Genomic DNA, 57,671 nt, shown 5'->3' with positions numbered 1-57,671 from the left:
GACGGGAACGATAGGCACAATTATCGCGATACTCCGCCGCGCGCAACGCCGACGGCTCCTGTCCGGTATCGCGACCGCCTGAACGAAAGGAGATTTCAATGGTTTCGCGTCGCAATCTTTTCCGCTACTCCGGTGTCGCCGCGGCGGCTGCGGTAGCCGCGGTGGCCTTTCCGGAGTTCGCCCGTGCCGAGACCGTTCAGCAGGCCGGGCCGAAGGACGATTCCGACGAACGGCCCGGACGCGGGGGAAAACGACACGGACACGTCTACGGCAACGGGAACGTCTATGGCAACAAGAACGTCTACGGCAACGGAAACGTCTACGGCAACGGAACTCGCCGCAGGCGCCCGTAACCCGACCGGCTCGAATGCGGATGGGTACGCGAACATTCGCGACGGCCGTCGGGTTCGGCTGATCGACCGGTTCCGGCGGCCCCGGCCCGCGCACATCACGCTGGTCGGGGACTTCGCCGCCGGTCCCGACTGCGGCAGCGCGAACGAGTATCTGGCGCGCGGTGTGCACCGCGCGGGCGCCCATGTCAGCGTCGCACCCCTCTCGCGCGATCACGACGGGTGTTCCGGCGAGTTCCGCCGCCTGGTCGCCGAATCCCCGGCCCGGGTGGACGGGCCTGTGCTGTATTCCGCGTCGCCGGGTCGGCCGGAGTTCGACTGCCTCTTGGGGACGGACCTGTTCGCCCGGATCACCTGCGAGAGTTCGCGGATTCCGGAGTACTGGGCCGCGCGGCTCAACCGGACACGGGCCGTGATGGTGCCGAGCCGGTACGTGGCGGATGTCTACCGAGCCGGTGGCGTCACCGTCCCGATCTACGTCGTCCCCGACGGCGTGGACCCCGATATCTACCCCTATGCGCGGCGCTTCCGGCAGGCGGGGCTCACGACACTGATGGTGCTGGGCGAGGCGCAGACGTTCGACCCCTACCGCGAAGGCATCGCGGCATGGCAGGAGGCATTCCGCGATGATCGGGACGCGCGGCTCGTCATCCTGTCCCGGCAGGGCTGGCCGGACAGTTACCTTCCGGCCGACCCGCGAATTCACGTCGAGACCCTGACCGAGCCCACGCGCAGCAGGGCGCACTGGTACGCCGAGGCCGACGTGTTCCTGGCGCTGGGTGACGAGAGTTTCGGCGCCACCACGGCGGTCGAGGCGATGTCGTCCGGGCTGACGGTGGTGGTGCTGAACGCCGAGGGTCAGGCCGACCTCTGCCGGGACGCTGGGGAGCTGGTCCTGTCGGTCGAGCCGGTGACCTGGCGGCCGGATTACCATCCGGACGGTGCGGAGTTCTTCGGCGTCCGCGCGGTGCCCGAGGTCGCCGACATCGCCGCGCGACTGCGCTGGGTGGCCCGGCATCGTGCCGAGGCGGCGGAACTCGGGAGGGCCGCCGCGGACTGGGTGCGTGCGCATCGCAATGTCTGGAACGACGGCCCGGCGGTTCTCGCTGTCATGGAGAACCACACCCGTACTCGAAAGCCTTTGCGAGACAGCGAGTTTCCGGGATTCGGACCAATGCCTCGGCTCGCGGCGGCGGACGTGCCCGCCGCGCGGACGCGGTGGGAGGAGGTCGTGCGGGCCGGAGATCCCCCGCTGTGGCGGTTCCGTCCGGAAGGCGGCGCGTCACTCGGGGTCGTCACGTTGTGGACCCCGCAGATCGAGGGGTGGGCGCGCAAGCACGCGGAAGACAAGCGAGCCTACTGTGAGCGCCACGGTTTCGCCTTCTACGGTTATGCCGACGTGTTCACGACATCCCGGGCGCCACACTGGTCGAAGATCACCGCGGTACAGCGCCACCTCGCCGACCACGACTGGTTGTTCTGGACCGACGCCGACGCGGCGATCACCAACTTCGACGTCGATCTGCGGGAGCTGTGCGACGACTACGACCTGATCGTCACTCACGACGAACTCGGGCTCAATACGGGCAGCTTCCTCATTCGGAACAATGCCGAAGCGCGCGAACTCCTGCGCCGGACGTGGATTCAGGATGTCTCCGACCTCTTCTACGAGCAGACCGCGATGGCGCGGGCCATAGCGCTGCAGCCGGGGCTTCGGGTCAAGGTGCTGGAGAAGCGTTCGATGAACGCCTTCTGGAGCGAATTCGAGCCCGGCGACTTCATCATCCATGCCGCGGGCCAGCCGACGGAGGTCAAGATCGCGATGCTGGACGCGTTCCGGGCATCGGCGGTTCGACGATGAAACCCGCTGCCGCCGTTGCCCTTCGCGGTTTTCCGGTCTTGATCGGGGCGCTGGTGGCGGTGGCGGGACTGACCGTCGCCGCACCGGCTCGGGCCGACCAGCCGCAGGGGCGGGACGTGATCGCGCAGATGTTCGGGTGGAACTGGCGGTCGATCGCCCGGGAATGCCGGGAGACCTTGGGGCCGCAGGGATACGGCGCGGTGCAGACCTCGCCGCCGGCGGAGCATGCGGTGCTGCCGGAACGAGGGTTCCCGTGGTGGCAGAGCTATTCGCCGGTGTCGTATTCGCTGGACAGCCGCTGGGGTACCCGCGGCGAGCTGGCGGAGATGGTGCGCAGTTGTCACGATGCCGGGGTAGAGGTCTACGCCGACGTCATCGTGAACAACATGTCCGGTGTGCAGGGCTGTGGGACCGGCAGCGCGGGCGCGCGGTTCTGCCACCTGTCGTATCCGGCGGTGCCGTACGGTCCCGAGGATTTTCATCACTGCGGGACGCCGAAAGACGCGGTCTACGACTACCGGGACCGGTATCAGGTGCACAACTGCCAGTCGTTCGGGACGGCGGATCTGGCGACCGAGGAAGACCGGGTCCGCGATCGGATCGCCGGGTACCTCGACGACCTGATGTCGCTGGGGATCGACGGGTTCCGTATCGATTCGGCGAAACATATTCCTCCCGAGGATCTTTCGGCGATCGAGCGGCGACTTCACCGACCCGCCTACGTCTATCAGGAGGTCATCTACGGCCCGGGTGAAGCGGTGCAGCCGGAGGAGTACCTGGCCACCGGTGACGTGATGGATCTGCGCTATGCGGGAAGCCTGAGTTCGACATTCCGGCAGGGGCGGCTGACGGAGCTGCGAGACTTCGGTTCGGCCCTGCCGTCCGGCAAGTCCGTGGTCTTCGTGGCCAATCACGACACCGCGCGCAGCGGCATCACGATCACCCCCGGGGACGCGGATCGCTACGTCCTGGCCCATGCCTTCATGCTCGCGTGGCCGTACGGGCGGCCGAAGGTGCTCAGCGACTACGAGTTCGTCGCCTACGACCAGCCGCCGCCGTCCGATCTCTCCGGCCGCGCCATCGATGCGGCCTGCGGTGGCCCGGTCTGGCTGTGCGAGCACTCCTGGCCGGGGATCGCCGGGATGGTCGGCTTCCGCCGCCAGGTGGGTAACGCGCCGGTGGTCGATTGGTCGGACGACGGCGGTGATCTGGTCGCCTTCGGCCGTGGGCGCGAGGGCTACCTCGTGCTCAACGGCGCCGGGTCCGCCGTCACCGATCGCCTGTACCGCACGTCCCTTCCGGCGGGCCGCTACTGCGATGTCATGCACGGCACCATGCGATCCGGGTCCTGCACCGGACCCGTGTACGAGGTCGACGATTCGGGTGATCTACACGCCGATATCGGCCCCCGGTCCGGGATCGCCCTGCACGCCGGAGCGACCGTTTCGCGGTAGCCGGGGCACGGTCTCCCCGAAAACGGAACCGGCGAGCCGAATTCGGCTCGCCGGAGGCGGGATGCGCTGGGGCGCGGGATGTCTCATCCGCGTCCCGCGCACCGCAGGGCCCAGGCCAGGACGCCGAGGGCGCCGGTGTTGGCGAGCGCGCGCAGGATGTTCAGCCGCACCCAGGGCCCTTCGAACTGCTGGCGCAGGGCGGCGAGATCGGTGCCGTCGGTGGCGGCGGCCAGCTGATTGTTCAGCGGGATATTGCCCGCCGAGGTGATCAGGAAGCTGACGATATTGAGCGCCAGCGCGGCCAGGATCCACCACAGCACCGTGCGCTGGTCCGCCCGCAGGTGCAGGGCCGCCGCGACGGCCGTGAAGACAATCGAGCCGAGGAAGCTGAACATGAAGGCCGGGTTGACGATCACGTCGTTGATCTTGTTCATCACGTCCACGAAGGTGCGATCGTCGACCCTGCGCAGCGCCAGCATCACCGAACTGGCGTAGGCGTAGAACACACCGGCGAGCAGGCCGGTCGAGATGGCGGCCACCACCAGGGAGATGGCGCCGAACGTCTGGGTGGTGGTGCTTGTCGTTTGCATGAACTCAGTACACCGGGCGGCGGCGGGATCGGACATCGCTGCGACGCTCTTGCGCATGCGCGATCGTCCACGGGTCAGTCGTCGGCCATGCGGAACGCCCCGCCCTCCAGCCGATCGATGAGGCGCCGGGTCCAGGCCGCGCGGCTGTCGGCCGTATCGAGCCACAGGCCGATGACCTCGCCGACCGGGCCCCAGGTGTCGAGGTCGGTGTCCGGCGGCAGGTGGGTGGTGATGCTCGCGCGCCATTCGGCCAGCTCGCGGGCGCGATCTCGAAGCAGTGCGACGGCATCCGCGCGTGGGAGGTCGTCGATGAAACCGACCGCGGCCGCCAGCATGTCCAGGCGCGGGTCGCGGCGGGCGAGGGCCGAGCGCAGCAGTTCGAGGTAGGCCTGCTCGCCCTCCGCGGTCAGCTCGTATTCCGTGCGCGGCGGCCCGCCCGCCTGACTCGGCGCCGATTCGTGCGCGCGCAGCAGTTCGTCCCGGGTGAGGGATTTCAGCGCGTGGTACACCGAACCCGAAGTGGCCCTGGCCCATTCGTGCGCACCCCAGGACTCCAGATCCGCGCGCACCTGGTAGCCGTGCGCGCGGCCGTGACGACGGACCGCGCCGAGAACGAGTAGTCGAACCGCCGTCACGGGGAGCCTCCTGTTCGGATTCTCAGCTGGTGCTGACCCACCACAGTGTGCCGAACGGGTCCACGAAGGCGCCCGCCCGGCTGCCGTCGTCCTGGGCCGCCACCGCCGCGGCCGACCGCGCACCCGCGGCGACCGCCCGCTTGTGGGCGTCCTCGGGGTCCGGCACGACGGCCCACATCTGGACGTGCACCGGCTCGGTCGGCGATTTCAGGCAGCGGCCGCCGTCGGGGCCGGAGTCCGCGAAGAACACCGAGCTCTCGCCGATGCGCGCCTCCGCGTGGATCACCCGTTTCGGATCCGAGGGCAGCGGTATCCGGGTCGGCACCTCCGCCTGGAAGACCTGCTCCAGGAACGAACGGAAGATGCGCGCATCGTCGACCATCACGTAGGGGGTTACGGAAGGCATCCGATCTCCTTGCTAGCCAAATTTGGTTACTTGCCGAGCATAGCTCGAGTAGCCAAATTTGGCTAGAAGGTTATGTCGCCGCGTCGGGCCCCTGGCCGGGGCGAATCGGCCGCTGGTGGGCCGCTGTCGGGTTACACGGTCGTCCTCAGCGCCTGCTACCGACCGTCAGCCCGCCGAACCGGACGAATCTGCCGTTGAGGCGATTTCGCAGGCCGGCCAGGGGGCGTGGGTCGATGCCGCGGAGGGCCTCGGCGATCAGGCGGATGGGTTCGCCGCACGAGTCGTACCGGGCGCCGGGGTCCTTCGCGAGCGCCCGCTGCAGGATCGTGTCGACCTCCGGTGGGATCCAGTGCCTGGTCGCGGAGATTTCGGGGGGCGGGTCGTGCAGGTGGGCGGTCGCGGTGGCGTTGAGGTTCGCGCGGACGAACGGCGGACGGCCGGTGAGCAATTCGATGGCCGAACATGCCAGCGCGTACTGGTCCGTCGCCGGGGACACGGCGCCCGCCCGCAGCAGTTCCGGTGCGGCATAGGGCACCGATACGACGACGAAACCGTCCGTGGCCAGGGCCGGTTCGGGCCGGTGCAGCCACCGCGCCTGATCGAAGTCCGAGATCTTCACCCCCGCGGCATCGGTCGTGCCGACCAGGACGTTCGAGGGTTTGACATCGAGATGGACGACGTCGTGGGCGTGCGCGAAATCCAGTCCCGCGGCGACATGGGTCAGCATGTGGAGCACCCGCCGCAGATTCGGATACTGGTGCGGCATCCGCACCAGCGCCGACCCCGTCGTGCCCGGCACGTACTCGTGGGCGGACCACAACCGGCCGCCGAATTCACCGTGGTCGTACATCCGCACGATATCGGGATGCCGCAGCGCGGACAGGATGTCGAACTCGTGCACGAAACGCGCCCGCGCGATCGGCGACCGGCTGTCGTTCGGCCCCAGCACCTTCAACGATACGGTCCGCGATCGTTCGCGATCCCGCGCGAGATACACCGCGCTGCTGCCGCCGCGACCGAGCTGGGCCTCGATGACAAACCCCGCAAACTGATCGCCCGGCTCTAATGCCACGCTCTCACCGTAGTGCTTCGGCGGCCGCCACGGACAGCTCGGCTCCCGCTGCCGAGAAGCTGTCCCGGGCGGTCAGCGGCGGCTGGGCGGGACCACGGGGGCCTGCCAGGCGCGGGCGTAGCGGCGTTTGTCGCGGGCGTTGTGCTCCTTGCTGCGGTAGACGACGTAGGGGCGGACGAGGTAGCCGACGGGGGCGCTGAACATGTGGACCAGGCGGGTGTAGGGCCAGATGCCGATCAGGGTGAGCACGATCAGGCCGTGCGCCTGGAACGTCCAGGGGGTGCCGACCATCAGCTCGGGCTCCGGGTGCAGCGTGAAAAGGCTTCGGAACCACGGGGATACGGTCTCGCGATAGTTGTGCCTGCCCCACAGCAGATTGCTGCCGACGGTGTTGAGCAGGCCGGTGATCAGCGCCCCGGCGAGCAGCACGTACATCACCTTGTCGTTGGTGGTGGTCGCCTGCCGCACCGCGGGCACGGTGACGCGCCGGTACATCAGGATGCCGATACCGGCGATGACGGCGACTCCGGCGATCGTCCCGGCCGTCACCGCGACCACGTGGTAGAGGTGTTCGGAGATGCCGATCGCCGCGGTCCAGGACTCGGGGATGAGCACGCCGAGCACGTGCCCGCCGATGACGCCGAGCATGCCGAAATGAAACAGCGGACTGCCCAGCCGCAGCAGGCGGGACTCGTATATCTGGGAAGAGCGTGTGGTCCAGCCGAATTGGTCGTTGCGGTAGCGCCACAGGTGGCCGAGCAGGAACGAGGTGAAGGCCACGTACGGCAGCGTCATCCAGAGTGCGGTGGTCATCGGCGGCCTTCCGATCCGGCGAACAGCGAGGGATCCATCGCGAACGGGTCCAGGCCCACCTCTTCCTCGGGCGGCCCCTGCGCGGCGAGTTCGGCGATGCGGCGGCGGTCCGCGGTGGTGAGCGGGGGCAGCGTCGCGACCACCGCGGCGAGCACCCCCGCATACGGGGACCCGCTGTCGGACAACGACAGTCGCAGCAGCTCGAGGACGGGTACGTGCTCGCCGAGCAGGCGCTCGCCGCCGATCGGGTCGACGGTGGCGGCGAACTCCAGCAGCACCGCGAGATGGTCGGGCAGCTCGGTGTCATCGAGCTCCACCCCGGCATGCCGGTAGGCGTGCTTGAACCGCAGCAGCGCCATGCCGCGCTTGCGGGTGTCGCCGTAGGCGTAGTAGGTCAGGTGCAGGCTGGCGCGGCGGCGCAGGTCGAAGGTCTCGACGTACTGCTGGGCGAGGGCGAGGGGATCGGTGCCGCGCAGGTGCAGTAGGACCGCGTCGATGTGCGTGCGCACCTCGCCCGGTAGTTCTGTTGTGGCACTGGCGATTTCCTCGACCATGGCCAGGGTTTCGCGGCTCGGGTAGTCCAACAGCAGCGCCGCGATCCGCCAGACCAGGCGGCGGTCGCGCTCGGAGATCTGGACGGTGGGCTCGGGCCGACGCCGAATCTTCAACAGGCTCATCGCGCGACCCTGCTCGGCTCGGGAACGGTTGTGCCGGAGCCGTTTACCGATGCGCCGTCGCCGTGGCGGTTGCCGTCGGCATGGCCGTTGCTGCCCGATGCGCCGGAATCGTTGTGGCCGTTGCCGTTCGATCCGTTCCGGGAGGGCAGCAGGCCATTGGTGGACTTGCCGTCCCAATTGAGCAGGTTGACGCGCGAGGACTTCTCGTCGGGCGCGGCACCATTGGTGTCGGTGAGGTGGAACTTGTCGTCCATGACGTCGAAGGCCGTCATACCCGGACCGCCGTCGACGTCGAGGCTGCAGCCGGTGGCCAGCGAATCCAGTTCGTGCGCACGGGAGGTGGCGCCGCTGGGAATCACGTAGCGGTGCTCGTACTTGGCGATGGCCAGCAGCCGGTACATCGCCTCGATCTCCTCGGGTTCCAGCCGCACCGAATCCGGAATGGACAGGTCGGGCTCCTGGCCCAGGTTGATCGAGCGCATGAAGGCCCGCATCCCCGCGAGGCGCTGCAGCGCGGCACGCACGGGTCCGACCTCACCGGCGGTGAACAGCTCGGCGAGGTACTCGACGGGAATGCGCAGGGCATCGATGGCCCCGAACAGGTTGTCCACGCTCTCGCCGTCGTGCCCCGTCTCCGACAGCACGTCGACGACCGGCGACAGCGGCGGCACGTACCAGACCATCGGCATGGTCCGGTATTCCGGATGCAACGGCAGCGCGATCTGGTAGTCGACGATGAGCTTGTAGACCGGCGAATCCTGGGCCGCCTGAATCCATTCCGGGGAGATCCCGGCGCGTTCGGCCTCGGCGATCACGCGCGGATCGTGCGGGTTGAGGAACACGCCCAGCTGTGACGGGTACAGATCCTTGTCGTCGGTGACCGACGCCGCCTCCAGCACCGCGTCGGCGTCGTAGAGCATGACGCCGATGTAGCGCAGCCGCCCGACGCAGGTCTCCGAACACACCGTCGGAATGCCGACCTCCACGCGCGGGTAGCAGAAGGTGCACTTCTCCGCCTTGCCCGTCTTGTGGTTGAAATAGATCTTCTTGTACGGACATCCGGTGACGCACTGCCGCCAGCCGCGGCACTTGTCCTGGTCGACGAGCACGATGCCGTCCTCGGCGCGCTTGTAGATCGCGCCGGACGGGCACGAGGCCGCGCACGACGGATTCAGGCAGTGCTCGCAGATTCGCGGCAGGTAGAACATGAAGGTCTGCTCGAACTCGAGCTTCACCTGATCGGACAGCTTGGACAGCAGCGGGTCCTTGCCGACCTGTTCCGGGCCGGAGCCCAGGTCGTCGTCCCAGTTGGCGCCCCAGGTGACCTTCGTATCCTCGCCGGTGATCAGCGATTTCGGCCGCGCCACCGGGGTGGTGTCCATGGCCGGGGAGCTGAGCAGATTGTCGTAGTCGTAGCTCCACGGGTCGTAGTAGTCCGACACGGTGGGCAGGTCCGGATTGGCGAAGATGTTGAGCAGCCGCTTCATTCGCGACCCGGACTTCAGCGTGAGCCGGCCCTTGCGGTCCAGCTTCCAGCCGCCCTTCCACTTCTCCTGATCCTGGTACTGCCGCGGATAGCCTTGTCCCGGACGGGTTTCCACATTGTTGAACCACACGTACTCGGTGCCGGACCGGTTCGTCCAGGCCTGCTTGCAGGTGACGCTGCAGGTGTGACAGCCGATGCACTTGTCCAGGTTCATCACCATGGCCAGCTGTGCCATGACTCGCATATCAGTACCGCCTTGTCGAGTCGGTGGGTGCCGTATTCGCGCGCATGTCAGTACTCCACCTTTTGGCTGCGCTTCCGGATGGTGGTGACCTCGTCACGCTGATTTCCGGTGGGACCGTGGTAGTTGATCGCGAAGGACTGCTGCGCGTAGCCGCCGATCAGGTGCGAGGGCTTGATCATGATGCGGGTGAGGGCGTTGTGGATGCCGCCGCGTTTGCCCTTGGCGCCGTTCACGTTCGGCGTCCCCTCGATGCGGGGGACATCCACCGTGCGGTCCTGCGCGTGGTACATGAACACCGTGCCCTCGGGCATGCGGTGGCTGACGATGGCGCGGGCGACGACGATGCCGTTGCGGTTGATCGCCTCGATCCAATCGTTGTCGGCGACACCGATTTTCGCGGCGTCCCTCTCCGACATCCAGATGGCCTGCCCGCCGCGCGAGAGCGTGAGCATGTGCAGGTTGTCCTGATAGGCCGAGTGGATCGACCACTTGGAGTGCGGGGTCAGGTATCGCACGGTGACGCCGCTGTCGCTCACCGCACCCACATCGGGTTCCCGGAACAACGCGGTCATGTCCAGCGGCGGACGGAAGATCGGCAGCTGCTCGCCGAGTTCGATCATCCAGTCGTGGTCGAGGTAGAAGTGCTGCCGGCCGGTGAGGGTGTGCCAGGGCTTGAGCCGCTCGGTGTTGATGGTGAACGGCGAGTACCGGCGCCCGCCGGTCTCGGATCCGGACCACTCCGGCGAGGTGATCACCGGCACGGGCCGGGCCTGGGTGTCGGCGAAGGTGATCCGCTTGCCCTCGTGCTCGGCGGCCAGGTCCGCCAGCTTGGTTCCGGTGCGCCGCTCGAGCGCCTCGAACCCCTCCACGGCGAGGCGGCCGTTGGTGGTGCCGGACAGCGCCAGGATGGCCTCCGCCGCGTGGACATCCTTGGCCAGCGACGGACGACCCTGCGCGGCGCCGGACACCACGGTGCCGTTGACACCGGCGAGGTATTCGACCTCGGCGTCGGGGTGGGTGGTGACGCCCTTGGTGGTGACGCCGAGCTGCTCGATCAGCGGCCCGAGCGCGGCCATCTTCTCCGCGATCTTCGGGTAGTCCCGTTCCACCACAACGAGTTTCGGCATGGTCCTACCCGGAATCGGTTCGCATTCACCGGCTTTCCAGTCCAGCACCCGTCCGCCCGGCTGGGCCAGGGCGTCGGCCGAGTCGTGCAGCAGCGGCACCGCGACCAGATCCTTGCGGGTGCCGAGATGCTTCTCGGCCAGCCAGGAGAAGCCGCGCGCGATGCGGTGGAACGCCTCGAAGTCGGTCTTGGCCTCCCACGGCGGGGAGATGGCGGGGGAGAAGGCGTGCACGAAGGGGTGCATGTCGGTGGACGACAGGTCGTGCTTCTCGTACCAGGTCGCCGCGGGCAGCACGATATCGGAGAACAACGTGGTGGAGGTCATCCGGAAGTCCAGCGACAGCAGCAGATCCAACTTGCCGGTGGCGGCGGTGTCGCGCCATTCCAGTTCCTGCGGGCGGACTCCGGTCGCCTCGCCGGTCTGCAGGTTGGAGTCGGCGCCCAGCAGATGGCGGTGGAAGTACTCGTTGCCCTTGCCGGAGGAGCCGAGCAGGTTGGCCCGCCACACGGTCAGGCAGCGCGGGAAGTTCTCCGGGGCGTCCGGGTCCTCGCAGGCGAAGCGCAGATCCCCGGACTTCAGGCCGTCGACCACGTGCTCCTGCGGGGTCTTGCCCGCCGCCTCGGCCTCGTCGACGAGATCGAGCGGATTGCGGTTCAGCGTCGGATAACTCGGCATCCAGCCCAGCCGCGACGCCAGGGCGATGTTGTCGGCCGCGGTGCGCCCGGCGAACCGGCCGGAACCCAGTGGGGAGGAGAAGGATTCGGCGGTGAACGGGTCGTAGCGCCACTGGTCGTTGGCCAGGTACCAGAACACGGTGCCCTGCATCTGCCGCGGCGGCCGCTGCCAGTCCAGGCCGAATGCCAGTGTGGCCCAGCCGGTCACGGGACGGCACTTCTCCTGGCCGACATAGTGCGCCCAGCCGCCGCCGTTCACGCCCTGGCAGCCCGTGAGCAGGGTGAGGGTGAAGAACGAGCGGTAGATCTGGTCGGAGTGGAACCAGTGATTGGTTCCGGCGCCCATCAGGATCATGGAGCGGCCGCCGGAACGGTCGGCGTTGTCGGCGAATTCGCGGGCGATGCGGGCCGCCTGGACCGCGGGGACGCCCGTGATGGCTTCCTGCCAGGCCGGGGTGTAGGGCTCGGTCGCGTCGTCGTATCCGGTGGGCCATACACCGGGCAGGCCGTCGCGGGCCACGCCGTACTGGGCGAGCAGCAGATCGAAGACGGTCGTGACTCGTTTGCCCGCAACGGTTCTGGTCGGCACGCCGCGACTCAGCACCCCGCCCTCGTCCGAGTCATAGCGAGGCAACTGCACGGCCGCAACTTCGTTGGTGCGGCCGTACAGCGTCAGCAGGGGATCCACGTCCCCCAGGTCCAGGTTCCAGTGGCCCGCGCCGGACTCGGAGAAGCGGTGTCCCAGAGCGCCGTTCGGCACCACCGGCTTGCCGTCGGCATCCAGCAGCACGGTCTTGTGCTCGGCGCCCTCGCCCGTTTCGCCGAGATCGGCGGCGGTGAGGAACTTTCCGGGCACCCAGGTGTGGGCCTGGTACTCGCCGTCGGCGTTCCAGCCGCCCTCGTGCTCGTCGAGCGTGATGAGGAACGGCAGGTCGGTGTAGCGCTTGGTGTAGTCGAGGAATCGGGGCGTCGCCTTGTCGACGAAGAACTCCCCGAGGATCACGTGCCCCATCGACATGGCAAGGGCCGCATCGGTTCCCGGCCGGGCGGGTACCCACTCGTCGGCGAACTTGGTGTTGTCGGCGTAGTCGGGGGAGACCACGACGACCTTCTGTCCGCGGTAGCGGGCCTCGGTCATGTAGTGCGCGTCCGGCGTGCGGGTGACGGGCACATTGGAGCCCCACATGATCAGGTAACCGGCGTCGAACCAGTCCGCGGATTCCGGCACGTCGGTCTGGTCGCCGAAGACCTGCGGCGAGGCCACCGGCAGGTCCGCGTACCAGTCGTAGAACGACAGCATCGACCCGCCCAGCAGCGAGATGAACCGCGCCCCCACGGCGTGCGACACCATCGACATCGCGGGGATGGGGGAGAACCCGGCCACCCGGTCCGGGCCGTAGCGCTTGATCGTGTGCACGTGCGCCGCCGCCGCGATCTCGGCCGCCTCCCACCATTCGGCGCGCACGAACCCGCCCTTGCCGCGCGCCGACTTGTACCGCTTCGCCCTCTCCGGATCCTCGACGATCGACTCCCAGGCGGCCACCGGATCCTTCACCGCGGCCTTGGCCTCGCGATACATCTCGAGCAGCGTGCCGCGCACGTACGGATACCGCACGCGCGCAGGCGAATACGTGTACCAGGAGAACGAGGCGCCGCGCGGGCAGCCGCGCGGCTCGTACTCCGGCTTGTCGGAGCCGACGGAGGGATAGTCGGTCTGCTGGGACTCCCAGGTGATCACGCCGTCCTTGACGTAGATCTTCCACGAGCACGAGCCGGTGCAGTTGACGCCGTGCGTGGAGCGCACCACCTTGTCGTGGGCCCAGCGGTCGCGATAGAACTCGTCGGCGCTGCGCCCGCCCACCTTGTGCACGGTGCGCAGATCGCCGGAGACCTCACCGCGATTGAAGTATTTGCCCAACCGAAGCAGCGCGTCCCCGGCCGCGGCGGATCCGCCGTTGGTATCGGAGGGGGTCGAACCCTTTGTCTGCGAAAAAACCACAACGCCCCCTTCGAGCTGGAAATCGGGCTGCTGCACCGAGAGTAAGGACGCCCGGGGAGGGGGCAAAACGGTTCTCTCACAACGCTCCTGTGGCCGCGGTGAGTTGTGAGGCCCGGGAAACGTGGCGGTCACTGTGCGGTCGCGACCATGCCCTGCCTGGTCGGGGGCGACCTGCGGCGATGCCGTTTTCCGACCTCGCGGGGGCGTCCGGGGGGCGTGCCGGTGATGCTTTGGAAACGACCGGTTCTCGGGCGTTTTACATTTGTTAACACATCCGGTTTCGGGTTTCGGCGCCGATTTTCCGCTCCGGTGAGACGGACGTCGCATAGGTTACGTCGCACGAATTACCGCATGGTAAATCGTTTGCCCACCGGTCGCGGCCGGATATCCGTGACCCGCGGCGGGGTCCGGATTAGCATGCGAGTCATGCAGCGATTCGAGGCCACGATCGAGTCCGCCCCGAGCGGCGGCGCCTACGTGTGCGTGCCCGCCGAGGTGGTGGCGGCGCTCGGTGGCGGCGGGCGGATTCCGGTGCGGGCCACCTTCGACGGCGTCGACTACACCGGGTCGGTCGTGTCGATGGGCGACGGCCCGTGCATCGGCCTGCTGAAGGCGATCCGCGCCGAACTCGGCAAGCAGCCCGGCGACACGGTCGCGGTCACGGTCGAGCGCGACACCGCCGAGCGGACCGTGGCGGTACCCGACGATCTGGCCGCGGCTCTCGCCGAGGCCGGGCTGCGCGAGAAATTCGACGGGCTCTCCTATTCCCGCCGCCGCGAGCAGGTCCGATCGGTCACCGACGCGAAGCGGCCCGAGACGCGCGCCGGGCGGATCGGCAAGATCGTCGACGCGCTGCGCGGGTAGCTACCAGCAGAACCGCATCGGGTTGGTGAACATCGCGGTGACCACGACCAGGTCGACGAGGACGGCCAGCCAGGCCGCCGGTACCACCCACCGAGACCGAAATATGAACGCGCACAACGCGAACGGCAGTGTCCAGACCGCGAGGGTGACGATCACCCACCAGCCGCCCGCCATATCGACCCGGGGTGTCGTGGTCCCGCAGCGCGTGTCCGCGGCCTGGAACAGGCCGATCGCCACGCTCCAAGCCGCCGCGGCCGTCCACGCAGTCGCGGCGACCGCGGCTGCGATCCAGGTAATGTGCCGACGCAACCGCACGGTCCCATCCTGCAACGGGCCGTGCGTGCACGGGGCCGATTTCGGGGTTCAGCCAGGTCGTGGTCGACGGGTGGGTTACTCGGCCAGCACCTCGGCCTCCGCCTCGACGGCGCGCACGGTCTGTTCGGGAACGCGTAGCTGCCCCGGGGTGTAGGTGATCGCGCGCAGGTCACCGGTGTAGCGGAACGGGCCGCGGCGCTCGCGCAGGTTCCAGTCGACCGGTCCGCGCGCGTCCACGCCGACGGAGATGCCGGTCCACGGCGCCATACCGACCAGCTGGACCTGGTCGAGCAGTTGCGTCACCGCCTCGCCATCGATACTGACGGTGAAGTCCCAGCGCAGTCCGGGGCGCACCAGGGCGGCGACGGTGACCCACCGCGCGCCCGGGGCGATCGGCGCGGAGACGGTGGCGTAGCGGCCGTAGCTGTTGAAGCCGAACACCGCCCGGCCGTTCTCGACGAAGAGCACGTAGCCGCCCTGCGGATCGCCGTGCGCTACCAGGACCCCCTCGTCGCCCGGGGCGTATCCGCCCAGTTCGGCGGTGACGGTGAAGTCGCGATACGCGATCAGCCGCTGGGAACGGTAGCGCTCCAGGGTGGGGGTGCCGGGCAGCAGGCGCAGCGGCCGCGCCAGCCGGGCCTCCTCCGGCCGTCGGCGCGCCAGATCCGCGCGAGTGACCAGCGGGAACACGGTGTTGTGCCAGGCGGCGTCGTCCCATGCGCGGGACAGTTCGGCGACCTTCTCCGGAAACTGCGCCGCGACGTCGTGCAATTCGGTCGGATCGGTGCGCACGTCGAACAGTTGCCAGCGCGGGTCGTCGATATCGGTGCCCGGTTCGTGCAGCGCGAGCAGCTTCCAGCCGTCGCGGTAGAAGCCGCGGTGCCCGGTCATCTCCGAGTACTGCTCGACGTGCGCCGAGGCGGCCCGCGGATCGCGCAGCACCGGTGCGGCCGAGACGCCGTCGAAGTCCTTGGCGGGCAGGCCGTTCCGCCCGCCGGGCCGCTGGAGTCCGGCCAGCTCGAGAAGCGTCGGCGCCAGATCTGTGACATAGACGTATTCGCGGCGAATCTCGTTGGCGGGCAGACCCTTCGGCCACGACACCAGGAACGGCACCCGCACGCCACCGGCGAAGGTCTGGCCCTTGTAGAACCGGAACGGCGTATTCGACGCCTGCCCCCAGCCGCGCGGGTAGTGCACGCCGAGCCGGGCGGTGCCGATCAACTCCTCGTCGTGCGGCACGTCCCCGACCCAGCCCGGATCGTCGACATGCGCGAATTCCGCCAGGTAGCTGCGGGTTCCGACGGGACCGCCCTCCGCCGTGCCACCGTTGTCGGAGGTGAAGACGACGATGGTGTTGTCCAGTTCGCCCAGCCGGTCCACTACGTCCAGCAGTCGGCCCAGGTTCTGGTCGATATTGTCGACCATCGCCGCGTAGACCTCCATGTAGCGCGCGAAGCGGCGCTGCTCCTCGGCCGACAGCGAATCCCATTCCTGGGCCTCGTATCCGGGCTCGGTATTGCGCGGCTTCTGCTGCGTGCCCTCCGGAAACAGCCCTTCGGCCAGTTGCGACGCGAAACGGCTGTGCCGCAGCCGATCCCAGCCCGCGGCGTACCGGCCGCGATACTTGTCCAGATCGACCGCCTTGGCCTGCAGCGGGCCGTGCATCGCGACGTGGGCGAAATAGAGGAAGAACGGTTTCGCCGCGTCGTGGGCCCGCAGGTCCTTCAGATACGAGATGGCCCTGTCGGTGAGGTCGTCGGTGACGTAGTAGTCGTCCGGGTAGCTCTCCACGTCGACCACCGAGCCGTCGGACACGATCTGGTTCGGGTGGTAGTAGGAGTTGAATCCTTCCAGCGATCCGTAGTAGCGGTCGAAGCCGCGCTGGGTCGGCCACGAATCCCGGTGTGCCGCAGGGTTCATGGTGGCATCGCGGACCAGGTGCCACTTGCCCACCGCGTAGGTGGCATAGCCGTTGGCGCGCAGGGTCTCCGGTAGCGTGAGCACGTCGTCGGCCAGCTCCAGCCGCAGGCCCGGATAGCCCGGATCGGCATTGGCGACGAACCCGAAACCCGCCCGGTGCGGGTTGATTCCGGTGAGCAGGGCGGCCCGCGACGGTGAGCACAGCGGGGTGGTGTGATAGTTGGTGAGCCGGATGCACTGTGCGGCAAGGCGATCCAGGGTCGGCGTCTCGATCTCCGAACCGAACGGGCCGATATCGCTGAAACCCATGTCGTCGACCAGCACCACGATGATGTTCGGGGCGCCCGCGGGCGCGGCCGGGGGATAGGTCCACTGCGGTTCGGCGTCGGCGGTGGTGCGGCCGATCGGTGCGGTGACGTTCTCGTAGCCGCGGGCGTGGTCAGGCACAGACATCGGTCCAGCGAAACCGGATATCGGGGGCATTCGCCAGGGTTTTGTGCAGGGTGCGTGCAACCGGTGCCGACCGGCTCGCGTCGCTCTACCGTCGGTTGCCATGCACACGAGTCGGCCCAGCGCGCCCCGGAGCGGTTCGGGCGGCCCGTCGTGCTGCTGCTGTTGTCGCGAGTGATCGCCGCCCCGACCTACCCCTGTCGGCGCCGCGAACGGCCGTCACGACAGCAGTCCGCCAGCATTCCGAGGATTTTCCCAGATGAGTTCACCACCCGGCGCGTCATCGCGCCGCACGTTCCTGCGCGGGGCGAGCGTGACCGCGCTCGCCGTCCTCGGCGGCGGGGCGCTGGCGGCCTGCACCTCGGCGGTGCACGAACTCGACGCCGCCGGCGACGACGCGGTGCCGGTGCGCGGCGGCACCCTGAAGGTGGGCACGCCGTACGACGTCGTCCCCGCCAATATCCTCACCAACACGGCGACGACGCCCGCGGTGATCGGCCTCGTCTACGAGACCCTGATCCGCTACCCGAACGACAGGCTGGAACCGCAACCGCTGCTGGCGACCTCGTGGCACCTGGCGCCGGACGGGCTGTCGCTCGCGTTGGAGCTGCGCGACGACGTCACCTTCCACAGCGGGCGGCCGTTCACCTCCGCCGATGTCGAATTCGCGCTGCGCACCTACGCCGACCCGAAATGGTCGGCGCAGCTGAAGAGTACGGCCGCGGCGATCACCTCCTACGACACCAGCGCACCCCACCGCATCGTGCTGCGCTTCGCGCACCCGCTGGGCAATATCTTCGATCTGCTCGATACCGCGCCGATCCTGGACCGCGAGACCCTCGGTGAGCTGTCGGCCGGTGAAAAGTTCATCGGCACCGGCCCTTTCCGTTTCACGGAGCGAATCCCCAACAGCCGCATGGTGTTCGAACGCAACGAGCGATACTGGATCCCCGACCGGCCGTATCTGGATCGGGTGCAGCTCTCGGTCATCCCCGACAGCCAAGCACAGCTCAACGCGCTGCGGTCGGGTCAGATCGCACTCGCCCACGGCCTGAACTCCCGCGATATCGAGAACCTGTCCCGCCGGGCCGGATTCCGGGCGATCACCTACGACGGCGCCGAACTGCAGATGTACGTCGGTGTGAACCTGCAGCATCCGGCGCTGGCGGACGTCCGGCTGCGCCAGGCCGTCGCGTACTCGATCGACCGGGAACGCATTATCGAGGAGGTCTTCCGCGGCGCCGGTTATCCGCTGAACCTGCCGTGGCCCAAGACCTCTCCCGCCTACGACGAGGCGCGCAATACGAGATACGCCCGCAATATCGGCCGCGCCCGCGAACTGGTCGCGCAGCTTCCCGCGCCACCGGCGATCCCGCTGTCCTACAACACCAGCCTGCCCGCCTACGGCGCGACCGCCCAGATCGTGCAGGCCAATCTGGCCGAGGCGGGCATCGAGGTGACCCTCGACCCGAACGACGACGCGACCGCGGTGAAAAAGCTGATCGGGGGCCAGTTTCCGGGGCTGTGGGTGACCGATCACTCGTGGGCGCAGTTCGTCCCGTCCACGCTCAACGTCAGCGCCTACCCGTTCAATGCGCGAAAGAACGCCTCCCACTACGAATCTCCGGCATACGTCGCGGCGGCCGATGCCGCCTGGCGGCGTACCGACGGCACAGGGCCCGGGGCGGTCGCTGCCTATCAGGCCGTCAGCGATGAGCTGCTGGAGGGATTGTTCCTCATCGAAATCGGCGCGCGGCTCAATCAGGTCGCGGCGTCCAAGCGGCTGCACGCGGTGGGGTGGACCAAGCGCCGCGAGACCGTACTCACGGAGGCGTTCCTGTCGTGACCCGATATCTGTTGCGCCGCCTGCCCTCCGCCGTGCTCGTGCTGTTCGCGGCGTCGGTGCTGATCTTCCTGCTGATGCGGCTGGTTCCCGGTGATCCGGCGAGCACGCTCGCCGGGCCGGACGCGACCCCGCAGTCGATCGCGGCGATCCGGCACCAGCTGGGATTGGACCGGTCGATTCCGGCGCAGTACCTGAGCTGGCTCGGCGGCCTGGTCACCTTCGACCTCGGCCGGTCCTACATTCTCGGCGGTCAGATCTCCGAGTTGGTGAGCCAGGGGTTGACCAACACCCTGGTGCTGACCGGCGCGGCCCTGCTGCTTGCGATAGTGGTGAGCCTGGGCGTCGGTGTGGCGTCGGTGGTCTGGCCGCGCCGATGGCTGAATGCGATTGTGGCGGCGGCGAATACGGCGGCCGTCGCGCTGCCGACCTTCGTGACCAGCGTGCTGCTGGTGCTGGTGTTCGCGATCGCGATCCCGGTGCTGCCCGCGGGCGGAGTGCCGCCGGACGGCTTCATCGCCCGGCCGGATATCGCGGCGCAGTACCTGCTGCTGCCCGCCACCTGCCTGGCGCTGCCCGTGGGCGCCGCGCTCACCCGCTTTCTCACCGAGGCGCTGCACACCGAACTCGGCAAACCCTATGTGCTGACCGCGCGTTCGCAGGGCATTTCGCAGTGGCAGATCGTCACGCGCGGCGCTCTGCGCAATGCGCTGCCCGCGGTGCTGACCGCGCTGGGGATTCAGACCGGCCATCTGCTCGGCGGCGCCGTCCTGGTCGAGGCCGTATTCGCCTGGCCGGGTATCGGGCAGCTCATCGAGCAGGGCATCAACCGGCGCGACTACCCGGTCGTGCAGGTGTTGCTGCTGCTGTCGGTGACGGTATTCGTGGCGATCCAGCTGCTCACCGACATCGTGCACGCGTGGCTGGATCCGCGGATCCGGATCGGAGCGGGGACGTGAAGGCAGCGATCGTCGAAATATGCGCGGCCACAGTGAATTCCGAAGACTGGCACGGTGTTCGACAGGGCCCGTGGAGTCGGATTGGAGAGCAGCCATGAGCGTTGCTGTCGAAGCAATTCACTCGGCCGCAACGGGTTCCGGCGTCAGGCGACCGGTCTTGCTGCGCGGACAGGCCCTGGCGGGAGCGGTGGTTGTCGTGGCGATCGTGCTGGCCGGGCTGTTCGCGGGAGCGCTGAGCCGCTATGACCCGATAACGCAGATCACCGGCGCGAACCTGGTGAGCCCCAGCGCGGCACATTGGCTCGGCACCGACGAGCTGAATCGTGACGTGTTCGCGCGGGTGCTGTTCGGGTTGCGGATCGATCTGCTCATCGTGTTCGTCGCGGTACCGGTCGCGGCGGTACTGGGTTCGGCCGTCGGGCTGCTGGCCAGTGTGCACACCCTGGCGGATACCGTGGCGCAGCGGGTGTTCGACGTCGTCCTCGCCTTTCCCGCGCTCATCCTCGCTATCGCGCTGACCGCGATCACCGGTCCGGGCGCGCACGCGGTGATCATCGTCATCGTGGCGGCGGAGGTACCGGTCTTCGGCCGCCAGATCCGCACCGCGATCCTGCGGGTGCGCGAGCAGGCGTTCGTGGAGGCCGCCGAGGTGATCGGCGCGGGCACGTGGTGGACGCTGCGAAAACATCTGCTGCCCAACGTCCTCGAGCCGCTGGCCGTGCAGCTGGCGCTGTCGATGTCGATCGCGGTGGCCGTCGACGGCGCCATGAGTTTCATCGGGCTGGGGGTGCGGCAGCCGGAACCGTCGCTGGGATCGGTGGTCGCGGAGTCGGTGTCGAATATGGATGCCAACCCGGCCATGGCCGTGGGGCCGCTGGTGATCATCGCCGGGCTGACCCTGGGCTTCCTGCTGATCGCGCAGGGGCTGGGCCGAGCGAGGAGGATCGGATGAGTACCGTGCCCGCAACCGAGCAGTTCGCCCCTGTTCTCGAAATCACGGGTCTGTCGGTGCATTTCGATGTGCGTGCGGTCGTCGAGGACATCGCCCTGACGGTCGGCCGTGGCGAAGTCGTCGCCGTGGTGGGCGAATCCGGTTCGGGCAAGTCGATGACGGCCCGATCGGCGTTGGGGCTGCTGCCGCCCGGCGCTCGCGCCGCGGGCTCGATCCGCCTGGGCGAGCACGAAATCATCGGCGCGAGTGAACAACAGCTGCGGGCGATACGCGGCACCCGGGCGGCCATGGTCTTCCAGGAGCCGCAGACCGCGCTGAATCCGGTGCAGAAGATCGGCACCCAGATCGTCCAGGCGCTGCGCGCGCACGGACCGATCTCGAGGGCCGAGGCCCGCGAACGCGCCGCGGAACTACTCGGGCTGGTGGGCATTCCGGAACCCGAGCGCCGATTGGACTGGTATCCGCACCAGCTGTCCGGCGGGCAGAAGCAGCGGGTCGTCATCGCGCTGGCGCTGTCGGGCGATCCGGACCTGCTGATCGCCGACGAGCCCACCACCGCGCTCGACGTGACGGTGCAGGCGGAGATCCTGGACCTGCTGCGTGATCTGCAGCGGCGCAACGGGACCGCGATCCTGTTCATCACCCACAACCTGGGCGTGGTCACCGAGACCGCCGATCGGGTGGTGGTCATGCGCGGCGGTCGCGTCGTGGAGGAGCGACCGGTGCGCGAGCTGTTCGCCGCACCCCGCGAGGGCTATACCCGAACACTACTGGCGGCCGTGCCCCGGTTGCCGGAATCCGCGCCTGTCGACACGGTCGGCGTGAACGGTGTTGCGGCGGCGAACTCCTCGGATAGCCAACCGGGGTCCGGCGACGATGGACGAGACGGCGACGGACAAGAATCGGTGCTGCGGCTGGCCGATCTCACCGTCGTATATCGCTCGCGCGGCAAGCGATTCCGGGCATTGCAGGGGGTCTCGCTGTCGGTGGCGCCGCGCGAGGTGGTCGGACTCGTCGGCGAATCCGGTTCCGGCAAGAGCACTCTGGGACGAGCCGCGCTGGGCCTGGTCCCGGCGGAGACCGGCGAGGTCACCCTGCACGGCACCGCGCTGCGCGGGCTGACATCGCGGGAGCTGCGGGCGATCCGCAAGAACGTGGCGCTGGTGCACCAGGACGTCGCCGCCTCGCTGGATCCGCGTCGCACGATCGAGGACTCCATCGGCGAGCCATTACTGGTGCATCGCGTCGCGAACGGTTCGCTGCTGCGGGCCAGGGTCGCGGAACTGCTCGAATCGGTCCGCCTGCCTCGCGATTACGCCGGTCGCCGCCCCGCCGAACTGTCCGGCGGGCAGCGCCAGCGCGTAGCCCTCGCGCGCGCACTGGCGCTGGCGCCGCGCCTGCTGGTCGCCGACGAGCCCACCAGCGCGCTCGACGTCTCGGTCCAGGCCCAGGTCCTGGACCTGTTCGCCGACCTGCGCGCCGAATTCGGCTTCGCCTGCCTGTTCATCAGCCACGACCTGGCCGTCGTGCATCAGGTCGCGGACCGGGTCGTGGTGCTGCGGGGCGGATCCGTGGTCGAGACCGGGCCGCCCGCCGAGGTCTTCGGGCATCCGCGGGAGGAGTACACCCGTCGGCTGCTGGCGGCGGTCCCGGTCCCCGAGCCAGGCAGGATCGGAAGCGAGCCGCTGGCCCTCGGGGCGTGAAAGTCGGTTCTTCGAGGCGGGCGACCGGGCATGAAGGCGACCCTCCGCGGCCCCCCGGGTACCAGTCAGAGTGCGAGCGTGAAATGGTGCGCCGTAATGGTCAGGTGATGGCGCATGTAGAGGCGGTGCGCGGCGGCACGGTGGGCCCCGACTGCCGACACCAGCTCCACGGACTCGCACCCAAGCCTGCGCGCCTCGGCCTCGATCCAGCTCACCAGGCGATCGGCGTGACCGCGGCCGCGGGCCTCGGGCAGCGTGGAGACGTCGTCGACGTAGAGGTGGTGGCCCCAGGCCGCCGCCCACGCATCCCGGAAGCCGAGGATCGACACCGCGACGTCGTGGTCGTCGTCGAAGGCGCCGACGATCCGGTACCCGCCGGGACGCAGTCGCCGATCGACCAGTTCGACCAGCGCGTCGGTGGTCTTCCACTGCGGACGCAGCTCCAGCAGGGCCGGTGCGGCGAGTTTCGTCTGGCCTTCGGGGATTTCGCGGATATCGGTCACAAGCGGTGACGATAGCGGCCGCGCGGCGCCCGAGGGATAGCCACTTCGCCGCGATTGCCGTGGACCACTCGGCGAACGTTACTGCTGCTGCATCGCCGCGAACGGCGCCATGTCGAAGTAGTCGCGCCACGCCGCGATCTTGCGGTCGCGGACCTCGAAGGTGCCCATGACCGGCAGTTCGACATCCTTGTCGCCGATGCGGAATCGGTCCGTGCGTTCGTTGAGCACGACGGATCCGAGCTCGGCCTGATGGTGCACGGTGAACTCGATATTGCCGAATCCGCCGAGGAATCCCCGGAGGAACTCCAGGATGGCGGGCTTGCCGACCAGCGGTTCCATCGGAATGTTGTGGTACACCGCATCCTCGGTGAAGTAGGCGGCCACGGATTCGGCCGTGCCCGTCCCCCATTCGGCGCAGAATTCGGTGACGATCTCGCCGGGTGTGGTCATCCGTTGCCCTCGTTCTCGAAGAGTGTTGTTTCTAGAACGCGTTACAGAATGCCGGGCGTGTGGGAACGGTGCAAGGGCGCTCGCCGCTGTGCCCGTTCGGATCAGCTAGGGAGTGGCAGGAATTCGACGTGGGCGCCGTCGACCGCGTCCGGGGGGACGATGACGAGGCCGTCGCGGTTCAGGAGGCCTGCCAGGTGGGCCGTGCGGACGGTGGCGTCGCCCAGCCAGCCGCCCTCCGGGACCGCGCGGGCGGGGACGATGCGTGGTGCGGGGCCGGTTATTTCGCCCGCGTTGAGCAGGGGGCCGGTGATCGGGCGGGCGGGGGTGCGGCCGGTGCGGCCCTCGACCATCGCGGGTAGCAGCGCCAGGAGCGTGGCCACCGCGGCGAACGGATTGCCGGGTAGGCCCAGAACCGCTGTGCCGGACTCGGTTTCGGCGGCCACGGTGGAGCCGCCGGGGCGCATGCGCAAGCGGTGCACCAGAATTCGGGCCTCGGTGCGATCCAGGGCGTCGCGGAGCTGGTCGGCCGCGCCGCCGCCGGTGGCCCCGACGATCACCAGCAGCTCGCAGTCGGCCGCGGCGGCCAGCACCTCGTCGAAGCCGTCGGCGGTGTCGCGCAGGTGAACTCGGTCCAGCGCGTGTACCCCGCACCAGGCCAGCAGGTCGGGCAGGACGGGGCCGATCGAGTCGCGGGTCTGACCCGAATGCAGCGGGCCCTCACTGCGGATCTCGTCTCCGGTCATGACGATGCGCGCTCGCACCGGACCGCGCACCCGCGCGGTGGTGACCTCGGCGGAGGCGGCCACCGACAGCAGTGCCGCCGACACCGGTGTGCCCTCCGGCGCGACCGTGTCGCCGGGCCACCAGTCCTCGCCGCGGTGGCGGACATCGTCGCGAATCGGGGTGTCGGGCAGTCGATCCAGCACGCCGGTCGCGTCGAGGCGAATGAATTCGTCGCGGATCACCGTGGTGGTGCCGTCGGGCACGTGCGCGCCGGTCGCGATGCGGACCGCCTCGCCGGGCAGCAGCCCCACCGGACGCTCGCCGCCGGCGAAGCCGATGTCGTGGCGCAGCCGCCACGGGCCGTCCCCCGATACCGCGTAGCCGTCCATCGCCGACACGTCGAACCGCGGCAGCGCCTCCGCCGCGGCCAGTGGCGCCGCGAGCGCGGCGCCGCGGGCCGACCGCAGCAGCGTGTGCCGCTCGGGTAGTCGAGACAAGTTGCGGCGCACCGTGCTTCGTGCGTCGTCCAGCGTCAGCGGTGCCGCTCGGGCGCGGGCCTGGCGGACCTCGTCGGCGGTGTCGCAGTCGGCGACCCCGGACAGCGGCACCATGGCGGTGTTCGCCGGGACAAGCGCCTTCATCGGCTGGTTCATCAGCGAATCGAGCCGGTCGAGCCCCGCCAGCAGCGCGCGGTGCCGCCACACTCCGACCAGGTACTGCGGACGCCCGGACTCGTCGGTCGCGAACACCGCGTCGGCTCCGGATTCCGCTGCAGCCCTGAGTAATTCGTCGACCGCCGCGGGGGTGAGGAACGGCATGTCGGCGGCCAGCACCACCACGAGGCGGGCCGGGAAGTCGCATTCCTCCAGCGTCCGCAGCCCGGTCGCGATCGCGGCCACCGGCCCCGCCCCGGCCGGCACCTCCTGGACCTGCCGGATCTCGGGGGCCAGCTCGGGGCGGTGCGGGCCGACCACGATGGTGCGCGCACCGGCGGCGACCGCGGTGAGCGCCGCATCCAGCATCGACCGCCCGCCGACCACGATCGCGGGCTTGTCCACCCCGCCCATCCGGGTGGCGCGACCTCCGGCCAGCACGATCGCGTCGAAGTCGGTCACGAGCGGCCGCCCGGTAGCTTGCACATGCTGCCGATCGTAGTTCGTGGCGACGGCGACGCCCCGCGGCGCGCGGTCCCGGTGCACGTCCGGCCGCCGCGCGGTATCGAGGCGCGGTGCGGGAATGAGCCGCCGGTCAGCGCCGGGAGCGAGAGGTTCGGCGATTCATACACTGTGGGGCCGCAGCAGGCAGAACTCGTAGGTGTCCGGATCGGCCAGCACGACCGGCGGCTCATCGGTGTGAGAATCGTTGGGCCGCACCGCTGTCGCACCGGCCGCGCGTAGTCGGGCGACCTCCTCGGCGGGATCGTCGGTGGGAAACGACACCAGGTCCAGGTGCAGCCGACCGGGCTCGGGGCGCCCCGGGCTGAGCAGGAATTCGAGCCAGGGCCCCTGCTCGCTGACCGAGCGGATGCCGACGGACCGCTGCTCGTCGTGGGTGACCGGCCAGCCGGAGGCCGCCGACCAGAACTGCGCCTGGCGGCCCGGATCCCCGGTGTCCACCACGATCGCGGCGACCGCCCCCGTGTCGACATACTGCTCCCGCGGCTCCAGCACGCAGAATTCGTTGCCCTCCGGGTCGGCCAGCACCGTCCACGGCACCGGCCCCTGCCCGATATCGATGCGCCGGGCACCCAGCGACAATGCCCGATCCACCTGCACGCGTTGATGATCCAGCGATCGGCTGGACAGGTCGAGGTGGATGCGGTTGCGGCCGGACGTGGGTTGCCGCGAGGCCAGGAACGTGAGCGCCACGTCGGGCGCGTCCGGATCCGGTGCGGCCACGTCGACCTCGCCGGGCCGGTCGACCGTGACCTCCCAGCTCAGCAATTCGGCCCAGAACCGGGCCACGCTCCGCGGCTGTACCGCATCGAACACCACGCACGCGAGACGGGTGGACATGACTCCACGGTAACCGGCGGACCACGCCGCGCGGGGCGGTTCGGCGGCGTGTTTTCGATGTCGGGTTGTGCCGCCGGACTATTCGAAGCGGTGCCGGGCGGCGGCCAGGTCCACGCGATCGCCGCGGATCGGACAGCCCTCCTCGGCGAGCTCCCGCAGCTGGCGATGCGCCAGGTGCGGCGCCGGTGTGCCGTTCGCGCGCAGCACCCGGTGCCAGGGCAGATCGGCGGCATCCGTGCGCATGATCCAGCCGACCGTGCGCGGTGTCGACAGGCCCGCGGCCGCGGCGATATCGCCGTAGGTGGCGACCCGGCCGGGCGGGATGGCCGCGACCAGTTCCCGCACCCGCTCGACCTCCGCGTCGGTGGTGGCCATCTCAGAGCATCCCGCGCAGGACGGCGGCGCTCTCGGCCGGACGGGCCTGGGCCACCATGTGGTCGCAGTCGAACTCGTGCACCGTCAGGGCGGCGCCCAGGTGCTCGGTGAGCGCGGCCCGGAATCGCGGGGTGACGAACGGCGATTTCATCGCCTGCACCAGCGCCGTCGGCAGGCCCGCGGGCGGCAGCACGAAATCCCGGGCGAGCTGGCCCCAGTAGGCCGTGACGGCGGGCAGGCTCATCCGCCACGCCATCCGGCCGGACGGCGTGGGCACCAGGTGTTCGGCGAGCTCGGCGGCCAGCAGCGGCGGCTCCACGTCGGCCCACGCCGTCTCCAGCTTGTCCAGGCGGGCGGCCTCGATATCCGGATAGTCGGGCGCGGCGAGCATGCTCTCGGCGATATGGAGCATCAGCTCCGGGTCCAGGCCGATGGCCGGATCCAGCAGCACGAGCCCGCGCACCAGTTCCGGATGCAGGCGGGCGAGGTGAATCCCGGCCGCGCCGCCGAACGAATGGCCGAGCACCACGGCGGGCTCACCGGCCAGGAGCCGTGCGATGTCGTCCACCACGGTTTCGAACGTCCACGGTGGCAGCGCGGGGGATCGGCCGTGCCCGCGCAGGTCGGGGGCGACGATACGGACGTCGGGCAGGTGTTCGGCGGCCAGCGCCTCCCAGCGTCGGCCGTGCCCGGTGAGGCCGTGCAGGGCGAGCACCAGGGGGCCGTCGGCCGGGCCGAATCGATGGACGTGGAGATCGGGCACGCGACCATTGTGCCGAGGGGGCCCGACAAATGTGTGAAATCGAAAGAATGTTCGAGTATTCGGGATGCTGGTGCGGTGTGCCGGATTCCGTATCGCCCGGGGAAATCGCCTGATGTCCGATAACGACGGCCGGCGGCGCCTATCACGGATCGGATACACCGGATGCAGCCGCCGCGGTTTGCTGCCACCGCGGCAATTTCTGTCGGAGGCGTCTGTTGAAATAGCGGCCGTGATGCGATCGGATAGCTCGGTGCGATTGGTGCGCCGCAGCGAGACGGCCCCCCGAGCGCGGGAATGGGGCGCCGACGTCCGGACGCTGTTCGCGAGCGGCGCCGCGGAGGCCGGTTGGCGGCCGTGGCAGGTGCTGGGCGGTCCGGGTACGGGCAAGACCGCGCTGCTCACCGATCTCGCGGTGGACCGGATCGCGGGCGGGGCGGATCCGGAATCGGTACTGGTCCTCACGCATTCGAAACAGGCGGCGCTGCGGCTGCGCAATGCCGTCACCCGGCAGCTGGCCGAGGTCTCCGGCGGGGTGCCCGGCGCGACCCGGGAGCCGCTGGTCCGCACGGTGCATTCGTACGCCTTCGCGATCGTCCGGCGGCACGCCGCCGCACACGGCAATCCGCCGCCCCGGCTGCTGACCGGCGCCGAACAGGACGTGGTGCTGCGGGAGATGCTGCGCGGTGAACTGACCGATATCCAGGAGGGGTTCGCGCGGAGCGGATTCGGGGGTGTGGAGGCCGAATTGTGGCCGCAGCGCCTGCAACCGGCGCTCGGGACCATCGGGTTCGCCGAGCAATTGCGCGATCTGATGCTGCGCGCCACCGAGCGCGGGCTCGGCCCCGAGGACCTCGTGGACCTGGGTCGCCTACACGATCGGCCGGAATGGGAGGCCGCGGGCCGCTTCGCCGAACGCTACGAGCAGGCGATGCTGTTGCGCTGGTCGGTGGGCGTCGAGGCGCCGGAGGCGAGCGCGCCCGCGCTGGACGCCGCGGAGCTGGTCGGCGCCGCGCTGGACACGCTGGCCCTGGATCCGGACCTGCTGGCCGCCGAGCGCGAGCGCCTGCACTGCCTGCTCGTCGACGATGCGCAGCATCTGGATCCGCTTGCGGCGCAATTGGTTCGGGCCATCGGGTCGGGGCCCGCGGCGACGGTCGTGGCCGGTGATCCGGATCAGGCCGTATTCACCTTCCGCGGTGCCGACGTGCGCTTCGCCGCGGATCCGGACGCTCCGGCGGCGCGGCGCATCGTGCTGCGGGACAACCACCGTGCGGCCCGCTCGATCCACGACTGCGTGGTCCGGATCGCGGCGCGCATGCCGGGGCGGGCGGCGCATCGCTTCGACGGGCGTGAAACCGTCACGGGCGCAGCGTTATCGGTGGACGACGACGCGGCGGACCTCGACGGCCTGGACCCGGCCGCGGAGCCTGCCCCTGCCGACGGCGATGTGCAGGTGCGGGTGCTCACCACGCCCGCGAAGGAAGCGGCGCTGATCGCCGACCGGCTGCGTCGCGCCCACCTGACCGACGGCGTGCCGTGGTCGCGGATGGCGGTGATCGTGCGGTCGGTGCCGCTGTCGCTGGCCCCGCTGCGCCGCGCCCTGCTCGCCGCGGGAGTGCCTGTCCTGCAACCGAAGCCGGATGTCCCGCTGGCACGCCGTCGCGGCGGCGCCTGGATGCTGCTGTCGCTGCGCGCCCTGCTGGCCGGTGAGCAGTCCCGCCCCGACCTGTACACCGAGGACGACGCCCTGGACCTGCTGTCCGGCCCGCTCGGCGGCGCGGACCAGATCAGCCTGCGCCGCCTCCGCCGCGGTATCCGCCGCACGCTGCTGGAGCGGGGAGCCCACCGCGCCGCGGACGACCCGTGGGCGGGACGGTCCGATGCGGGCGAGCCCGATGCCGCCGACGTGCCCCCCGACGTCGACGGCGCTGTGGAGAGTCACGCGGAGCCGGCGGCTGCTGAGGTGGCGGGGCAGGCCGAGGACAGCGGTTCGCACACGGAGCGGAAGGACTTCGGGGAAGGCGTCGACACCCATCTCACGCCTCCGGATCGCCGACGCGCTTCCGTCAGCGCCGCCGACGACGATTTCGCCTGGGAGGCGGTCGATTCCGTGCAGTCGGCCGACCTGGACCGCTCGTCCGCCGAGGTGCTGCGGGATCTGATCACCGGGGTCGGGGACTTCACGATCCTGGATCGGCTCACCGATGTCGAGGCGGCGCCGCTGCGGCGGGTGCTGAAGGCGGTCGGCCGGGCGCGGAAGGCGCTGCGGCGCGGCGCCGGTCTCGAGGATGTGCTGTGGGCGCTGTGGACCGGGTCGAATCTGGAGCGGCGCTGGGTCGGGCAGTCCGAGCGCGGCGGCGCGGTCGGGATGCAGGCCGACCGCGATCTGGATGCGGCCGTCGGGCTGTTCGACGCCGCGGCGGCCTACGTCGACCGGCTGCCGCGCGCGACCGTCGGCGGATTCGTCGAATATCTGGAACAGCAGGAGATTCCGCAGGATTCGGCGCCGCTCACCGACTCCGGCGACGCGGTCGCGATCGTGAGCGCGCACGCGGCGGCGGGCCGGGAATGGGATGTCGTCGCGGTGGCCGGTGTGCAGGAGGGGATCTGGCCGAACCTGCGCCCGCGCGGCACCCTGCTGGGGGTCGAGGATCTGGTGGATCTCGTTGCGGGCGTGGCCGATTCCGGGGAACGGGTGAGCCGCGCCGCGCCGATCCTGGCCGAGGAGCGGCGCCTGCTGCTGCTCGCCTGCAGCCGCGCCCGGCGCTCGCTGCTGGTCACGGCCGTCGAATCGGTCAGCGGCGACCGCGATCTGGTGCCGTCCCGGTTCCTCGGCGAGTTGGACGAGGCATCCGAGGCGGGCGAACCCGGCCGCATTCCGCCGCCCATCGATCCCGGCCGCGCCCTGGTGATGCAGGCGCTGATCGCCGAATTACGCGGTGTGGCCTGCGATCCCGAGGACGATTCGCAGCGGCGGCAGCGGGCGGCGGGGCAGCTGGCCCGGCTCGCTCGCGCGGGCGTGCCCGGCGCGCACCCCGACGGCTGGTACGGCACCGCCGATCTCAGCTCGCAGCTGCCGCTGTGGGGTGCGGACGCGGGCCCGGTCGCGCTCTCCCCGTCCACGGTCGAGCTGCTGCAGACCTGTCCGCTGCGCTGGGCGCTGGAGCGCCACGGCGGTAGCGACGGCGACAATCCGCACGCGATCAAGGGCAATCTGGTGCACACCCTGGTGCAGGCGCTGGCCGGGCAGGTCTCGGAGGCGCAGGTGAAGGCCGCGCTGGTCCGGGCCTGGAAGGCGATCGATCCGGGCGCCACCGAGACCGGTCCGCACAGTTGGCATTCGCGACAGGAACTGCGGCGCACCGAAACCATGCTGGACACGTTCCTGTCGTGGCTGCGCAACACTCGTGACGAGCTCACCCAGATGGGCGTGGAGGTGCCGGTCGACTGCGTGCTCCCGGCGCGCACGCCCGACGAGTACACCGTGCGGATCCGCGGCCGGGTCGACCGGGTGGAGCGAGATGCGTTCGGCCGCTTCGTGATCGTGGACGTGAAGACCGGCAAGACGCCGGTCTCCAAGAAGGCCGCGCAGGATCATGCCCAGCTGGCGACGTACCAGGTGGCCGCGGCCGCCGGGGCACTCGACGACGGCTCGCCCGATACTGAACCCGGCGGCGCCCGCCTCGTCTACGTCGCCAAGCCGAGTACCAAGGAGGGCGCCACCCAGCGGCTGCAGGGCGCGCTGGACGCCGACGGTGTCGAGCAGTGGCGCGGCGCGATCCACGACGCGGCCGCCGCCACCCGCGGCCCGAGTTACCTAGCCATGCGCAACGACGGCTGCCGTCACTGCGCGGTGTCGGGCAGCTGCCCGGTCCAGGACACCGGACGGCAGGTGACCGAGGAATGAGGATCACCCCGGGGCAACTGGCCGAGGCGCTCGGCCTGCCGCCGCCGACCGACGAGCAGGCCGCCGTGATCGCGGCGCCGCCCGGTCCCACACTCGTGGTCGCGGGCGCCGGTGCGGGGAAGACCGAGACCATGGCCTCGCGGGTGGTGTGGATGGTCGCCAACGGCCTGGTCGTCCCCGACGCGGTGCTGGGCCTGACGTTCACTCGGAAAGCCGCCCAGCAGTTGACGACTCGCATCCGCACCCGGCTCGCCCGGCTGGCCGGTGCGCCCCTGCTGCGCGAGATCGACCCCGGCGGTCGCCTGCGTGCCCGACTGACCGGCTCCGAACCCGAGATCAGCACCTACCACTCCTACGCCGGGCGCCTGCTCGGCGAGCACGGCCTGCTGCTGCCGGTGGAGCCGAACGCGACCCTGCTCACCGAGACGCAGCTGTGGCAGCTGGCCCACCGCGTGGTGACCGGCTGGGACGGCGATCTGGACACCGATCGCACCCCGGTATCGGTCACCGAGGCGGTGCTGGCGCTGTCCGGTCAGCTCGCCGAGCACCTGGTGGAGCCCGAACAGCTGGCCGAGGCCCACACCGAACTGGAGAAGCTGATCCTGACGCTGCCCCGCGGCCCCCGCCAGCGCGGCGGCCCGAGCCAGGAACTGCTGGGCATTCTCGAGACGCAGCACGAGCGCGTGGCGCTGCTGCCGCTGGTGCGCCGCCTGGGCGACGAGCTCCGCCGCCGCGGCGCCCTGGACTTCGGCGCCCAGATGTCGCTGGCCGCCCGCCTGGCCGCCGAACATCCGGAGGTCGGCGCCGCCGAGCGCGACCGCTTCCGCTTGGTCCTGCTCGACGAATACCAGGACACCGGCCACGCCCAGCGCATCCTGCTGGCGGCCCTGTTCGGCGACCTCGACAGCGCCCACGGCCGCGGCACCGAACCCGCCGGGCAACTCGGAGGCGGGCCGGACGGTATCGCCGAAGGGAACGCGCCGGAACGCGTTGCTGCGGAGGAAAATTCGTCCGGGCGTGGCGCGGCGGAATTGCCCCGTGAGCGCTCCGGGGATTCCGTTGGCGGCGGGTCGAATTCAGTCTCAGGTGAACACGGCGGCGACCCGCAGGCGCCGGGCGGTGGGCGGCTGGCGGTGACGGCAGTGGGTGATCCCATGCAGTCGATCTATGGGTGGCGGGGTGCGTCGGCGGCGAATCTGCCGCGGTTCGCGACCGACTTCCCCAGTGCGCCAGGGGTTCCCGCGCCGATCCTGCCGCTGCTGACCAGTTGGCGGAACCCGCCGGAGGCGCTGGAGCTGGCGAACCTGGTGGCCGAACCGCTGCGGCACACCGGAGTGAGTGTGGACGCGCTGCGGCCGCGGCCGGACGCCACGCCGGGCACGGTGGCGCTGGCACTCACCGAAACCGTTGCCGACGAACGGGACTGGGTGGCCGAGCGGATCGCGGCCGAATGGGAGGCGCGAGCCGACGCCGGAGTCCCCCCGCCCACCTCGGCGGTACTGGTGCGCCGCAACGCCGATGCCGCGCCCCTGGCGGAGGCGTTGCGCGAGCGTGGATTACCGGTGGAGATCGTCGGCCTGGGCGGCCTGCTCGCCACCCCGGAGGTCGCCGACGTCGTGGCCACGCTGCGCCTGATCGCCGACCCGGGGGCGGGCAGTGCCGCCATGCGCATTCTCACCGGGGCCCGCTGGCGCCTCGGGGTCACCGATCTGGCCGCCCTGTCGCGCCGGGCACGCGACCTGTCGATCAACAAGCCCCCCGATCAGGCGGCCGCGATCACCGATTCGGCGGGGCTGGCCGATGCGCTGCGAGCCGTCGCGCCGGAACCGGCCGAGCGGGCCGGGCTCACCGACGCCATCGCCGATCCGGGTGCGGCGGAACAGTATTCGGACACCGGCTATCAGCGCATCGTCGACCTCGGCCGGGAGCTGGCCGGACTGCGCGAGCGGGGCGGCCAGTCGCTGCCGGAGCTGGTCGCCGATGTCGAGCGGACCATCGGCGTGGGCGTGGAGACCCAGGCCCGGCGGGCCGCGGTCGGTGGCGGCGCGGGCCGCGAGCACCTCGATGCCTTCGCCGAGGTGGTGGCCGGATACGCCACCGATCACCGCGCCTCCCTGCCCGGCCTGCTGGCGTTCCTGGCCGCGGCCGAGGAGGTCGAGAACGGTTTGGAGCCCGGCGAAGTCGAGGTGGCCCGCGACCGTGTACAGGTGCTGACCGTGCACGCCGCCAAGGGCCTGGAGTGGGAGGTGGTGGCGGTCCCGCATGTGGTGCGCGGCGTATTCCCCTCCGGCACCGCCGCGGGCACCTGGCTGGGCGCGCTGGCCGAACTGCCGACCTCCCTCCGCGGCGACCGGCAGCGAGATGCCGTGCCCGCGGACAGCGCGGTGGTGACACAGGCTGTCGACCACGCCCCTCCGGATCGTTCGGCAACTCGAGCTGCCGCCTCCGGCGTGTCCGATGCGCCGTCGGGCGGTCGCTCCACGGCGTCGAGGTCTACCGCCTCTGTTCCCGACGCGGTCGACGCCGAGTCGGCAGACAGCTCCATGGCATCGTGCGCCACCTCAGCGCCCGAAGCGTCAGGTGCGGCGGCTGCGGGCCACTTCTCGGTATCGCCGACCGACTCCGCCCAGACCTCCGACGGCGTCCCGGTGCTGGACCTGTCCGATCTCTATGACCGCAGCGATCTCGACCGTGCCATCAAGCAGCACAAGGAGGCGCTCAATCGGCGTCGCCTCGAGGAGGAGCGCCGCCTGTTCTACGTGGCGCTCACCAGAACCGAACGCGCCCTGTTCGTTTCGGCCCACCACTGGGCGGAGACCGGCTCGACCCCCAAGGGCCCGTCGGACTTCCTGCTGGATTTGAAGGGCCCTGCCGAACGCCCCGACTCGCTCCTCACCGCGACGGTCCGCATCGACCACTGGGCCGACCCGCCCGCCGACGACGCGGTCAACCCGTTCACCGACAACCCGGCGTCGGCCGACTGGCCCCGCGACCCGCTGGGCAAGCGCCGCACCGCGGTTCAGGAGGGGGCGGCGCTCGTCCGCACCGCGATATCGGACGGGGACCCGGCCGAATCCGGCGGTGGCGCAACCGAACCGACCGGACAGCTGTCACTGTTCGACGAAACAGACAGCGCCGCAGCCGATCCCGACGCCGATCCCGAGGGCTGGGCGACCGATGTCGACGCCCTGCTCGTCGAGCACTTCGCCGCCGCCGACCGCGTCCGCGAGGTGGAGCTGCCCGGACAGCTCCCCGCCACCGCCCTGGTCGACCTGCGGGCCGATCCGGCGAAGCTGGCCGCCCGGCTGCGCCGCCCGCTGCCGTATCCGCCGAGCCCGTTCGCCCGGCGCGGCACCGCGTTCCACGCCTGGATCCAGCAGTGGTTCGGTGCGACCCGGCTGCTCGGGCTGGACGAGCTGCCCGGCGCCGCCGACAGCGGCACCGCCGACGCCGACCTGATCCGCCTGCAGGAGGCGTTCCTGTCCTCGCCGTGGGCCGATCGCAATCCGGTCGAGGTGGAGGTGGCGTTCGAGACCTCCCTCGCAGGCACCCTGATCCGCGGCCGGATGGATGCCGTGTTCGCCGAGCCCGGCGGCCGCTGGCTGGTGGTGGACTGGAAGACCGGCGCCGCACCGACCCGCGCCGAGGAGCCGGCGGTGGAGATGCAGCTGGCCGTCTATCGCCTGGCCTGGGCGCGCCTGCTCGCCGCCCGCACCGGCGCCGACGAGCACGAGATCCTCGAAAAGGTCGGCGCCGCATTCCATTACGTGCGCACCGGCCGCACCATCGCCCCGCCGGAACTGCCGGGCGCCGAGGCGCTCACCGCCCTGATCGAAGCCGCCGCCCCGGCCTGGTCCGCCCCACCGGACGACGAACCCGACTGAGCACCATCGTCACCCGGACGACGAATCACCTTGGTGCGAAAGGGCAACCGGCCGCTGGATTTCCGCCCTCGCGCAGCGGTTGTCAGGCCGCATCGCGGCGCACCCGCAGTGCCTGTGTCACCATCGGGACCTGCAACGGAAGGCGCAGCAGCGAAATCGCCTTCAGCGCGAACGGCGCCCGCGGATTACGGACGCTGTCCACCGCCATCTGGATGTTCGCCGGGAACACGGCGATGAACAGCAGTGCCGCGAGCAGCCCGCCGAGCCGTCGGGTGCTCGGCAGGGCCAGTGCGGTCGCCACGCCGACCTCCGCCGCTCCGGACAGGTAGGTGTAGGTCCGCCTGTTGCCGGGGAGCGCGGGTGGCACGATGGAATCGAACGGCCGGGGTACCACGAAATGCAGCGTGCCCATACCGAACAACGCCGCGGCCATCAGGTGTGCGCGCCGCGGTCGGGCGGCAGAGCCGGTCGTCATGCCTGCACGATGCCATCCGCGTGCCGCGCTGTCGAGCTTCCTCCGGACCGGTACGCTGCGGTTCCGTGGTGCACGACAGGATCGGTGGTTCCCGTGTTCGATGAGGCGTCGCGCGGCCTACGTCGTCTGACAGACCGCCCCGACTATGCCCTGGTCGGAATTCTGCGCATCCCGGAAATCCAAACCAGCCCTTGGGTTTCGCTGACTCGTCGCGTGGCATTCGCGGTCACGTTGCTGGTCTCCGCGACGCTGGTGGTGTATTTCGGCCGCGACGGATATCACGACAACCAGGGCAGCGACCTGTCACTGCTGGACGCGGCGTACTACTCGACGGTGTCGCTGTCGACCACCGGATACGGCGACATCACGCCCGCCACCCCGCGGGCCCGGCTGGTGAATATCCTCGTCATCACGCCGCTGCGGGTGCTCTTCCTGATCGTTCTGGTCGGCACCACGCTGCAGGTGCTGACCGAGCGGTCCCGGCAGGCGTTCAAGATTCAGCGATGGAGGCACAGGGTGCGCAATCACACCGTGGTGGTCGGATACGGGACGAAGGGCCGCACCGCCGTCGACGCGATGCTGGGCGACGGCGTGCAGCCCGGCGACATCGTCGTCGTCGACACCGACCAGGTGGCGCTGGAGCGGGCCGCCACCGCGGGCCTGGTGACCGTGCACGGCTCGGCCACCCAGTCGGATGTGCTGAAACTGGCCGGGCTGCAGCACGCGTCCTCGGTGGTGATCGCCGCCAATCGCGACGACACCGCGGTGCTGGTGACCCTCACCGCCCGCGAGCTGAATCCGAAGGCCAAGATCGTCGCCTCGATCCGGGAGGCGGAGAACATCCACCTGCTGCGCCAGTCCGGCGCCGATTCGGTGGTGGTGTCGTCCGAGACGGCCGGGCGGCTGCTCGGCATCGCCACCACCACCCCGAAGGTGGTCGACATGGTCGAGGATCTGCTCACCCCGGAGGCGGGATTCGCCATCGCCGAGCGCGAGGTGGAGCCGGACGAGGTGGGCGGGTCGCCCAGGCATCTGCGCGACATAGTGCTGGGCGTGGTCCGCGGCGGCGACCTGATCCGGGTCGACGAGCCCGAGGTGGACGCGCTCGACGCCGGTGACCGGCTGCTCTACGTGCGCCGCGCGAACAAGTGATCTCCCCGCCCGATACGCTCGGGGCGTGTCAGGTTTTCAGCTCAAAGACGTTCCGCTGCTGTCGCGTTCCGCGCTCGATCGCGCCGAGGAGCTGCGCTCGGACGAGCAGGCGCTGAAAGAGGGCTGGCCACAAGCGCGATTGCTGCGGATGAACCGTCGCGGCCAGGTCCGCATCGACGGCGATTCGGTGCTGCTGGAGTCTGCGACGACGCTGGCGCCCGAGCCGGTTCCGGAGGCGGTGTTCCTCGGGATCGACGGCGGCCGTCACCTCTGGGCGGTGCGGGACAACGAGCTCGACGGCAAGCTGATGGATCTGCGGGTGGTCGGCAGCGTCCTGCACCTCGACGACGTCACCCTCGGCATCCTGTCCACGGCGCTGGCGCTGTTGAACTGGCACGACCGGGCGCGCTTCAGCGCCGCCGACGGCACCGCGACCGCCCCGGCCAGCGGCGGCTGGACCCGGGTCAGCGAGGCCGGGCACGAGGAGTTCCCGCGCATCGACCCGGCCGTGATCTGCCTGGTGCACGACGGGGGCGACCGCGTGCTGCTGGCCCGCCAGCACACCTGGCCGGAGAAGATGTTCTCGCTGCTGGCCGGTTTCGTGGAGGCGGGGGAGTCGCTCGAGCGGTGCGTGCAGCGCGAGATCCTCGAGGAGGTCGGCGTCGACGTGCGCGACATCCGCTACCTGGGCAGCCAGCCGTGGCCGCTGCCCCGGTCGCTGATGCTCGGCTTCGCCGCGGTGGCCGATCCGGAGCAGCCCCTCGTCTTCGCCGACGGCGAGATCGCCGAGGGCTACTGGTTCACCCGCGACGAGGTGCGGCAGGCGCTGGACGCGGGCGCGTGGGGCGCGCCGACGGGAATCTCCGGCGACGCCTCCGATCAGCGGTTGTTCCTGCCGGGGTCGATCTCCATCGCCCGCACCATCGTCGAGTCCTGGGCTGCCGGAGCCTGATTCGCGCCCAGGCGCTCAGGCGATGGCCGCCAGCGCCTGCTTCACCTGAGCCAGGCTCGGGTTGGTGGCGGTGGAGCCGTCCGAGTACTTCACGGTCGGCACCACGTGGTTGCCGCCGTTGACGCTGCCGACGAATTCGGCGGAAGCGGGGTCCAACTCGATGTCGACCTCGGTGTAGGTAATGCCGGCCTCGTCGAGTTGCTTCTTGAGGCGGCGGCAGTAACCGCACCAGGTCGTCGAGTACATGGTCAGGTCGGTAGCTGTCACGCCTGCATTCAACATCGCGAGACCCGAACGTGTTCCCGGAGGGTTGCGCGATATATAGTAAGTGCGCATACTAACTATCGAATGCGGGCAGCTGTCCGTCACGGCGATCGGAGGATTGGTGACCAGGTACCGGCTGGGTGTCGTATCTCGCGATCACGTCCGCCGCGGTGTCGAGCTGGGCATCGCGCAGGCCAACGCGTGAGGCACCGACCGCACACCGAATTCGAGCATGCCGACGACAGCCCGGGCCTGCTGCTGTGGCAGGTGACCAACCGCTGGCAGGCGGCCCAGCGCGCGGCGCTGGCCCCGTTCGGCCTCACCCACGTGCAGTTCGTGCTGCTGGCCGCGCTCACCTGGCTCGCCGATACCGCGGACGGCGAGCCGGTGATGCAGCGCGATATCGCCACCCACGCCGCCACCGACCCGATGATGACCTCCCAGGTGCTGCGGGCACTGGAGGGCAAGGGGCTGGTGCGCCGCCGCGACCATCCGCACGACCGGCGGGCGAAATCGCTGGTCCCGACGGAAGCCGGGGTGGCCCTGGCCGATCGGGCCATCGTGGCGGTCGAGGCCTGCGATCGCGAGTTCTTCGAGCCGCTGCGGGGCGGGGCCGCGGAGTTCACGGCCGGGCTGCGCCGCCTGCGCCAGGGTTAGCGGGCGTCACCGTTTCACCAGATCCAGGATCAGCGCGGCGATATCCTCCGGCACCTCCTCCGCCATGAAGTGACCCGCCTGGGTCGTGAAGTGCTGCACATCGGTCGCCCAGGGCCGCCAGATCTCGCCCGCGTCGAATCCCAGCTGCTTGCCCCAGTCCTGCTGGACGGTCATCAGCGGCATGGTGAGCTGGTTTCCGGCGTCGAGGTCGGCCTGGTCGTGGTCGATGTCGACGGTCGCGGTGGCGCGATAGTCGGCGACGATCGACACCACGGCCTCCCGGGAGGCGCGCAGGTATTCGGCCCGCACGTCCGCCGGGATGGCGTCGGGGTTCTTCGACCAGATGTCGAGGAAGTGGCCGAAGAACGCGTCGGCGCTGTTGGCGATCATCTGCTCGGGCAGGCCGGGGGGCTGGGCCATCAGATACAGGTGGAAGGCCACCGCCGCGTCGACCCCGCGGAGCACGTTCCAGCTGTCCAGTGTGGGAACGATATCCAGGATCCCCAGGTGGCTGACCCGATTCGGGTGGTCCAGCCCGGCCCGGAAGGCGACATGCCCGCCGCGGTCGTGCCCGACCAGGGCGAACTCGCCGATCCCGAGCGCGTCGGCCAGGCCGACGATGTCCGCGGCCATGGTCCGCTTCGAGTAGGTGTTCTCGTCGACCGCCTCCGGCTTGCCGCTGGCGCCGTAGCCGCGCAGATCGGGGCAGACCACGGTGTGCCGCGCGGCGAGCACGGGGGCGACGTGCCGCCATATCAGGTGGGTCTGGGGGAAGCCGTGGAGCAGCACGATCGCCGGTCCCTCCCCGCCGACCGCCGCGTTCAGCTCGATACCGCCACCCACATCGATCGTGGATTCGTCGAAATCCGGAATGCCGATGCTCATCGTTGGTTGTCTCCTCTTTCGTCGGCCTGGCGAGCTACTGCCGCGCACAGGTGAATGCGTGAACCAGACGAGGATCTCGGAGCCCAGTTAGCAGTGGATCAGCGACGACCTGGACCGACGATATCCGGTACCTACGACAATGAACGCGTGGAAATCTTCCTCGAGGTGCTCGGACCGATACAGGTCAGGGACGGCGCAGGCCACCCGATCGCGGTCGGCAGCCAACGCCGCCGCGAACTGCTGGGGCGGCTCGTCGCGGCGGGCGGCCGGGCCGTTCCGCTGTCGATGCTCGTCGATGATCTCTGGGAGGATCCCCCGCCCGGGGCCGCCGGGGCGGTGCGCACCTTCGTCTCCGAGCTGCGCCGCGCGCTCGAGCCGGAGCGCGGTCCGCGGGCGCGATCGCACGTCATCGAGACCGTCGGCGACGGCTACGCCCTGCGGATTCCGCGATCACACGTCGATGCCCACCGCTTCGAGGACACCCTGCGGGCGGTGCGGGACGAACCCGGCGACGAGGTCGCGGCCGCGCTGAGCGAGGCGCTCTCGTGGTGGACGGGTGAGCCGTACGCGGGGCTCGACGACTCACCCTGGCTGACGGCGGAGCGCGCCCGCCTGACGGAACTGCGGAGCCGGGCGATCGAGGTGCGCGCCAGGGCGATGCTCGATCTCGGTGGCGGCGCGTCCCTGGTCCCCGAGTTGGAGGCCTTCGCCGCCGCGCATCCGTGGCGGGAGCAGGCGTGGGTGCTGCTGTCGCACGCTCTCTACCAGGCCGACCGCCAGGTCGACGCGCTGCATTCGCTGCGTGCCGCGCGGGCCGGGCTGCTCGATCGGTTCGGGCTGGAGTCGGCGGACAGTCTCGACCATCTCGAACGGGACATCCTGCGGCACGCTCCGCATCTGACGCCCGCGCCCCGGACCGAGGACCGCCTGCGCCTGCTCACCCGAACGGAAGCGACGGGGACGTACACCCGCCTGCGTTCGATGAGCACCGTGGCCCGGGCCGCCGCGGTCACCGGCGGCACCAACCTGGTCCTTGCCCAGCGGCAACGCGCCGCGGCGGTCGAGGAGGCGGAGCGAACCGGCGATCCGGACCTCACCGCCCGCGTCATCACGGCCTACGACGTTCCCGCCGTCTGGACTCGCGCCGACGACCCCGCGCGGTCCGAGGCCCTGGTGGCGACGGCCCGCCGCACTCTCGACCGGCTCGGTCCGTCGGCCTCGCCCGTGCTTCGAGCCCGGCTTCTCGCGACCATCGCTCTCGAGCACCGCGGTAGCCGGGATCGCTGGGCGGCCGAGGCGGCCACCGAGGCCGAACGACTCGCCCGCGAATTGCACGACCCCAATGTGCTGGCACTCGCGTTGAACGCCCGATTCGTGCAGTCCTTCCAGCGCGCGGGGGGCACCGCCGAACGCGACGCCATCGCGAGCGAACTCGTCGATCTCGCTGCGCGACATGATCTCCCGACGTTCGAGATCCTCGGCCATCTCATCGAGATCCAGGTCTGCGCCGCCCGCGGCGCCGCCGAGACCGCGCAACACCATGTCGCTTCGGCCGAGAAGCTCGCCGCTGTTCACGAGACACCGCTCGTGCACCTGTTCACCTCCGCGTACCGGGCGATGCGGCTGGCCGGGGAATCGAGCGAACCCGCCGAGGTCGCGCACGCCTATCGCGCCGTGGCCGCCGACCTCGCCGGTGCGGGTATGCCGGGGGTCGAGGCCGGGATGCTCCCGCTCGCCCTGCTCTCGCTCCGCATCCGTCACGACCGTCCCGCGCCGACGCACGCCGACCTCGATTGGGGGCCCAACCGCCCCTGGGTCCAGCCTCTCCTCGATCTCGCCCGCGGTGACCTCGCGGCGGCCCGCCGGGCCGCGGCCGCTCTGCCCACACCCCCTGCCGATCATCTGTACGACTCGCTCTGGGCCGTCACCGCGCACACGGCGATCCGGCTGCGGGACCAATCGCTCGCCGCGCAGGCGCGTGCCGCCCTCCAACCCATGCGCGGCGAGATCGCGGGCGGCGCAACCGGAATGATCACCTTCGGCCCCGTCGACGACATCCTGGCGACACTCGATCGGCACTTCGATCGGCCGTAACGCCCTGTGCCGCACACTCACCCGCCTCCGAGGCGTCGACCGGGCCCACCGGGTTCGGGGCTCGAACGGCTCGATCCGGCCGCATACCATGACATTCCGTGCGCGCGGCTCGTGAATGCGCACCGGAGGAAATCGATCCGCGGCAGAACACCGCGGTAACGCGCATCGGGGGTCGGCAGTGCACATCTTCCAGGGCGTGCTGGCGTGCGTCTCGGGACTCGTCGTCGTGTTCAGCGTGGTAGCCGAGACCTCCGATTGGCTGCGCAGGCGCTCGCGCTTGCGGCGCGCCACGGCGATCGTTGTGGGGCAGCGGGATTCGGGCGCGGCGGCGCCCGGCCACCTCGCCCGCTCGGCGGTCTTCGAGTTCCGGACCGATCGGGGAGTGGTCGTGCGGACCACCAGTTCGTTCTACGCCGGGCGCGGGCCCAAGGTCGGCCGACGCCTGCCGATCCTCTACGACCCGGACAATCCCTACGGCTTCTCCGAACGCCGCGGGGTGCTCGTCGGCAAGGCCGTACTGGCACTGCCGATGCTCGTGCTCGGGGTATTTCTCGTGACGATCGGCGTGCGAACGATGCTCTAGTTCCGGCCGGGCCACCTGCCCGCCGCGTGCGACTCCCAGGCGAGGGCCCACACGATCAGGACGAGGATCCCGGATACCAGTCCGAGCGGGTGCAGCCGAGGTCCGGTGGCGGCGAGCGCGAGGGACAGCGCCGCGCAGGGGAGCGGCCAGCTCAGCGCCCAGCGCAGGCCTGCCCCGCTGCGGGCGCCGCCGAAGAGGTTGATCACGAAGTACGCCGCGGCGGCCCCGCCGAGCACCCAGCTGATTCCGGTGGTCGGATGGCCCTCGGCATGCTCGAGGACCAGGCCGAGTCCGGCGGCGACGGTCGCGATCGCGCCCGTCAGCCAGCAGTGGGTGGCCATGACGTGCTGGCGCGGAATGGAACCGGCCGCCGTGGGGACCGACATCAGGCGCGGAATGAAGCCGAAGGTCAGCGTGAGCGCCCAGAGGCAGGCCAGGATCAGGAACGATTCCAGGCCCAGCGCCAGCACCTTCGCGTTCCAGGCCACGCCGCCGACGGCGTCGATCACCACGATGACGCCCTCACCCAGCACGATGATCACGTAGAGCCCCAGCCGCTCCCCGAGGTGCGCCGGATCCGCGTGCAGCGCTTGCAGTTTCGGCGGTTCCATACCCGCGAAGCGCCTGGAGTGCCGCAGCCGCCGGTCCAGGGACTCCTGGGCGCCGGCCATCATCCTCTCGCCGGTGACCGCGAACATCAGCAGCATGTCGATGGCGAGCCCGGCCGCCCACAGCCAGTACTTCCACGGCTCCGGCACCCACAGCGAGATCAGCCACGGGATCGCTCCGGTGCTCAGCTGCGCGGTCGGCCAGTCGACCACCACCTGCCCGCGATCCCACACCGCGTCGGTGGCCAGCCGCACGATCACGTACACGGCGGCGAAGGCCGTCGCGTGGCGCTCCGGGAAGCCCGCCACCGCGGCCGCCATCAGGCCCAGCCCGAGCATCGCCGCCAGCATGAGCGGAATCCGGGTGTTGTCGCGGGAAATGTCGCTGTAGAACGTGACGCACGCCCAGACCATCCAGAATGCCAGGTAGAGCGCGAGATACAGCGCGAAGTCGGTGAGCGACGGCCCGCGATGCAGCAGGTGGGTCAGCTGCCCGATCCCGGCGACGGCGACCAGGTCGAAGAACAGCTCCATCCAGGTCGCGTGCCGGTCACCGGGTTCGGTCTCCGGGGACGGGGTGTCGGAGGGCACGGTCGCACCGTACTGCGCCGCGGCCGATCTCCGGTGGATTCCCGCACGGGCATCCGCCGCCTGTCGGTGCGCGCTGTCATGATGGAGCCCGTGCCCGCGCCGACCTCCTCGCCCCCGCTCCGGCTCGACGGCCTCGACCCCGAACAGGCGGCCGCCGTGACGGCGCCGCGCGGGCCCGTCTGCGTGCTGGCGGGTGCGGGCACCGGCAAGACCCGCACCATCACCCACCGCATCGCGCATCTGGTGTCGGCCGGGCACGTGCGCGCGGATCAGGTGCTGGCGGTCACGTTCACGGCGCGGGCGGCGGGGGAGCTGCGCAGTCGCCTGCGCGGGCTGGGGCTCGGCGGCGACGCGAACACGGTGCAGGCGCGCACCTTTCACGCCGCGGCGCTGCGGCAGCTGAAGTACTTCTGGCCGCAGATCGTCGGCGATGTGCCGTGGCGGCTGATCGACAGCAAATTCCCGATCGTCGCGCAGGCGGCCGGGCGCGTCGGCCTGCCGACCAGCACCGAGAGCCTGCGCGATCTCGCGGGGGAGATCGAATGGGCCAAGGCGTCCCTGGTCGCGCCGGAGGACTACGCCGCGACGGCGGCCCGGCTGCGGCGCGAGATCCCGTACGACGCGGGCAAGGTCGCTTCCGTCTACACCGGCTACGAGCAGCTGAAGAGCACGGCGGAGGGCCTGCTGCTGGATTTCGACGATCTGCTGCTGCACACCGCCGCCGCCCTGGAGGACTATGTTTCGGTAGCCGAGGAGTTCCGCGGCCGCTACCGCTGCTTCGTCGTCGACGAATACCAGGACGTCACGCCGCTGCAGCAGCGCGTGCTCGACGCCTGGCTCGGCGACCGCGACGACCTCACGGTCGTCGGCGACGCCAACCAGACCATCTACTCCTTCACCGGTGCCTCGCCGGGCCATCTGCTGGACTTCTCGCGCCGCTTCCCCGATGCGACGGTGGTCCGGCTGGAACGCGACTACCGCTCCACGCCGCAGGTGGTGTCGCTGGCGAACCGGGTGATCGGTGCCGCCCGGGGCCGCATCGCCGGCACCCGGCTGCAGCTGATCGGCGAGCGCCCCGACGGTCCGGAGCCGTCGTTCGCCGAATTCGACGACGAACCCGCCGAGGCGCACGCCGTCGCCAAGCGCATCGCCAAGCTCGTCGGCCGGGGGGTTCCGGCGGGCGAGATCGCCGTGCTGTACCGAATCAACGCCCAGTCCGAGGCCTACGAGCAGGCCCTCACCGAGGCCGAGATCCCCTACCAGGTGCGCGGGGGCGAGGGGTTCTTCCAGCGCACCGAGGTGCGCCAGGCGGTCCAGGCACTGCGGCAGACCGCCGCCCGCGACGATCTGCCCGATGCCCGCGGCGCCGAACTGGTCAGCCTGGTGCGGGCCGCCCTCGGCCGCCTCGGCCTCACCGCCACCGAACCCGGTGGCGCCCAGGCGCGGGAGCGCTGGGCGTCGCTGATGGCCCTGGTGCAGCTCACCGAGGAGGTGTCCACCCACGATCCGAACCTCGATCTGGGCGGCCTGCTGCGCGAGCTCGCCGCCCGCGCCGAGGCGCGCCATCCACCCACCGTGCAGGGCGTCACGTTGGCCTCGCTGCACGCCGCGAAGGGCCTGGAGTGGGATGCGGTATTCCTGGTCGGCCTCGCCGACGGCACCCTGCCCATCGCCCATGTTCTCGGTGACGGCGGCAGCGTCGCCGACGAGGCCGCCCTCGAGGAGGAGCGGCGGCTGCTGTACGTGGGCGTCACCCGCGCCCGCGAACATCTGCAGCTGTCGTGGGCGCTGTCGCGCAGCGAGGGCGGGCGCCGCACCCGCCGCCGCAGCCGATTCCTCAACGACCTGGTGCCCGAGGATTCGCCCGCCTCGCGCATCGCCCAGCCCGCCGGTGATCCGCGTAAACGCCGCCATCCGACCTGCCGCGTCTGCGGCCGCCCGCTGCTGGGCACCAAGTCCACCATGCTCGGCCGGTGCTCACGCTGCCCCGCCGAGATCGACTCCGGCCTGCTGACCGCCCTGCAGGAGTGGCGGCAGGAGAAGGCCGACGAGCTGTCGGTCCCGCACTTCGTGGTCTTCAGCGACACCACGCTGACCGCGATCGCGGAGCAACTGCCCACCGACGATCGCGCGCTGGTGGCGATACCCGGTATCGGGGCCAAGAAGCTCGGGCAGTTCGGTGCCGACGTACTAGCGATAGTCAGGTCGCGCGCGCGTGCGCAAGACCATAAAACTGCAGGTGAAAAATAGGTTGTGCGCTTGTGTAACGCACCCGTAGGGTGGGGATCACACACCGGGAGGTCATCCCAGTGTGCACAGTGAGCATTCGGATACCGAGAAGGAAGGAGGCAGACCAGTGAACGCAATCGCAACCATCGCGTCGACCGGCGTTGCGGCGACGGCGATTCCGTGCGTGCCTGCCTCCCGGGGGGTCCTCGCTTCGCAGGGGACCGGTTTGCCCGTCGTACGCATTCTCGGGGTGGAAGCCATTCGCGGAGCCGCAGCACCGGCGGCGCCGACGCATGCAATCGCTCCGATCATGACGGACAAGCACGAGTGGGGCTGGCATCTGGCCTTTGCCGACGCATCCGCGAACGCATTCGCCAATGCCTATGCGACCGACGACAAGCCGGTCGATATGGCAGTCCGCCTCCGCCGCACCGACCCAGCGACCGTGTTCAGGGATCGACACCGAAGTCGACATAGGTAGGGATCACCTCCCCTAAGCCTCCTGGCCACGGATCGCCCGAAGCGAAACCGTGGCCATAGTTTTTACCGGCTCTCCAGCCACCGGCACCGGTTTCGCGGAAGACAACGAAACGACCGCTGCACGAGCTGAAGGAGAGACGACGTGTCTACCGCGACCGTTCCTCGCGTGACATGCCGCGCTACCGTGGCCCCGACTTCCCGCACCCGGGGAGTCACGCTCAACCTGCCTTGCCGGGTCGGCAACCCCGACCTGTGGTTCGCCGAGAACCCGGCGCAGCTGGAGGAGGCGAAGGCCCTGTGCGCCAGCTGCCCGATCCGCAAGGGCTGCCTGGCCGCGGCGCTGGATCGCCGTGAGCCCTGGGGAGTTTGGGGTGGTGAGATCTTCGACCAGGGTGTCGTGATCGCCCGCAAGCGGCCCCGTGGCCGCCCGCGCAAGGTGGCCGTGGCATGAGTGCCAGTCACCCCCGCGAGCATGAGCAAGCCCCGCATCTCTGTATGAGGTGCGGGGCTCGCCCTTTGTCGGGGGCATGAGGAACACGCGAGGTGCGGGGCTCTCTCTCATTATTTCCGGCGCGCTCTCGGCCGGAATCGTCAGCGGGGGCGATGTGGCGGGTGGCGCACGACCAACCCGTCGGCGACGGCGAGGAGCAGGGTGACGGTGTCGTCGGTGTGGGCCCACCAGCGATGTTCGGTTCCCGCCGCGCAGTAGTAGGTGTCGCCGGTGGAGAGTGTGATCTCGGTGTCGTCGGCGACCACCGTGATCGTGCCGCGCACCACGTAGATCAATTCGTCGTTGTCGTGGGCGAATTCGCGCTCACCCCGGGCGGTGCCGCCGGTGAATTCCAGGGCGCGCAGGTCCCGGCGTCCGTGGACGAGTGATCGTACCGAGCCGTCGTCGCCCGGATCGCCCTGTGTCAGTACGGGTTCCGCGCTCGCCCGGACCACCGCGGTGCCGGGTTCCGGATCGGCCTCGGCCAGCAGTTCGGTGGCGGTGGTGCCGAGCGCGTCCGCGATCCGCTGCAGCGAGCGCAGGCTGGAATTGGTGCGGCCGTTCTCGAACTGGCTGAGGAACGACGGCGACAGCGCGGTCCGCTCGGCCAGTTGCGCCAGCGTCAGCCGCTCCGCCAGCCGCCGGTTGTGGACCACATCGGCCAGGCCCAGCCGTCGTTCACCCTGTGCGCGCACTCACTCAGCCTCCCAACGGTTTCGGGCTTCATTCTCGGCGCCGCGCCGCCGCAGCACAGTTTTTACATCACGGTGATCGTAAGTCTTCATCGCCGCCCTACCGTACTGAATATTCAGTGGAGCTACATTTTCAGGAGGTGCGGTGGAACAGAACACGCTCAAACGCCGGGGAACCGGGCTGATCGGCCTGGATCCGGAGCTGTCGTGGCCCGGTTACACGCTGTACGCGCCGCTGGCCGGGCGGGGCGTGGTGGATCTGGTGGACCCGAAGGGCGAACCGGCGCATCGCTGGGAACTGCCGCATCGCCCGGGTCGTCATGCGCGGCTGCTGCCGGGCGGCATCCTGGCCTACAACGGCGCGACGCTGTCGATTCCGCCGCTGTTCGCGATGTGGCGCAAATACAGCGGCGGTTCCATGGGCAAATACGGCCCGGACGGCGTGCTGCGCACCGAGTTTCGCGACGACTACCAGCATCACGACGCCCACCACTACGACGACGGGCGCATTCTCTACACCGCCGTGGAGCCGCTGACCGGAGCCGCCGCCGCGCGGGTCGAGGGCGGGGTGCCGGGCACCGAGGCCGACGGCGTGGTGTGGGCGGACGTGATCCGGGAGGTCGCCGCCGACGGGACGCCCCTGTGGGAGTGGAAGGCGTTCGAGCACCTGGATCCCGGTGAATTCGGCCTGCAGCCGCACTACTGGCGCGAGCACTGGCCGCTGATCAACAGCGTGTATCCGCTCGACGAGGACACCGTGGTGGCGAGCCTGCGCAGTGTGTCGGCGGTGATCCGAATCGACAGGCGCACCGGGCATTACGCCGTCCTGGCCGATCGGTCGACGGTCGCCCAGCAGCATCACGCGACGCCGGTCGGCGACGGCAAGCTGCTGGTGTTCGACAACGGCACCTTCCGCACCGGCGAATCGGTCACCTACAGCAGGGTCATCGAAATCGACGCCGAGACAGGCGAACTCGGCTGGACCTATCAGGATTCCCCGCGCGAGGCCTTCTTCACGCCGTTCATGGGCGGGGCGCAGCGCCTGCCCAACGGCAACACCCTGATCACCGAGGCGGCGTTCGGGCGCATCTTCGAGGTGACCGCGGACGGGCGCGTCTGCTGGGAGTACGTGGTGCCCTCCTTCACCAGCTACCCGGATCCGGACACCGCAGCGGTGTTTCCGGGCCTGTCCAACGCGATCTTCCGCGCGTATCGCTATGCCGCCGAGGACATTCCGTGGTTGGTCTCCCGATGATCACGCTTGTTCACCACCCCGGTCCCCGTATGTGGACCCGCCCTGGTCCTCGTATGCGGACCCGCCTTCGTCTTCCCGGCGTGCTTTTGGCCGGGATCCACGGTGACGCGGTTGGTGCAGATGGATTCCGACCAAAAGCACGCCGGAATGACGGCGTGGTCTGCTGGACCAGCGGCGGCTACGGATGCGGGGCCGCGCGATGGCGACGGTAGCTCCGGTGGACGAGGTCCCGCCGCCGGGCCGAATGTTCGCGGCGGCGGCCCAGCACCTGCTGGTGATGGTGGCGACGCCGATCGCTTCGGTGCTGCTGATCGGGCGCAGTCTGCACCTCGATGACGGCGATACGCGGGCATTGCTCTGCGCCGCTCTGCTTTTCAGCGGTATCGGGACGATTCTCCAGTCGCTGGGGCGCCTCTCGCTCGGTGCGGGGCTGCCGTTCGTGATGCTGCCGGGCGGGGCGGCAGTGGTGCTGTTCATTCAGATCGCGCAGGAATCCGGCGGGGCCACCGCGAGCGGGGCCGTGCTGATCACCGCGGTCGCCGGGATTCTCGTGGTGCCGGTGGCGCGGCGGCTGGTGACCCGGCTGCCTACGGTCGTGATCGCGAGCATGATCGTGGTCATCGGCGTGAACCTGGTGAAGGTGGCCGGTGGGCTGATCACCGGACCGGGCGATCAGCCCACTCGCAGCGCGGTGGCCCTGGCCGCGATCACGGTGGCCGCGACCGTGCTGGCGCACCGGGTGCTGCCCACTGGATGGCGGCGGCTGTCGGTGCTGATCGGCATGGCCGTGGGTACCGCCGTCGCGGCAGCGCTGGGCCAGTTTCACCTACAGCAGGGTTCGGCGCTGATCCAGGCGCCGCGGCCGTTCCTGTTCGGCACACCGCATTTCGATCTGCTGGCCGCGATCCCGCTGCTGGTCTTCGGAATCGGGTCGATGGCCGAGGCGACCGGGCAGACCGTGCTCAACGCCCGGGTGGTCGGCAAGGAGATCGATACGTCGGCCACGGTCGGGCGCACCATCCGCGGCGATGCGGTGACGTCGCTGCTGTCGGGGCTGTTCGGCGGGCCGTCGATGGTCACCAGCGGGGAGAACATCGGACTGATCCGGTTGACCGGCGTGCGGAGCCGGTACGTCACGGCCGTCACCGGCGTCCTCCTGGTGGTGATCGCCTTCGTCGCGCCGATCGGCCGGGTCGTGAATTCGCTTCCGGGGCCGGTGATCGGCGGCACCGCGGCGATCGCCTTCGCGATGATCGTCACCGCGGGCATCGGCATGTTCGAGCGGGTGGATCTGAGTTCGGACGCCGAACTCGTCACCGCCACAGCGGCTCTGACCGCCGGACTGCTGCCGATCCTGACCCCGGCGCTGTACCGGGGCTTTCCGTCGGATCTGCGGCTGCTGTTCGGCAGCGGGGTCACGATGGCGGCGCTGGTCGGCATAGCCGTCCACCTGCTGTTCGCCGCCCGGGGCGGAAATCTCAGCTGGCGGTACGGTATTCGGCGTAACCGGGAACCCAGTCGTGCATCAGCTTCATGAACGGGACCTCGGCGTCGAGCTGCGCGCAGATGCCGATGGAACCCATCAGCACTCGGAAGATCATGATGTCCTCGGGCGGAAGTTGCAGGGCCATACCGGTTTTCAGCTCCGGACGGCTGACGTCGGTGGCCTTGCCCGCGACCCGCTGCATCCACTTGCGGGTGAAGTGGAACGACTCGGTCTGGATGGGGTCGGTGAACGGCCGCAGATAGTCGGCGATCTCCTGGTGGGTGACCTTGCGGCCCGGGATGACGAAGCCGTTGGTGTACATCAGATCGATCAGTTCCTCGAACCGATCCTCCACCGCCAGCGCCACCATCTGCCCGAGGATGGGCGGGAAGCCGCCCGGCAGCGGCGCGCACGCCCCGAAGTCGATGACCGCCAGGCGGCCGTCGGGCAGCATCATGAAATTGCCCGGATGCGGGTCGGCGTGCAGCTTGCCGACGATCGAGGGGGAGGAGAAATGGAACTCGCCCATCAGTTCGGCGACCTGATTGCGTAGCGCGGTGGTGCCCGCGGGGTCCTGTTCGCCGCGCTTGATGATCGCGGAAACCGGTGTGCCGTCCAGCCATTCGGTGACGATCACCTTCGGCGCGCCGGCAACGACCTTCGGCACCAGGAAGCGCGGGTGACCGTCGAAACTCTTGGCGAAGGCGCGCTGATTGGCGGCCTCGGTGCGGTAGTCGAGTTCCTCCTCGGTGCGCTCGGTGATCTCGGCGAGGATCGGTTTCACGTCCGCGCCGGGGATCACCGCGCCGATCATCCCGGCCATCCGGTTCAGCGTCTTGAGGTCCGCGCGCAGCGCCTCGTCGGCGCCCGGGTACTGCACCTTCACCGCGACCACGCGGCCGTCGGACCACACCGCCTTGTGCACCTGGCCGATGCTGGCCGAGGCGGTCGGCTCGTCGTCGAAGGACTCGAAGCGCTTGCGCCAGCCCGTCCCCAACTGCTGGTCCAGCACCCGGTGCACGGCGGGGGCGGGCAGCGGCGGGGCGGCGGCCTGCAGTTTCGTCAGCGCCTCGCGGTAGTGCTCGCCGAACTCCTCCGGGACCGCGGCCTCCATCACGGACAGCGCCTGCCCGAATTTCATGGCGCCGCCCTTGAGTTCGCCCAGTACGGCGAACAGCTGCTCGGCGGCCCTCTGATTCAGTTCGGCGTTGATCTCGCCCTTGTCGCCCCCCGCCAGCTTGCGACCGAATCCCACTGCCGCCCGGCCGGCGATCCCGAGCGGGATCTTGGCCAGCTTGGCATTGCGGGACGAGCGACGGCGCACAATCTCAGACACCTACTCATCATGGCCGACGGACCGTGCGGTGTGCCATGGGAATTGGGTGAACTTATAGGCCTCACAGAGTGGTGGTATCGGTCACATCCAGGGGTATGGACGTATCAATCGGAGTCGCCGGGACCGGGTGATGTGGTGTTCGGTCGCTGCCGACGCCCTGTACGCAGACACCGACGAACCGGTCGGCCAGCCCGTGCGTTCGGGACCGACCTCGGCAATGGGGGCTTTGGCGCACATGCCCGGATGTCGATACTGGCGGCGGTCGCAGCCACCATCACTCGAACCTTTGCGGAGGAACAATGCACGTCAACCGCCTGATCGCCGCTGGTGCGGCAACCGTCGCCCTGGCCCTGCCGACCGTCTTCACCCCTTCGGCGTGGGCGGGCAACACTCTCACAGCCGAGCCCGCTCCGACATCGGCGCAACCGATCGACTCGATCCCCCCGATCGTGACCGGCTCGGCCTTCGCCGACGGCCTTCTGCACAGCTGGAGCAAGGTCCTGCCGTTCCTCCAGTCGGGCAACCCCGGCTGCGCCCTCATCTCCCTCACCGGCTCGGCCTACACCTGCGGCGCCTGACCCGGCGCCGGGTGCGGGGTCAGCGGGGCGGCGCGGACAGGAGGGCTCGGCAGCCGCAGGCGGCGTGGGCGGGCCAGGTGCGGCAGTGGACCTGGTGGGTGTCGGGGTCGAGTTCCAGTGTGGTGTCGAGGGTTCGGGGTGGGGGATCGGGGGCGCCGGCGATGACGATTTCGAGGTCGCGCAGGGCCAGCGCCGCGGTGGCGGCGATCATCGCGGGGGAGCCGTAGCCGATCCGGCCCAGGAGCTGGGCCGCGAGATGTGGCCAGTCGGCGTCGAGTTGGCGGCGGGTGAGGTCGGCACAGCGCAGGCAGCTGGTCCCGCCGGGCAGCACCAGCGGCCCGACCACGCCGCGGCCGTCGCGAATACGGACCTGCAGATGCGGAATCCGCTGCAGCACCAGGTCGTTGACCAGGTGCGGTTCGGGCACCAGCGCATCGGCGAGCACCACCACGTCCGCCGCCCGGCCGGTGTTCGACAGGTCGGCGCCGGCATCGCGGGAACGGCTGGGCCGCAGGCCCAGTCGGTGTACACCGGCGGCCACCGCCTCCGACAGCGGCCCCCGCCCGTGCACGTGCACGGAGCGGACCCGCCCGGCGCTCGACTGCGGGAGGATCAGAAATCCGGCCTTGTCGATCTCGGCCAGCAGGTTCAGGGCATCGCCGGAGTCCATCCCCAAACGACTTGCCTGCCAGATGATCTGCGGATGACTGCGCAGACCGTCCAGTAGCTTCAGGAATTCGGCGACGAGGTCGGCACCGATCCCGGGCGGATCCACCACCACCGCACGCTCGGGATCCCACCCCAACTGCACTGCGCCCGAGGGCCTGCGCAGCACCGCCACCCGCGGATGCAACATCGGCCCGCGCGCCCGAAATATGGTCATGGCCGAAGTATCGCCACCGAGTTCCCTGCCCGGGCCGCGAAAACCGCTGGTTATCCACAGAATTCGCACCCCATCCACAGGTCACCTCGTCAGGACATCCCGCTGTCCTCGCCCCGCTCGCCGGTGTCCTACTCGCCGCCCGCCCTCGAAGTAATCCCCAGCCGGGACGAATAATTCGAGCCATCGGTGCACCGGCGCCCCGAAACCGCCCGCGGGCCACCGAAGTCCGTCTTTCCGGGCAAACCGCCCCGGTCTGCGTCAGTGTGCTCTCGCACCCCGTGCGTGTTCCCGCACCGGTTTCCGCGCTGGCAGGGGGTGCGGGAAGTGGTGGGCGGGGGGTTCACAACCGGCGGGTCGTAAATGCCGTGATTTCTCCAGATCATCGGTTCTGCGGGGTGAGTCGGGGGCGGGCCGGGAAAACAATGGTTATCCCCTAGGAAGAAGCCGGTCCGGCCGGATTCGCTGCAAAGGAGCACCATGGGAGGCGCATCCGTCGATGTCCCGCACGTGGCATCGAACGAACGACTGCGGTCGCGCAACGACTTCGCCGTGGATGCCGAGCGCATCCGCGAGTACGCGCGCGCCGTCGGCAACCTCGATCGCATCCACCTGGACGCGGATGCCTCGGCCGCCCGCGGATTCGGCGCGCTGGTGGCGCCGCCGACCTTTCCCACCATGGTGTGGATGCGGGCCGAGGAGGAGACTCTCGCGGCCATGGTGCCGGGCTTCCACAGCGGCCGGATCCTGCACGCCGACCGCACCCTCGACATCGTCCGGCCGCTGCTCGCCGGGGACCGGGTGGGTTGCGATGTGCATTTCGAATCGTTCCGCCACTATCGCGACTACGACATCGTCTCGATGGCGACGACCCTGCGCGATCGGCACGAGCGGATCGTCACCGTCGGCTCCTCGACGCTGCTCGTGCACACCCAGCGGACGGCCCGCGGCGGCGGTCCGGTCGGCCACGAGCGCGGGCTAGAGCTCGTTCCGGCGCGGCGGCGCCCCCGCATTCCCGGACTCGGCGACCACCTCCCGGTCCGGCATCCGGGTCCCGCGACGACCCATTCCCCGCAGCCGGTGCTCGATTTCGCCGAGCTGGCGGTGGGCTCCGAACTTCCGGTCCGGCGGCACCCGCTCGCGCCCGCGGATGTGATGAATCACGCGAGCGTGGTCGGCGCGCCCAGCCGCCACGCCACCGGCGATCGGCCGTCGGGCGGCGTCGTGACACCGGGGATGTTCAGCCTCGGCCTGGCCGCCGGATATCTGTCGTCGTGGGTGGGCGATCCGACCGCCGTGACGAGGTACCGGGTCCAGTACGCGCCCAAGATGCACTATCTGCCGATCGGCTCCGGGGACCGGACCGCGATCGAGTTCCGGGGCCGCATCACCTGGCTGAATCCGCTGCGCCGCACCGCCACGGTCGTCATCGACGCCACGGCCAAGGGCCGCAAGCTGTTCGGCTACGCGACGGCCGAGGTCCGATTCGCCTGAACCCGGCGACCGTACCCGGCCGCCGGGGCCGACGGCTCAGCCGAGCAGTCCGGCCAGCGCCCGGGCGCTGGCGGGCTTGCGGAGCTTGGCCATGCTCTTCGCCTCGATCTGGCGGATGCGCTCGCGCGAGACCCCCAGCATGCGCCCGACCTGCTCCAGCGTCCGCGGTTCGGTCCCGTCCAGGCCGTACCGCAGCACGAGTACCTGCGCCTCGCGCTCGGCCAGGGTGGCCAGCACCGCACCGAGCTGGGTGCGGATGGAGGCGTCGGCGACCGTCGTCGACGGGTCCGGCCCCTGGTCCGCGATGAGCGCGCCGAGCTCCGTGTCGTCGTCACCGACCTGCAGGTGGAGCGAGATCGGATCGCGCGCATGGCCGAGCACCTCGCGCACCTTCTCGGCCGGCAGCTCCAGCTCCGTAGCCAATTCCTCCGGGGTGGCCTCGCGGCCGAGCCGCTGGCCGAGCGTCCGCTGCGCCCGGGTGATCCGGTGCAGGATCTCGGCGACGTGTGCCGGGATGCGGATGGCGCGGCTCTTGTCGTCGATCGCCCGGCCGACGGCCTGCTTGATCCACCAGGTGGCATAGGTGGAGAACTTCAGCCCGCGCTGATGGTCGAACTTCTCCACCGCGCGAATCAGGCCGAGCGTGCCCTCCTGAACCAGGTCCAGCAGCGACATGCCGGGCGGTGCCGGGTACCGCTTGGCGATCGACACCACCAGCCGCAGGTTGGCCTCGATCATATGGTCCTTCGCGGCCCGCCCGGCACGCACGGCTCGGGTGAGCTCCCGTCGCTCGGCCGTGCCGAGTTCCGTTGCACCGGTGCCGATTTCGGACAGCCGCTGTTCGGCGCGCAGGCCCGCGGCCATGCGCTCGCCCAGCTCGTACTCCTGATCGGCGGTGAGCAGGGCGGTGCGGCCGATGCGGTGCAGGTAGTCCCGGATCGGGTCGGCGCTGACGGTGGCCGGTCGGGCGGCGGCGGTAGGAAAGGTCACGAAGGCCTCCGATTTCGAGTGCGCGGCGGGCTGATGCACGGCTGGGTGAAGTCAACGTTCCGGGCGGACCTGTGATTCCTCCGTCCTCCCGGCGTGTGGCCGGGACCCCATCGGTGGATTCCGGCCACACGGCTGCGGGGTGTGGTGGAGGACGTGCGGTTCGACGGGCGCCCGGGGTCCGTCAGCGGCGGCCGGGGATGCGCAGCGGGCGGTGAATCGGCGTGCGATCGATTCTACCTGCGTGGATCTCCTTGCGCCGGGACATGTTCCGGACCGGTCGGCCGTGTGATCCGCGTGGGCCGATCGTGAATTGCGTGGTGAGGTTGCGCGTGGTGGTGAATTCGGCCATCGGGGCTGCTCCCGTTCGGTTGATGCCAGTGGTGCTCTGGGTTGCGGCGGTCCGGCCGTGGGTACTGCGCAGGATCGGCTCCTTCGTGAGTTGTCGCCACCGTCTCGGTGACGAACACAAACTTAGAATGGACCCAAAAATATGTCAAGAACTTTTTTTGGACAGACCTATGTATGGTGAGGGGTATGAGCGCACAGACCGCCCAGCAGCCGGGCCTGCGAGCCCGGAAGAAGCAACAGACCAGGGAGAACATCTCGCACCAGGCCACCCGGCTGTTCCTGGAGCGCGGGTTCGACGCCGTGACGATCGCCGACGTGGCCGCCGCCGCCGACGTCGCGAAGATGACGGTGACCAACTACTTCCCCCGCAAGGAGGACCTCGCCCTCGACCTGGCCGAGGAGTATGTCTCGGGATTGGCGCGCACCGTGCGCGACCGGGCCGTGGGTGAGTCGGCGCTGGCCGCGCTGCACCGCGCCTACCGCGCCGGGGTCGCCGAGCGCGATCCGCTGATCGGTTTCTCCGGCCCCGAATTCGCCCGGATCATCGAAGGAAGCCAGGCGCTGACGGCCCGGCTGCGTGAGTTTCACGACGAGCGGGAGCGGGCGCTCGCGGGGGCGCTGGCGGAGGCCACCGGTGTGTCGGCCACCGATCTGACCGCGCGGGTGGCGGCCGCCCAGCTGGCGGGCGTACACCGGGTGCTGTTCGAAGAGACCTTCGCCCGCACCGTGGCGGGGGAGTCGAACGACGAGATCGCCGAAGTGGTTGCCGCCCAGCTGGATACGGCGTTCGAGCTGCTGGAGCCATCGTTGGGCGACTACGCGGTGCGCGCGGCATGATCTGATACGTTGTTCCGGCGCCGGGAGCGCCTGGGCGCGTTCAGAATTCGTGCATGCGCAGCCAGTCGAGGAATCGGTCCAGCCAGGTGTCGCAGGGGAGTCCGCGCGGGCCCTCCGCGAAACCGTGGCCGCCGCGCTCGTAGACGTGCATCTCGACCGGACGGCCCGCCGCTAGCCAGTTCCGGTGCAGCGCAAGGTTTCCCTCCAGCACGCCGTCGCCCTCGTCGTCGGCCGCGAGGCAGAGGAACAGCGGGGGCGCGTCGTCGGGGACGCGGTATTCGTGCCAGGTGGCGGGATAGATCGGGGCCGCGAAGTCGGGGCGGCTCCGGGGGTCGTAGCCGGTGGCGGCGGCCAGGGTGACCAGGCCGCCCGCGGAGGTGCCCAGGATGCCGATCCGTTCCGGGTCGAGCCGCCACCGCGCCGCCTGTTCGCGCACTAAGCGCACCGCCTGCGACCCGTCGGCGACCGCCACGTGCGACTGGGCCTCGATATCGGCCATGGTGGCGACCGTGGCCCACTGCCGCAGGAAGTCCTCGTCTCGAACCGGTGTGGGCAGCACCCGGTACCGGAGCACGAAGGCGGTGATCCCCTGTGCGGCCAGCTGTTTCGCTATCACAGTGCCCGTGTCGGTGAGTGTGGCGAAACTGCCTCCGGGGCAAACGATTACGCCGGTTCCGGTGGCTCGGGCGGCAGCGGGCCGGTGTACGACGAGCGCGGGCCGGGTCACGTTGCGGATCATGCCCAGATTGCGCCGGCCCTGGATTTCGGGGACGACCGTGTGCTGCCCGTACGGCGTCGGATCCCGATGGGGCGCAGGGTCTTCGACGGACAGCGGGATGATCTCGTCGTCGAGGGTGGGGTTCATGGCGCTGCTCCTGCCGTGGTCAGTGCTCGTGCACGGTGACGACACCGGCGTCGCCGTCCACGGTGATCTGCTGTCCGGTCCGCAGTCGTTCGGTCGCCGCGCCGGTGCCGAGGACGGCCGGAATGTGGTACTCGCGGGCCACGATCGAGCTGTGGCTGAGCGCCCCGCCGACATCGGTGACGATGGCCGAGGCGAGCGCGAACAGCGGCGTCCATGCGGGCGTGGTCATCTTGGCGACCAGCACGTCACCCGGTCGCATCCGGTCGAACTCCCCGGGGCCGTGGATGATTCGTGCCGGTCCGGTGGTTCGGCCGGGGCTGCCGGGCGTGCCCGCCAGGGTTTCGGCATCGGACTGTCCGTCACTGCTCCTGGTGAACTCGATGCCCAGGATCTTGTTGCCGCCCTTGACCGGAAGGGTGTGCGGTGCCGCCATGGC

Annotated in this window: 51 protein-coding genes (2 of these 51 running past the window's edge); 25 read left to right on the top strand and 26 right to left on the bottom strand. The window is 70.0% G+C overall.

What is annotated here, in order from left to right; all coding sequences use genetic code 11:
* The 4 genes in view from NM1_RS00940 to NM1_RS00925 are tightly spaced (at most 16 nt apart) and all read left to right on the top strand, a layout consistent with a single transcriptional unit that may run on beyond the window.
* Positions 1-82: the final stretch of a MauE/DoxX family redox-associated membrane protein gene (locus NM1_RS00940; RefSeq protein WP_068012680.1), read on the top strand. Its footprint begins 491 nt before the window's first position; 82 of the gene's 573 nt are visible here — the last part of the coding sequence; its start codon lies off the left edge, out of view; its stop codon occupies positions 80-82.
* 16 nt (positions 83-98) lie between these two features.
* Complete coding sequence (locus NM1_RS00935) at positions 99-353, top strand: hypothetical protein (protein ID WP_068012677.1); 255 nt, start codon at positions 99-101, stop codon at positions 351-353.
* On the top strand, positions 286-2,211 hold the full coding sequence (locus NM1_RS00930; protein ID WP_147288921.1) for a hypothetical protein: 1,926 nt from the start codon (positions 286-288) through the stop codon (positions 2,209-2,211). Before NM1_RS00935 ends, NM1_RS00930 begins: the two co-directional genes overlap by 68 nt.
* Positions 2,208-3,665: an alpha-amylase gene (locus NM1_RS00925; protein WP_068012672.1), complete on the top strand. Its 1,458-nt coding sequence runs from the start codon at positions 2,208-2,210 to the stop codon at positions 3,663-3,665. The genes NM1_RS00930 and NM1_RS00925 overlap by 4 nt, the downstream gene beginning before the upstream one ends.
* An 83-nt stretch (positions 3,666-3,748) precedes the next feature.
* Here the strand turns inward: NM1_RS00925 and NM1_RS00920 are convergent, their stop codons facing one another.
* The 8 genes from NM1_RS00920 to NM1_RS00885 all read right to left on the bottom strand — a co-directional run bounded on the left by NM1_RS00920 (position 3,749) and on the right by NM1_RS00885 (position 13,388).
* Positions 3,749-4,255, bottom strand: a complete 507-nt coding sequence (locus NM1_RS00920) for an anthrone oxygenase family protein (protein WP_068012840.1) — start codon at positions 4,253-4,255, stop codon at positions 3,749-3,751.
* A 74-nt stretch (positions 4,256-4,329) separates the two neighbouring features.
* Positions 4,330-4,890 carry a PadR family transcriptional regulator gene (locus NM1_RS00915; protein WP_068012670.1) on the bottom strand — a complete coding sequence of 187 codons (561 nt, stop codon included), beginning with the start codon at positions 4,888-4,890 and terminating at the stop codon, positions 4,330-4,332.
* A 22-nt stretch (positions 4,891-4,912) separates the two neighbouring features.
* Positions 4,913-5,296 (bottom strand): VOC family protein, encoded by a 384-nt coding sequence (locus NM1_RS00910; RefSeq protein ID WP_068012667.1) that lies wholly within the window; start codon positions 5,294-5,296, stop codon positions 4,913-4,915.
* 145 nt (positions 5,297-5,441) lie between these two features.
* A complete protein-coding gene (locus tag NM1_RS00905; RefSeq protein WP_068012665.1) occupies positions 5,442-6,368 on the bottom strand; it encodes a serine/threonine-protein kinase in 927 nt (308 codons plus the stop codon).
* Positions 6,369-6,440: 72 nt separating this feature from the next.
* Positions 6,441-7,181, bottom strand: coding sequence for a respiratory nitrate reductase subunit gamma (narI, locus tag NM1_RS00900; RefSeq protein ID WP_068012664.1), 741 nt, complete (start codon positions 7,179-7,181; stop codon positions 6,441-6,443).
* Positions 7,178-7,858, bottom strand: a complete 681-nt coding sequence (narJ, locus tag NM1_RS00895) for a nitrate reductase molybdenum cofactor assembly chaperone (protein WP_068012661.1) — start codon at positions 7,856-7,858, stop codon at positions 7,178-7,180. The genes narI and narJ overlap by 4 nt, the downstream gene beginning before the upstream one ends.
* Complete coding sequence (narH, locus tag NM1_RS00890; protein WP_068012659.1) at positions 7,855-9,579, bottom strand: nitrate reductase subunit beta; 1,725 nt, start codon at positions 9,577-9,579, stop codon at positions 7,855-7,857. The genes narJ and narH overlap by 4 nt, the downstream gene beginning before the upstream one ends.
* A gap of 56 nt (positions 9,580-9,635) precedes the next feature.
* Positions 9,636-13,388, bottom strand: a complete 3,753-nt coding sequence (locus NM1_RS00885; protein ID WP_068012656.1) for a nitrate reductase subunit alpha — start codon at positions 13,386-13,388, stop codon at positions 9,636-9,638.
* A gap of 426 nt (positions 13,389-13,814) precedes the next feature.
* Between NM1_RS00885 and NM1_RS00880 the strand changes: the two genes are divergently transcribed.
* Positions 13,815-14,252: a YdeI/OmpD-associated family protein gene (locus tag NM1_RS00880; protein WP_068012654.1), complete on the top strand. Its 438-nt coding sequence runs from the start codon at positions 13,815-13,817 to the stop codon at positions 14,250-14,252.
* On the opposite strand, the gene NM1_RS00875 is transcribed toward NM1_RS00880, so the two are convergent.
* Both NM1_RS00875 and NM1_RS00870 read right to left on the bottom strand, forming a co-directional pair.
* On the bottom strand, positions 14,253-14,567 hold the full coding sequence (locus tag NM1_RS00875; protein WP_147288922.1) for a hypothetical protein: 315 nt from the start codon (positions 14,565-14,567) through the stop codon (positions 14,253-14,255). It abuts the gene before it with no gap.
* 75 nt (positions 14,568-14,642) lie between these two features.
* The gene (locus NM1_RS00870) at positions 14,643-16,940 is read right to left on the bottom strand and encodes an arylsulfatase (protein ID WP_068012648.1); all 2,298 of its coding nucleotides are present in this window, start codon (positions 16,938-16,940) and stop codon (positions 14,643-14,645) included.
* Between the two features lie 256 nt (positions 16,941-17,196).
* On the opposite strand from NM1_RS00870, the gene NM1_RS00865 reads away from it, so the two are divergent.
* The 4 genes from NM1_RS00865 (at position 17,197) to NM1_RS00850 (ending at position 22,394) form a co-directional block, all read left to right on the top strand.
* Positions 17,197-18,783 (top strand): ABC transporter substrate-binding protein, encoded by a 1,587-nt coding sequence (locus NM1_RS00865; protein ID WP_068012646.1) that lies wholly within the window; start codon positions 17,197-17,199, stop codon positions 18,781-18,783.
* A complete protein-coding gene (locus NM1_RS00860; protein WP_068012643.1) occupies positions 18,780-19,739 on the top strand; it encodes an ABC transporter permease in 960 nt (319 codons plus the stop codon). The genes NM1_RS00865 and NM1_RS00860 overlap by 4 nt, the downstream gene beginning before the upstream one ends.
* A 94-nt stretch (positions 19,740-19,833) precedes the next feature.
* Positions 19,834-20,691, top strand: a complete 858-nt coding sequence (locus NM1_RS00855) for an ABC transporter permease (RefSeq protein WP_068012640.1) — start codon at positions 19,834-19,836, stop codon at positions 20,689-20,691.
* Positions 20,688-22,394, top strand: coding sequence for a dipeptide ABC transporter ATP-binding protein (locus tag NM1_RS00850; RefSeq protein ID WP_068012638.1), 1,707 nt, complete (start codon positions 20,688-20,690; stop codon positions 22,392-22,394). The genes NM1_RS00855 and NM1_RS00850 overlap by 4 nt, the downstream gene beginning before the upstream one ends.
* Before the next feature lie 65 nt (positions 22,395-22,459).
* Here NM1_RS00850 and NM1_RS00845 read toward each other — a convergent pair whose 3' ends face one another.
* The 6 genes from NM1_RS00845 to NM1_RS00820 all read right to left on the bottom strand — a co-directional run bounded on the left by NM1_RS00845 (position 22,460) and on the right by NM1_RS00820 (position 27,223).
* Positions 22,460-22,897, bottom strand: coding sequence for a GNAT family N-acetyltransferase (locus NM1_RS00845; RefSeq protein ID WP_068012635.1), 438 nt, complete (start codon positions 22,895-22,897; stop codon positions 22,460-22,462).
* 78 nt (positions 22,898-22,975) lie between these two features.
* A complete protein-coding gene (locus tag NM1_RS00840; RefSeq protein ID WP_068012633.1) occupies positions 22,976-23,347 on the bottom strand; it encodes a limonene-1,2-epoxide hydrolase family protein in 372 nt (123 codons plus the stop codon).
* Positions 23,348-23,448: 101 nt separating this feature from the next.
* Positions 23,449-25,185, bottom strand: a complete 1,737-nt coding sequence (locus NM1_RS00835; RefSeq protein WP_084519037.1) for an NTP transferase domain-containing protein — start codon at positions 25,183-25,185, stop codon at positions 23,449-23,451.
* A 162-nt stretch (positions 25,186-25,347) separates the two neighbouring features.
* On the bottom strand, positions 25,348-26,085 hold the full coding sequence (locus tag NM1_RS00830; RefSeq protein WP_068012631.1) for a VOC family protein: 738 nt from the start codon (positions 26,083-26,085) through the stop codon (positions 25,348-25,350).
* Between the two features lie 78 nt (positions 26,086-26,163).
* Positions 26,164-26,460 carry an MGMT family protein gene (locus NM1_RS00825; RefSeq protein ID WP_068012629.1) on the bottom strand — a complete coding sequence of 99 codons (297 nt, stop codon included), beginning with the start codon at positions 26,458-26,460 and terminating at the stop codon, positions 26,164-26,166.
* A gap of 1 nt (position 26,461) precedes the next feature.
* Positions 26,462-27,223: an alpha/beta fold hydrolase gene (locus tag NM1_RS00820; RefSeq protein ID WP_068012626.1), complete on the bottom strand. Its 762-nt coding sequence runs from the start codon at positions 27,221-27,223 to the stop codon at positions 26,462-26,464.
* A gap of 232 nt (positions 27,224-27,455) precedes the next feature.
* On the opposite strand from NM1_RS00820, the gene NM1_RS00815 reads away from it, so the two are divergent.
* Both NM1_RS00815 and NM1_RS00810 read left to right on the top strand, forming a co-directional pair.
* A complete protein-coding gene (locus NM1_RS00815) occupies positions 27,456-31,130 on the top strand; it encodes an ATP-dependent helicase (protein ID WP_068012837.1) in 3,675 nt (1,224 codons plus the stop codon).
* Positions 31,127-35,014 carry an ATP-dependent helicase gene (locus tag NM1_RS00810; RefSeq protein ID WP_068012623.1) on the top strand — a complete coding sequence of 1,296 codons (3,888 nt, stop codon included), beginning with the start codon at positions 31,127-31,129 and terminating at the stop codon, positions 35,012-35,014. The genes NM1_RS00815 and NM1_RS00810 overlap by 4 nt, the downstream gene beginning before the upstream one ends.
* Positions 35,015-35,096: 82 nt before the next feature.
* Here the strand turns inward: NM1_RS00810 and NM1_RS00805 are convergent, their stop codons facing one another.
* On the bottom strand, positions 35,097-35,489 hold the full coding sequence (locus NM1_RS00805; protein ID WP_068012621.1) for a DoxX family protein: 393 nt from the start codon (positions 35,487-35,489) through the stop codon (positions 35,097-35,099).
* Between the two features lie 93 nt (positions 35,490-35,582).
* Here NM1_RS00805 and NM1_RS00800 point away from each other — a divergent pair, with 93 nt between their 5' ends.
* Complete coding sequence (locus tag NM1_RS00800) at positions 35,583-36,641, top strand: potassium channel family protein (RefSeq protein WP_246010961.1); 1,059 nt, start codon at positions 35,583-35,585, stop codon at positions 36,639-36,641.
* Positions 36,642-36,666: 25 nt separating this feature from the next.
* On the top strand, positions 36,667-37,593 hold the full coding sequence (nudC, locus tag NM1_RS00795; protein ID WP_068012617.1) for an NAD(+) diphosphatase: 927 nt from the start codon (positions 36,667-36,669) through the stop codon (positions 37,591-37,593).
* Positions 37,594-37,608: 15 nt separating this feature from the next.
* On the opposite strand, the gene NM1_RS00790 is transcribed toward nudC, so the two are convergent.
* Positions 37,609-37,860 carry a mycoredoxin gene (locus NM1_RS00790; RefSeq protein WP_281278063.1) on the bottom strand — a complete coding sequence of 84 codons (252 nt, stop codon included), beginning with the start codon at positions 37,858-37,860 and terminating at the stop codon, positions 37,609-37,611.
* Positions 37,861-37,921: 61 nt separating this feature from the next.
* On the opposite strand from NM1_RS00790, the gene NM1_RS43695 reads away from it, so the two are divergent.
* Both NM1_RS43695 and NM1_RS00785 read left to right on the top strand, forming a co-directional pair.
* Positions 37,922-38,062: a hypothetical protein gene (locus NM1_RS43695; protein WP_211339357.1), complete on the top strand. Its 141-nt coding sequence runs from the start codon at positions 37,922-37,924 to the stop codon at positions 38,060-38,062.
* A complete protein-coding gene (locus NM1_RS00785; protein WP_068012611.1) occupies positions 38,059-38,514 on the top strand; it encodes a MarR family winged helix-turn-helix transcriptional regulator in 456 nt (151 codons plus the stop codon). The genes NM1_RS43695 and NM1_RS00785 overlap by 4 nt, the downstream gene beginning before the upstream one ends.
* Positions 38,515-38,520: 6 nt before the next feature.
* Here NM1_RS00785 and NM1_RS00780 read toward each other — a convergent pair whose 3' ends face one another.
* Complete coding sequence (locus NM1_RS00780) at positions 38,521-39,399, bottom strand: alpha/beta fold hydrolase (RefSeq protein WP_068012609.1); 879 nt, start codon at positions 39,397-39,399, stop codon at positions 38,521-38,523.
* Positions 39,400-39,546: 147 nt separating this feature from the next.
* Here NM1_RS00780 and NM1_RS00775 point away from each other — a divergent pair, with 147 nt between their 5' ends.
* Both NM1_RS00775 and NM1_RS00770 read left to right on the top strand, forming a co-directional pair.
* Positions 39,547-41,493, top strand: a complete 1,947-nt coding sequence (locus NM1_RS00775; RefSeq protein WP_211339358.1) for an AfsR/SARP family transcriptional regulator — start codon at positions 39,547-39,549, stop codon at positions 41,491-41,493.
* Positions 41,494-41,671: 178 nt separating this feature from the next.
* Positions 41,672-42,076: a DUF3592 domain-containing protein gene (locus NM1_RS00770; protein ID WP_068012606.1), complete on the top strand. Its 405-nt coding sequence runs from the start codon at positions 41,672-41,674 to the stop codon at positions 42,074-42,076.
* Here NM1_RS00770 and NM1_RS00765 read toward each other — a convergent pair.
* Positions 42,073-43,275 (bottom strand): low temperature requirement protein A, encoded by a 1,203-nt coding sequence (locus NM1_RS00765; RefSeq protein ID WP_114699483.1) that lies wholly within the window; start codon positions 43,273-43,275, stop codon positions 42,073-42,075. The two genes, NM1_RS00770 and NM1_RS00765, sit on opposite strands and share 4 nt — an antisense overlap.
* 78 nt (positions 43,276-43,353) lie before the next feature.
* Here NM1_RS00765 and NM1_RS00760 point away from each other — a divergent pair, with 78 nt between their 5' ends.
* From NM1_RS00760 to NM1_RS00755, 3 genes are all read left to right on the top strand, one after another.
* Positions 43,354-45,525: an ATP-dependent DNA helicase UvrD2 gene (locus NM1_RS00760; protein WP_084519036.1), complete on the top strand. Its 2,172-nt coding sequence runs from the start codon at positions 43,354-43,356 to the stop codon at positions 45,523-45,525.
* Between the two features lie 106 nt (positions 45,526-45,631).
* Entirely contained in the window at positions 45,632-45,985 is a 354-nt protein-coding gene (locus NM1_RS41810) for a hypothetical protein (RefSeq protein WP_147288923.1), read from the top strand.
* Positions 45,986-46,150: 165 nt separating this feature from the next.
* Positions 46,151-46,435, top strand: a complete 285-nt coding sequence (locus tag NM1_RS00755; protein ID WP_068012603.1) for a WhiB family transcriptional regulator — start codon at positions 46,151-46,153, stop codon at positions 46,433-46,435.
* A 140-nt stretch (positions 46,436-46,575) separates the two neighbouring features.
* Here the strand turns inward: NM1_RS00755 and NM1_RS00750 are convergent, their stop codons facing one another.
* On the bottom strand, positions 46,576-47,169 hold the full coding sequence (locus NM1_RS00750; RefSeq protein WP_068012601.1) for a helix-turn-helix domain-containing protein: 594 nt from the start codon (positions 47,167-47,169) through the stop codon (positions 46,576-46,578).
* 142 nt (positions 47,170-47,311) lie between these two features.
* On the opposite strand from NM1_RS00750, the gene NM1_RS00745 reads away from it, so the two are divergent.
* Positions 47,312-48,421, top strand: a complete 1,110-nt coding sequence (locus NM1_RS00745; RefSeq protein ID WP_068012598.1) for an aryl-sulfate sulfotransferase — start codon at positions 47,312-47,314, stop codon at positions 48,419-48,421.
* Between the two features lie 199 nt (positions 48,422-48,620).
* Positions 48,621-49,958 (top strand): uracil-xanthine permease family protein, encoded by a 1,338-nt coding sequence (locus tag NM1_RS00740; RefSeq protein ID WP_169814176.1) that lies wholly within the window; start codon positions 48,621-48,623, stop codon positions 49,956-49,958.
* Here NM1_RS00740 and NM1_RS00735 read toward each other — a convergent pair.
* A complete protein-coding gene (locus NM1_RS00735; protein ID WP_068012593.1) occupies positions 49,900-51,243 on the bottom strand; it encodes an ABC1 kinase family protein in 1,344 nt (447 codons plus the stop codon). The two genes, NM1_RS00740 and NM1_RS00735, sit on opposite strands and share 59 nt — an antisense overlap.
* Before the next feature lie 299 nt (positions 51,244-51,542).
* Here NM1_RS00735 and NM1_RS00730 point away from each other — a divergent pair, with 299 nt between their 5' ends.
* Positions 51,543-51,821 (top strand): hypothetical protein, encoded by a 279-nt coding sequence (locus NM1_RS00730; protein ID WP_068012591.1) that lies wholly within the window; start codon positions 51,543-51,545, stop codon positions 51,819-51,821.
* 19 nt (positions 51,822-51,840) lie between these two features.
* On the opposite strand, the gene NM1_RS00725 is transcribed toward NM1_RS00730, so the two are convergent.
* Positions 51,841-52,704, bottom strand: coding sequence for a hypothetical protein (locus NM1_RS00725; protein ID WP_068012589.1), 864 nt, complete (start codon positions 52,702-52,704; stop codon positions 51,841-51,843).
* Between the two features lie 477 nt (positions 52,705-53,181).
* On the opposite strand from NM1_RS00725, the gene NM1_RS00720 reads away from it, so the two are divergent.
* Complete coding sequence (locus NM1_RS00720) at positions 53,182-54,195, top strand: FAS1-like dehydratase domain-containing protein (protein WP_068012587.1); 1,014 nt, start codon at positions 53,182-53,184, stop codon at positions 54,193-54,195.
* Positions 54,196-54,231: 36 nt separating this feature from the next.
* On the opposite strand, the gene NM1_RS00715 is transcribed toward NM1_RS00720, so the two are convergent.
* On the bottom strand, positions 54,232-55,185 hold the full coding sequence (locus NM1_RS00715; protein WP_068012829.1) for a sigma-70 family RNA polymerase sigma factor: 954 nt from the start codon (positions 55,183-55,185) through the stop codon (positions 54,232-54,234).
* Between the two features lie 534 nt (positions 55,186-55,719).
* On the opposite strand from NM1_RS00715, the gene NM1_RS00710 reads away from it, so the two are divergent.
* Positions 55,720-56,370, top strand: coding sequence for a TetR/AcrR family transcriptional regulator (locus NM1_RS00710; RefSeq protein ID WP_068012585.1), 651 nt, complete (start codon positions 55,720-55,722; stop codon positions 56,368-56,370).
* 40 nt (positions 56,371-56,410) lie between these two features.
* Here NM1_RS00710 and NM1_RS00705 read toward each other — a convergent pair whose 3' ends face one another.
* On the bottom strand, positions 56,411-57,235 hold the full coding sequence (locus NM1_RS00705) for an alpha/beta hydrolase (RefSeq protein ID WP_068012583.1): 825 nt from the start codon (positions 57,233-57,235) through the stop codon (positions 56,411-56,413).
* Positions 57,236-57,254: 19 nt separating this feature from the next.
* Positions 57,255-57,671: the 3' portion of a PEP/pyruvate-binding domain-containing protein gene (locus NM1_RS00700; protein ID WP_068012581.1), read on the bottom strand. Its footprint extends 2,187 nt past the window's final position; the window shows 417 of its 2,604 coding nt (coding positions 2,188-2,604); the start codon falls outside the window, past its right edge — the gene reads right to left on this strand; the stop codon is at positions 57,255-57,257.

The organism is Nocardia mexicana NBRC 108244, assembly GCF_001613165.1.
Classification (GTDB): Bacteria; Actinomycetota; Actinomycetes; order Mycobacteriales; family Mycobacteriaceae; genus Nocardia; species Nocardia mexicana.
This window is presented reverse-complemented; position numbering and strand designations above follow the sequence as displayed.

Coding starts and splice junctions, on each gene's coding strand:
- NM1_RS00935 (WP_068012677.1), top strand. CDS start 99: ATGGTTTCGCGTCGCAATCTTTTCCGCTACTCCGGTGTCGCCGCGGCG.
- NM1_RS00930 (WP_147288921.1), top strand. CDS start 286: ATGGCAACAAGAACGTCTACGGCAACGGAAACGTCTACGGCAACGGAA.
- NM1_RS00925 (WP_068012672.1), top strand. CDS start 2,208: ATGAAACCCGCTGCCGCCGTTGCCCTTCGCGGTTTTCCGGTCTTGATC.
- NM1_RS00920 (WP_068012840.1), bottom strand. CDS start 4,255: ATGCAAACGACAAGCACCACCACCCAGACGTTCGGCGCCATCTCCCTG.
- NM1_RS00910 (WP_068012667.1), bottom strand. CDS start 5,296: ATGCCTTCCGTAACCCCCTACGTGATGGTCGACGATGCGCGCATCTTC.
- narI (WP_068012664.1), bottom strand. CDS start 7,181: ATGACCACCGCACTCTGGATGACGCTGCCGTACGTGGCCTTCACCTCG.
- narJ (WP_068012661.1), bottom strand. CDS start 7,858: ATGAGCCTGTTGAAGATTCGGCGTCGGCCCGAGCCCACCGTCCAGATC.
- narH (WP_068012659.1), bottom strand. CDS start 9,579: ATGGCACAGCTGGCCATGGTGATGAACCTGGACAAGTGCATCGGCTGT.
- NM1_RS00880 (WP_068012654.1), top strand. CDS start 13,815: ATGCAGCGATTCGAGGCCACGATCGAGTCCGCCCCGAGCGGCGGCGCC.
- NM1_RS00870 (WP_068012648.1), bottom strand. CDS start 16,940: ATGTCTGTGCCTGACCACGCCCGCGGCTACGAGAACGTCACCGCACCG.
- NM1_RS00865 (WP_068012646.1), top strand. CDS start 17,197: ATGAGTTCACCACCCGGCGCGTCATCGCGCCGCACGTTCCTGCGCGGG.
- NM1_RS00855 (WP_068012640.1), top strand. CDS start 19,834: ATGAGCGTTGCTGTCGAAGCAATTCACTCGGCCGCAACGGGTTCCGGC.
- NM1_RS00850 (WP_068012638.1), top strand. CDS start 20,688: ATGAGTACCGTGCCCGCAACCGAGCAGTTCGCCCCTGTTCTCGAAATC.
- NM1_RS00840 (WP_068012633.1), bottom strand. CDS start 23,347: ATGACCACACCCGGCGAGATCGTCACCGAATTCTGCGCCGAATGGGGG.
- NM1_RS00830 (WP_068012631.1), bottom strand. CDS start 26,085: ATGTCCACCCGTCTCGCGTGCGTGGTGTTCGATGCGGTACAGCCGCGG.
- NM1_RS00825 (WP_068012629.1), bottom strand. CDS start 26,460: ATGGCCACCACCGACGCGGAGGTCGAGCGGGTGCGGGAACTGGTCGCG.
- NM1_RS00815 (WP_068012837.1), top strand. CDS start 27,456: ATGCGATCGGATAGCTCGGTGCGATTGGTGCGCCGCAGCGAGACGGCC.
- NM1_RS00810 (WP_068012623.1), top strand. CDS start 31,127: ATGAGGATCACCCCGGGGCAACTGGCCGAGGCGCTCGGCCTGCCGCCG.
- NM1_RS00805 (WP_068012621.1), bottom strand. CDS start 35,489: ATGACGACCGGCTCTGCCGCCCGACCGCGGCGCGCACACCTGATGGCC.
- NM1_RS00780 (WP_068012609.1), bottom strand. CDS start 39,399: ATGAGCATCGGCATTCCGGATTTCGACGAATCCACGATCGATGTGGGT.
- NM1_RS00760 (WP_084519036.1), top strand. CDS start 43,354: ATGATGGAGCCCGTGCCCGCGCCGACCTCCTCGCCCCCGCTCCGGCTC.
- NM1_RS00740 (WP_169814176.1), top strand. CDS start 48,621: ATGGCGACGGTAGCTCCGGTGGACGAGGTCCCGCCGCCGGGCCGAATG.
- NM1_RS00730 (WP_068012591.1), top strand. CDS start 51,543: ATGCACGTCAACCGCCTGATCGCCGCTGGTGCGGCAACCGTCGCCCTG.
- NM1_RS00725 (WP_068012589.1), bottom strand. CDS start 52,704: ATGACCATATTTCGGGCGCGCGGGCCGATGTTGCATCCGCGGGTGGCG.
- NM1_RS00720 (WP_068012587.1), top strand. CDS start 53,182: ATGGGAGGCGCATCCGTCGATGTCCCGCACGTGGCATCGAACGAACGA.
- NM1_RS00710 (WP_068012585.1), top strand. CDS start 55,720: ATGAGCGCACAGACCGCCCAGCAGCCGGGCCTGCGAGCCCGGAAGAAG.
- NM1_RS00705 (WP_068012583.1), bottom strand. CDS start 57,235: ATGAACCCCACCCTCGACGACGAGATCATCCCGCTGTCCGTCGAAGAC.